At 63.7% G+C, this 57,671-nt stretch carries 48 protein-coding genes and 1 tRNA gene (1 of these 49 running past the window's edge); 38 read left to right on the forward strand and 11 right to left on the reverse strand.

Going from position 1 to position 57,671, the window contains the following annotated elements:
- The first annotated feature begins 480 nt into the window (after nucleotides 1–480).
- Genes BG22_RS11385 through BG22_RS00555 form a run of 4 tightly spaced genes read left to right on the forward strand, consistent with a single transcriptional unit; the run spans nucleotide 481 to nucleotide 4,567 of the window.
- Nucleotides 481–837 carry a hypothetical protein gene (locus BG22_RS11385; RefSeq protein ID WP_140492130.1) on the forward strand — a complete coding sequence of 119 codons (357 nt, stop codon included), beginning with the start codon at nucleotides 481–483 and terminating at the stop codon, nucleotides 835–837.
- Nucleotides 827–1,786 carry an ABC transporter ATP-binding protein gene (locus BG22_RS00545; RefSeq protein ID WP_258186139.1) on the forward strand — a complete coding sequence of 320 codons (960 nt, stop codon included), beginning with the start codon at nucleotides 827–829 and terminating at the stop codon, nucleotides 1,784–1,786. The genes BG22_RS11385 and BG22_RS00545 overlap by 11 nt, the downstream gene beginning before the upstream one ends.
- A 38-nt stretch (nucleotides 1,787–1,824) precedes the next feature.
- Entirely contained in the window at nucleotides 1,825–3,084 is a 1,260-nt protein-coding gene (locus BG22_RS00550) for an ABC transporter permease (protein WP_140492133.1), read from the forward strand.
- The gene (locus BG22_RS00555; protein WP_140492137.1) at nucleotides 3,071–4,567 is read left to right on the forward strand and encodes an ABC transporter permease; all 1,497 of its coding nucleotides are present in this window, start codon (nucleotides 3,071–3,073) and stop codon (nucleotides 4,565–4,567) included. The genes BG22_RS00550 and BG22_RS00555 overlap by 14 nt, the downstream gene beginning before the upstream one ends.
- Nucleotides 4,568–4,596: 29 nt before the next feature.
- Here BG22_RS00555 and BG22_RS00560 read toward each other — a convergent pair whose 3' ends face one another.
- The gene (locus tag BG22_RS00560) at nucleotides 4,597–6,054 is read right to left on the reverse strand and encodes an ATP-binding protein (RefSeq protein ID WP_140492328.1); all 1,458 of its coding nucleotides are present in this window, start codon (nucleotides 6,052–6,054) and stop codon (nucleotides 4,597–4,599) included.
- A gap of 415 nt (nucleotides 6,055–6,469) precedes the next feature.
- Here BG22_RS00560 and BG22_RS00565 point away from each other — a divergent pair, with 415 nt between their 5' ends.
- Nucleotides 6,470–6,781, forward strand: a complete 312-nt coding sequence (locus BG22_RS00565) for a hypothetical protein (protein WP_140492140.1) — start codon at nucleotides 6,470–6,472, stop codon at nucleotides 6,779–6,781.
- 36 nt (nucleotides 6,782–6,817) lie between these two features.
- On the opposite strand, the gene BG22_RS00570 is transcribed toward BG22_RS00565, so the two are convergent.
- The 3 genes from BG22_RS00570 to BG22_RS00580 all read right to left on the reverse strand — a co-directional run bounded on the left by BG22_RS00570 (nucleotide 6,818) and on the right by BG22_RS00580 (nucleotide 10,671).
- Entirely contained in the window at nucleotides 6,818–7,855 is a 1,038-nt protein-coding gene (locus tag BG22_RS00570) for a cobalt transporter (protein WP_140492143.1), read from the reverse strand.
- A 775-nt stretch (nucleotides 7,856–8,630) separates the two neighbouring features.
- Entirely contained in the window at nucleotides 8,631–9,947 is a 1,317-nt protein-coding gene (locus tag BG22_RS00575; RefSeq protein WP_140492330.1) for a nucleobase:cation symporter-2 family protein, read from the reverse strand.
- A gap of 142 nt (nucleotides 9,948–10,089) precedes the next feature.
- On the reverse strand, nucleotides 10,090–10,671 hold the full coding sequence (locus tag BG22_RS00580; protein WP_094668176.1) for a xanthine phosphoribosyltransferase: 582 nt from the start codon (nucleotides 10,669–10,671) through the stop codon (nucleotides 10,090–10,092).
- A 228-nt stretch (nucleotides 10,672–10,899) separates the two neighbouring features.
- Between BG22_RS00580 and BG22_RS00585 the strand changes: the two genes are divergently transcribed.
- The 8 genes from BG22_RS00585 to mltG all read left to right on the forward strand — a co-directional run bounded on the left by BG22_RS00585 (nucleotide 10,900) and on the right by mltG (nucleotide 21,041).
- Nucleotides 10,900–13,638, forward strand: a complete 2,739-nt coding sequence (locus BG22_RS00585) for an ATP-dependent helicase (RefSeq protein ID WP_140492146.1) — start codon at nucleotides 10,900–10,902, stop codon at nucleotides 13,636–13,638.
- Between the two features lie 472 nt (nucleotides 13,639–14,110).
- On the forward strand, nucleotides 14,111–14,737 hold the full coding sequence (rpsD, locus tag BG22_RS00590) for a 30S ribosomal protein S4 (RefSeq protein ID WP_094668178.1): 627 nt from the start codon (nucleotides 14,111–14,113) through the stop codon (nucleotides 14,735–14,737).
- A 129-nt stretch (nucleotides 14,738–14,866) separates the two neighbouring features.
- The gene (locus tag BG22_RS00595; protein ID WP_094668179.1) at nucleotides 14,867–15,541 is read left to right on the forward strand and encodes a histidine phosphatase family protein; all 675 of its coding nucleotides are present in this window, start codon (nucleotides 14,867–14,869) and stop codon (nucleotides 15,539–15,541) included.
- A gap of 264 nt (nucleotides 15,542–15,805) precedes the next feature.
- Complete coding sequence (locus tag BG22_RS00600) at nucleotides 15,806–16,216, forward strand: DUF948 domain-containing protein (protein WP_094668180.1); 411 nt, start codon at nucleotides 15,806–15,808, stop codon at nucleotides 16,214–16,216.
- Nucleotides 16,216–16,452 carry a hypothetical protein gene (locus tag BG22_RS00605; protein ID WP_094668181.1) on the forward strand — a complete coding sequence of 79 codons (237 nt, stop codon included), beginning with the start codon at nucleotides 16,216–16,218 and terminating at the stop codon, nucleotides 16,450–16,452. Before BG22_RS00600 ends, BG22_RS00605 begins: the two co-directional genes overlap by 1 nt.
- Nucleotides 16,453–16,658: 206 nt before the next feature.
- Complete coding sequence (alaS, locus tag BG22_RS00610) at nucleotides 16,659–19,340, forward strand: alanine--tRNA ligase (RefSeq protein WP_094668182.1); 2,682 nt, start codon at nucleotides 16,659–16,661, stop codon at nucleotides 19,338–19,340.
- A 9-nt stretch (nucleotides 19,341–19,349) separates the two neighbouring features.
- The gene (gene ruvX, locus BG22_RS00615; RefSeq protein ID WP_140492149.1) at nucleotides 19,350–19,835 is read left to right on the forward strand and encodes a Holliday junction resolvase RuvX; all 486 of its coding nucleotides are present in this window, start codon (nucleotides 19,350–19,352) and stop codon (nucleotides 19,833–19,835) included.
- Nucleotides 19,836–19,847: 12 nt separating this feature from the next.
- On the forward strand, nucleotides 19,848–21,041 hold the full coding sequence (gene mltG / locus BG22_RS00620) for an endolytic transglycosylase MltG (RefSeq protein ID WP_140492152.1): 1,194 nt from the start codon (nucleotides 19,848–19,850) through the stop codon (nucleotides 21,039–21,041).
- Nucleotides 21,042–21,078: 37 nt separating this feature from the next.
- Here mltG and BG22_RS00625 read toward each other — a convergent pair whose 3' ends face one another.
- The gene (locus tag BG22_RS00625; RefSeq protein ID WP_140492155.1) at nucleotides 21,079–21,558 is read right to left on the reverse strand and encodes a peptidase A24; all 480 of its coding nucleotides are present in this window, start codon (nucleotides 21,556–21,558) and stop codon (nucleotides 21,079–21,081) included.
- A 49-nt stretch (nucleotides 21,559–21,607) separates the two neighbouring features.
- Between BG22_RS00625 and aroC the strand changes: the two genes are divergently transcribed.
- The 3 genes from aroC to aroQ all read left to right on the forward strand — a co-directional run bounded on the left by aroC (nucleotide 21,608) and on the right by aroQ (nucleotide 25,216).
- A complete protein-coding gene (gene aroC / locus BG22_RS00630) occupies nucleotides 21,608–22,795 on the forward strand; it encodes a chorismate synthase (RefSeq protein ID WP_140492158.1) in 1,188 nt (395 codons plus the stop codon).
- The gene (locus BG22_RS00635; protein ID WP_140492161.1) at nucleotides 22,795–24,441 is read left to right on the forward strand and encodes a bifunctional shikimate kinase/3-dehydroquinate synthase; all 1,647 of its coding nucleotides are present in this window, start codon (nucleotides 22,795–22,797) and stop codon (nucleotides 24,439–24,441) included. Before aroC ends, BG22_RS00635 begins: the two co-directional genes overlap by 1 nt.
- 316 nt (nucleotides 24,442–24,757) lie before the next feature.
- Nucleotides 24,758–25,216: a type II 3-dehydroquinate dehydratase gene (gene aroQ, locus BG22_RS00640; protein WP_094668188.1), complete on the forward strand. Its 459-nt coding sequence runs from the start codon at nucleotides 24,758–24,760 to the stop codon at nucleotides 25,214–25,216.
- A 343-nt stretch (nucleotides 25,217–25,559) separates the two neighbouring features.
- Here aroQ and BG22_RS00645 read toward each other — a convergent pair whose 3' ends face one another.
- Nucleotides 25,560–26,516 carry a hypothetical protein gene (locus tag BG22_RS00645; protein ID WP_140492164.1) on the reverse strand — a complete coding sequence of 319 codons (957 nt, stop codon included), beginning with the start codon at nucleotides 26,514–26,516 and terminating at the stop codon, nucleotides 25,560–25,562.
- 257 nt (nucleotides 26,517–26,773) lie between these two features.
- Here BG22_RS00645 and BG22_RS00650 point away from each other — a divergent pair, with 257 nt between their 5' ends.
- From BG22_RS00650 to BG22_RS00690, 9 genes are all read left to right on the forward strand, one after another.
- Nucleotides 26,774–26,971, forward strand: coding sequence for a hypothetical protein (locus BG22_RS00650; protein ID WP_140492167.1), 198 nt, complete (start codon nucleotides 26,774–26,776; stop codon nucleotides 26,969–26,971).
- Between the two features lie 70 nt (nucleotides 26,972–27,041).
- Nucleotides 27,042–28,712 carry a CTP synthase gene (locus BG22_RS00655; RefSeq protein ID WP_140492170.1) on the forward strand — a complete coding sequence of 557 codons (1,671 nt, stop codon included), beginning with the start codon at nucleotides 27,042–27,044 and terminating at the stop codon, nucleotides 28,710–28,712.
- A gap of 539 nt (nucleotides 28,713–29,251) precedes the next feature.
- Nucleotides 29,252–30,853, forward strand: coding sequence for a L,D-transpeptidase family protein (locus BG22_RS00660; RefSeq protein ID WP_140492173.1), 1,602 nt, complete (start codon nucleotides 29,252–29,254; stop codon nucleotides 30,851–30,853).
- 391 nt (nucleotides 30,854–31,244) lie between these two features.
- Entirely contained in the window at nucleotides 31,245–32,744 is a 1,500-nt protein-coding gene (gene sufB, locus BG22_RS00665) for a Fe-S cluster assembly protein SufB (RefSeq protein ID WP_094668457.1), read from the forward strand.
- A 5-nt stretch (nucleotides 32,745–32,749) separates the two neighbouring features.
- Complete coding sequence (sufD, locus tag BG22_RS00670; RefSeq protein ID WP_140492176.1) at nucleotides 32,750–33,997, forward strand: Fe-S cluster assembly protein SufD; 1,248 nt, start codon at nucleotides 32,750–32,752, stop codon at nucleotides 33,995–33,997.
- Nucleotides 33,998–34,065: 68 nt separating this feature from the next.
- The gene (gene sufC / locus BG22_RS00675; protein WP_094668459.1) at nucleotides 34,066–34,845 is read left to right on the forward strand and encodes a Fe-S cluster assembly ATPase SufC; all 780 of its coding nucleotides are present in this window, start codon (nucleotides 34,066–34,068) and stop codon (nucleotides 34,843–34,845) included.
- A gap of 397 nt (nucleotides 34,846–35,242) precedes the next feature.
- On the forward strand, nucleotides 35,243–36,517 hold the full coding sequence (locus tag BG22_RS00680; RefSeq protein ID WP_140492179.1) for a cysteine desulfurase: 1,275 nt from the start codon (nucleotides 35,243–35,245) through the stop codon (nucleotides 36,515–36,517).
- Between the two features lie 14 nt (nucleotides 36,518–36,531).
- The gene (sufU, locus tag BG22_RS00685) at nucleotides 36,532–37,098 is read left to right on the forward strand and encodes a Fe-S cluster assembly sulfur transfer protein SufU (protein WP_140492182.1); all 567 of its coding nucleotides are present in this window, start codon (nucleotides 36,532–36,534) and stop codon (nucleotides 37,096–37,098) included.
- A gap of 10 nt (nucleotides 37,099–37,108) precedes the next feature.
- A complete protein-coding gene (locus BG22_RS00690) occupies nucleotides 37,109–37,717 on the forward strand; it encodes a metal-sulfur cluster assembly factor (protein WP_140492185.1) in 609 nt (202 codons plus the stop codon).
- Nucleotides 37,718–37,853: 136 nt separating this feature from the next.
- Here the strand turns inward: BG22_RS00690 and glgC are convergent, their stop codons facing one another.
- From glgC to BG22_RS00705, 3 genes are all read right to left on the reverse strand, one after another.
- Nucleotides 37,854–39,098 (reverse strand): glucose-1-phosphate adenylyltransferase, encoded by a 1,245-nt coding sequence (gene glgC, locus BG22_RS00695; protein WP_094668463.1) that lies wholly within the window; start codon nucleotides 39,096–39,098, stop codon nucleotides 37,854–37,856.
- A gap of 302 nt (nucleotides 39,099–39,400) precedes the next feature.
- Nucleotides 39,401–40,279 carry an RNA methyltransferase gene (locus tag BG22_RS00700; RefSeq protein WP_140492188.1) on the reverse strand — a complete coding sequence of 293 codons (879 nt, stop codon included), beginning with the start codon at nucleotides 40,277–40,279 and terminating at the stop codon, nucleotides 39,401–39,403.
- A gap of 148 nt (nucleotides 40,280–40,427) precedes the next feature.
- Nucleotides 40,428–40,515: transfer RNA gene (locus BG22_RS00705), tRNA-Leu, on the reverse strand.
- A gap of 105 nt (nucleotides 40,516–40,620) precedes the next feature.
- On the opposite strand from BG22_RS00705, the gene BG22_RS00710 reads away from it, so the two are divergent.
- The 6 genes from BG22_RS00710 to era all read left to right on the forward strand — a co-directional run bounded on the left by BG22_RS00710 (nucleotide 40,621) and on the right by era (nucleotide 46,367).
- The gene (locus BG22_RS00710; RefSeq protein WP_140492191.1) at nucleotides 40,621–41,418 is read left to right on the forward strand and encodes a 16S rRNA (uracil(1498)-N(3))-methyltransferase; all 798 of its coding nucleotides are present in this window, start codon (nucleotides 40,621–40,623) and stop codon (nucleotides 41,416–41,418) included.
- Nucleotides 41,419–41,613: 195 nt separating this feature from the next.
- Nucleotides 41,614–41,952 (forward strand): histidine triad nucleotide-binding protein, encoded by a 339-nt coding sequence (locus BG22_RS00715; RefSeq protein WP_140492332.1) that lies wholly within the window; start codon nucleotides 41,614–41,616, stop codon nucleotides 41,950–41,952.
- A 19-nt stretch (nucleotides 41,953–41,971) separates the two neighbouring features.
- Nucleotides 41,972–43,174: a PhoH family protein gene (locus BG22_RS00720; protein WP_140492194.1), complete on the forward strand. Its 1,203-nt coding sequence runs from the start codon at nucleotides 41,972–41,974 to the stop codon at nucleotides 43,172–43,174.
- Nucleotides 43,164–43,718, forward strand: coding sequence for an rRNA maturation RNase YbeY (gene ybeY, locus BG22_RS00725; protein WP_094668468.1), 555 nt, complete (start codon nucleotides 43,164–43,166; stop codon nucleotides 43,716–43,718). The genes BG22_RS00720 and ybeY overlap by 11 nt, the downstream gene beginning before the upstream one ends.
- Nucleotides 43,719–43,774: 56 nt before the next feature.
- On the forward strand, nucleotides 43,775–45,208 hold the full coding sequence (locus tag BG22_RS00730; RefSeq protein ID WP_140492197.1) for a hemolysin family protein: 1,434 nt from the start codon (nucleotides 43,775–43,777) through the stop codon (nucleotides 45,206–45,208).
- Between the two features lies 1 nt (nucleotide 45,209).
- A complete protein-coding gene (era, locus tag BG22_RS00735) occupies nucleotides 45,210–46,367 on the forward strand; it encodes a GTPase Era (protein ID WP_258186140.1) in 1,158 nt (385 codons plus the stop codon).
- A gap of 186 nt (nucleotides 46,368–46,553) precedes the next feature.
- Here the strand turns inward: era and BG22_RS00740 are convergent, their stop codons facing one another.
- Nucleotides 46,554–48,590: a long-chain fatty acid--CoA ligase gene (locus BG22_RS00740; RefSeq protein ID WP_140492200.1), complete on the reverse strand. Its 2,037-nt coding sequence runs from the start codon at nucleotides 48,588–48,590 to the stop codon at nucleotides 46,554–46,556.
- Nucleotides 48,591–48,915: 325 nt separating this feature from the next.
- On the opposite strand from BG22_RS00740, the gene BG22_RS00745 reads away from it, so the two are divergent.
- The 3 genes from BG22_RS00745 to BG22_RS00755 are packed head-to-tail and all read left to right on the forward strand — an operon-like array spanning nucleotide 48,916 to nucleotide 51,835.
- The gene (locus BG22_RS00745) at nucleotides 48,916–50,091 is read left to right on the forward strand and encodes an NAD(P) transhydrogenase subunit alpha (protein ID WP_140492203.1); all 1,176 of its coding nucleotides are present in this window, start codon (nucleotides 48,916–48,918) and stop codon (nucleotides 50,089–50,091) included.
- Between the two features lie 14 nt (nucleotides 50,092–50,105).
- Nucleotides 50,106–50,411: an NAD(P) transhydrogenase subunit alpha gene (locus BG22_RS00750; protein ID WP_007053366.1), complete on the forward strand. Its 306-nt coding sequence runs from the start codon at nucleotides 50,106–50,108 to the stop codon at nucleotides 50,409–50,411.
- Nucleotides 50,411–51,835, forward strand: coding sequence for an NAD(P)(+) transhydrogenase (Re/Si-specific) subunit beta (locus BG22_RS00755; protein WP_140492206.1), 1,425 nt, complete (start codon nucleotides 50,411–50,413; stop codon nucleotides 51,833–51,835). The genes BG22_RS00750 and BG22_RS00755 overlap by 1 nt, the downstream gene beginning before the upstream one ends.
- A gap of 378 nt (nucleotides 51,836–52,213) precedes the next feature.
- Here BG22_RS00755 and BG22_RS00760 read toward each other — a convergent pair whose 3' ends face one another.
- The gene (locus tag BG22_RS00760) at nucleotides 52,214–53,212 is read right to left on the reverse strand and encodes an alpha/beta hydrolase (protein WP_140492209.1); all 999 of its coding nucleotides are present in this window, start codon (nucleotides 53,210–53,212) and stop codon (nucleotides 52,214–52,216) included.
- Between the two features lie 457 nt (nucleotides 53,213–53,669).
- Here BG22_RS00760 and BG22_RS00765 point away from each other — a divergent pair, with 457 nt between their 5' ends.
- From BG22_RS00765 to BG22_RS00780, 4 genes are all read left to right on the forward strand, one after another.
- A complete protein-coding gene (locus BG22_RS00765) occupies nucleotides 53,670–54,299 on the forward strand; it encodes a 50S ribosomal protein L25/general stress protein Ctc (protein WP_140492212.1) in 630 nt (209 codons plus the stop codon).
- A 329-nt stretch (nucleotides 54,300–54,628) separates the two neighbouring features.
- Entirely contained in the window at nucleotides 54,629–55,756 is a 1,128-nt protein-coding gene (locus BG22_RS00770; RefSeq protein WP_140492215.1) for a branched-chain amino acid aminotransferase, read from the forward strand.
- A gap of 278 nt (nucleotides 55,757–56,034) precedes the next feature.
- Nucleotides 56,035–56,343, forward strand: coding sequence for a type II toxin-antitoxin system RelB/DinJ family antitoxin (locus tag BG22_RS00775; protein ID WP_140492218.1), 309 nt, complete (start codon nucleotides 56,035–56,037; stop codon nucleotides 56,341–56,343).
- Between the two features lie 842 nt (nucleotides 56,344–57,185).
- A protein-coding gene (locus tag BG22_RS00780) for a MazG nucleotide pyrophosphohydrolase domain-containing protein (RefSeq protein ID WP_258186150.1) crosses the window boundary here: on the forward strand, nucleotides 57,186–57,671 show its 5' end (the start). Its footprint extends 498 nt past the window's final position; the window shows 486 of its 984 coding nt (coding positions 1–486); its start codon is at nucleotides 57,186–57,188; its stop codon lies beyond the right edge, outside the window.

A 57,671-nucleotide genomic window follows, 5' to 3' on the forward strand; every position in this document is an offset into this window, starting at 1 on the left:
GGGAATGCATTCCGGCCTGTTTTGCACGTGTGTTCCGCGTCTTATCTCGTGGAATCATTGGAATTTCGCCGCTTCTCCAAAAGTGAGGTGGGTGGTCCTGCGGGACGCAAGTGCAGAATCGGTCATTATTGCATGTGCGTCCCGTATCTGCCTTGTATTCGCCTCGTATCATCACGGGACGGAAACGTGTTTCGGGGAGTTGCGCCACCTGCGCGTCCCCGCGTCCGGTAGTTGTGACGCCGCTAGTGGTCTGCCTCTTAAATAATTGAGGGCTTCGGCTTTTTCTCTCCCTTAGTCAGCTTCGCTGACAGCCCCTCGTCAGGGGAGGACCGATACCACTCAAACAATTGCGAGACAGGCCACTAGCTATGATCCGCCGCGGAAAACCGATGGAGGCAGCTCGACGCATATACCGCGCAGGGCTGCGCATGCGACGTAACCGATGACAAATGTCACTGCGTCAAGGACGGAACGTGACGTTTGTGGCTGGCTGGGCAACCCTGCGCTTGGGATGATGGAGACAACCCGAGAAGGGGACAATCCCAGGAAAGGAGCGGATATGGCGGACGACAGCACGACCCGCGCAACCCTCACGGATGCCTCGGCCTTCGACGGCGAGGAAGACGCGGTCCGAACTGGCCAGGGCGCCCAGACACCCAACGCCGCTCGGGCTGTGACAACACCGGCCGTGACAACACCGGGCGGGACAACACCGGGCGGGACAACACCGGGCGGGACAACGCCGGTTACGACAACACCGGCCGAAAAAACTCAGTCGGATGCGGCGGCGAGGCAGTCGGATACGGCGGTGCCGGATTCGAAGCCCGTGACAGGTGACGCAGACAACGAGACCCCGGCCGTCAGCGTTTCGAAACTCGTCAAGCACTACGGCGACATGGTGGCCCTCGACTACTTCGACCTCGAGGTGCGGCAGGGCGAGATCTTCGGCCTACTTGGCCCCAACGGCTCCGGCAAGACCACGGCGATCAACTGCATCCTTGCCCTGCTCACCTACGATTCGGGCACCATCCGCGTCTTCGGCCAGCCGATGACGCCCACCAGCTACGCGCTCAAACGCCGCATCGGCATCGTGCCGCAGAACGTGGCCGTGTTCAACGAGCTCACCGTCACCGAGAACATCGACTACTTCTGCTCCCTGTACGTGCCGAAGAAGGCCGACCGCGCCCCGCTGGTCGAGGAGGCGATCGAATTCGCCGGGCTGCAGGACTTCCGCAAGTTCCGCCCCGGCAAGCTCTCGGGCGGCCTGCTGCGACGCCTCAACATTGCCTGCGGCGTCGCCCACAAGCCCGACCTCATCTTCTTCGACGAACCGACCGTGGCCGTGGACCCGCAAAGCCGCAACGCCATCCTCGAGGGCATCGAACGACTCAACAAGGCCGGCGCCACCGTGATCTACACCAGCCACTACATGGAGGAGGTCGAGCAGATCTGCGACCGCATCCTCATCATGGACCACGGCCGTCATCTCGCACTCGGCACCGCCGACGAGCTCAAATCCATGATCGACACCGGCGAGCGCATCACCATCGAGACGCTCGATCTGACCGACGAGACGCTTGACGCCGTGTGCGGGCTCGGCTTCGTCATCGAAGCCACGTACGACGGCCGCGAGCTCGACGTGCGCTGCCGTCGCGGCGACCATAATCTGGTGGACCTGATCGGCGTGCTGCGGGCCTCCGGCGCGAACGTAGGCCATCTGACCAGCCGTCCGCCCACCCTGAACGACGTGTTCCTCGAACTCACCGGCAAGGCGCTGCGCGACTAGCCGCGCGACCCGTCGAAACCCGTCGAAAGGAGGCAACCATGTGGTCCACATTCGTCATGACGCTGAAGTCGAACGTACGCAACAAGGCGTCGCTGTTCTGGCTCATCGTGTTCCCGCTCGTGCTCGCCACCCTGCTCACCGGCATGTTCGGCGATCTGGCCGAGGGCTACGAGCTCAAGCCTATTCCGATGGCGGTGGTGGAGGATGCGCGTCTGGACGGCTCGGCCGGCGCGAAGACGTTCGTCGGCGCGCTCTCTGGCGACTCCACGGCGTCCGTCGTCTCGCAGCCGGCTTCGGAGTCGGGTGGTCTTGACGACCTCGGCACGAAGCTTGTGGAGGCCACGCCGGTCGCCTCCACCGATCAGGCACGCAAGGCGCTCGCCGACGGCACCGTGGACGGCTACATCGCCGCCGACGGGAACGGCCGCCTGACGATCATGCTCGCCTCCAAAGTGGCGTCCGGCGCGGCCGGCTCGATGGATTCGGCATCGTCCGAGGCCATCGCCATCGCCGCACTGGACGGCGCGATCGACCTGTACAACCGGACCGACGCCGTCACCCGCGAAACCATCGAACGTAATCCGCAGGCGGCGACCAGTCGCGTGTTCTGGTCGTCGCTCGGCGACGTCACCGGCATGACCCGCGAGATTAGGCTCACGAACTTCAAGCCGGACGTCATGGCACGGTACTTCTACGCGATGCTCGGCATGGCCTGCCTGATGGCCATGGGCTATGCGATCTCCGCGGTCACCACGGCCCAGGCGAACCTGTCCGCGCTGGGTATTCGCCGCACGGTCGCGCCGCTGGGGCGCGGCCGGCAGCTGCTGGCCGGATTCCTCGCCAGCTGGCTGTGCTCCGGCCTGAGCTTGCTGATCGCCCCGGCCTACATCCGGTACGTGTGCGGCATCGCGCTTGGCGGGCGCGAGCCGGCCGCCGTGCTCGCCGTTGCGGTCGCCTCGTTCATGGCCTGCGCGTTCGGCACGATGATCGGCGCGATTCCGAAACTGCCGCACAGCGTCAAGATGGGCCTGACCAGCGCGATCGCATGCACCCTGTCGCTGTTCTCCGGCCTGTACGGCGGGTTCGCGATGGCCCTGAGCGACTGGATCGCCCGCAACGCGCCGGTCCTCGCCCTCATCAACCCCGCCCAGCAGGTGGCCAACCTGTTCTACGACATCCTCTATTTCGACAGCTACCGTCCGTTCCTCGTCACCTGCGCGGTCCTGCTCGCCATGAGCACGCTCTTCCTCGCCGTGGGTGTCGTCATGCTGAAGGAGCAGCGTTATGAACACCTGTAAGGCCACGGTCCGCGTACTCGTCGCGCACCGGTTGTACATCGTCATCTACCTCGTGCTTATTGGCATCATGATGTTCGCCATTAGCGGCGCCCAACTGTTCGGGTCCCGGGACGCCAGCGCCGACACCTACGAACCCGGCCGTGCGACGGTGGCCGTCATCGACCGCGACGGCAACCGGGGGCATATCGCCGAGACGATGCGCGCGTATCTGGCCGACGGCAACGACCTGACCGAGCTTGAGGACCGGAGCGAAACCCTGCAGCAGGCCGTCGCCTCGCACTGGGTGGACCTCATCGTCATCATTCCGGAGGGCTACGCCGACAAGCTGCTCGACTCGGCTGTCTCGGGCGGGTCCGCCCCGGCCGTCGAGACCGTGACCAGCTACGTATCCGGCGCCGGCGCGATGGCGTCGATGAATGTGAGCGGGTTCCTGTCCATGACCCGCACGGCGTTGGTCGGCGGAAACGTGTCGGTGACCGACGAGGACTGGATCGCGAAGTACGGTGAATCAGCCGGCGGCCAGTCGGGTGGCTCACCGGTTGCCGGGAGCGGTGCGCAGGAGTTCGATTGGTCCTCCATCGTCGGCGCGTCGGGTGCGTCCGGCGCGACCGGTGACGCCGGGGCGCATCAGAGCGTCACCCTCGATATGCTGCCGGAAGGGCGGCTGAAGAGCCTCACCTTGGACGATTTGGCCGCTGCCGCCGGCGAAGTCCGGGATGTCGCCGGCGACAGGAAAGCGAACCCCGCAATCGCCGTGGATCACAGCGACGCCCGCGCCGATGCCGTGGACACCACGGATGCGGCCGTGAGCGGCTTCGGCACGACGATGAAGACCGCGCTCTATCCGCTGTTCCTCGCCATGACCGTGTGCACGGCGCTGGTGCTGGGCGTGTTCAACGAGGGCGAGACCAGGCGGCGCCTGTTCGCCTCGCCGCAGCGTTCCTCGGTGATGGGCATGCAGCGCATGGCCGCCCTGTGCGCGTTCGCGCTGATCGTGGTGGTCGCCTATCTGGCGGCCGCAGTGGCGCTGATGCTGGTCGCCGGGCTCGACCTTTCACGGCTGTCTCCGGCCGGCGTGGCGATGACGACGGCCTCGGCCTGCGTCTATGCGCTGATGACTGTGGCCTGCGGGTTCCTGCTCGGCGAATGCGACTTCAGCGAAGTGATGGCCAACGGGTTCGCCAATCTGTTCGGCCTGCTCATCATGTTCACCTCGGGCATCTCCCTCCCGTTGGACATGATGCCTGAGGTGATGCTCGCCATCGGTCGCATGCTGCCGGGCTGGTGGTACTGCGTGGCGGTTGACGATGCCCTCGGCATCGGCACGGCGTCGGCCGGCGGTGTGGATGTGGCCGGCTGGGCCACCTCGACCGGTCTGGTGGCGCTGTTCGGCGTGACGTTCCTCTGCGTGGGGCTGGCCGTCGGACGCCTCCGCCGTTCCCGTCCGGTGTCCGTGGCCCCCGCCACCACCCAGCTCGCCTGACGGAGAACCGAAGTTCAAAGAGCTCCGGCCTAGTTCCCCTTCAACCGGTACCGCTGGGTCGGGTCGTCCTGGAATCGTACCTTGGCGACCCGGCCCTCGCGTATGAGCTCGCGCATGCCGGACGTGGCGGCCAGCGGAGTCAGCTGCAGTTCGCGGATGATCTCCTTGATGCTCATCGCCGAATGCCGCTCCAGCACGGTCATAATGGCCTTGGACACGTCGCTGGGCGAGCTGTTGCGCACCGTGCGGTGGCGGGTCAGCGTCATCGTGAACGTGCTCACGTCGTTGCGCGTGGTCGCCGGCTCGATGCCGGCTTCGCGCAGGGCCGCCGCGATGCGCTGGTAGCCGTCGCCGCCCTCCGGGTTCACGAACCCGCCGCCGGGGTAGGGCGTGGACTCCAGCAGTGTGAACAGGAACTGGTTCCTGGTGGAGACGAACGGCACGCCGGTCACCGGATGCGGATTGGCGAGCACATCGTGCGTCACCGTGCCGTACAGGCCACCGGGGTTGGCGATTTCGATACGGTCGGTGAATACGTTGATGCGCACTTGCGTGCCGCGCGCATCGGGGGAGTAGTCGCGGTGGGTGAGCGCGTTCACGATCGCCTCGCGCAACGCCACCGGCGGATAGTCGGGCTTCTTCGCGCCGATCCACCGCATCAGCGACTCCACCGCATCCTCGACCATCACCGGAATCGACCCGACGATCGAGCGTGATGCCACCAGACGCTCGTCGCCGCGGAACACATCGTCGCGGCTGATGCCGGGGAAGACGGCGATGGCAATGCCAAGTCTTGGATAGTATTTCTGCGGATACCGGCCCAACGCCATCAATCCCGCCAACGTGGGGCGCAGCACCCCGCCGACGTGCGCCTCGTCCGAATCGTCGTGCCTGAGCACTTGCAGGTCCAGCAGCGTGTCCGCGTCGCTGCGCCCGGCGAATACATGCGGATGCTGTTCGCGCACGCGGGCGAGCAGGCCGGCCACCAGCGCGGGGTCGAGATCGTCGATGGTGGCGCCCGGCACGATGTCGAGATCGTAGGTGGGCTGCAGATGCTCCTCGATGAGACGGTCCACCTCGTAGGCAGTCATGCGCCGGTCGCCGTCGCCGGTGCGGATGAACGAACCGCCGTGGGGACCGAGTGCGGTGGTGAAGCAGGGCTTGTCGCGCGGCAGCATCTCGTCGATGCGGGCGAACACCAGATTCGCGCCTTCGAACGGGCAGGTGACGATTACCGGACGCACCACAGGCGTCATCTTCTCGCAGGCCTGGCTCAGCGCCTCCTGCATGGCACGCGCGTCGAAATGGTCGACCGGTGTGAATCCGGCCTGCTCCGAAAGTCCGAGGATGATCCAGCCGCCCGACCCGTTGGAGAATGCGGACAGCGTGTCCGTGATGGTCGAGGAGATGCGGCGCTTGCATTCCTTGACCTCGCACTGCTGCGTGTCGTTGCCGATCATACGCATCAGGCCGATGAGCTCGGTCATCTTCGCGGTGTAGTCGTCGATGGAATGGCGCTCGGTGCCGGCGTCGTCGCCGGATGCGGCGAGGGGCGAGGCGATTGGAAGAACGACCGACGGGCTGGCCGCGTCAGTGGTCTGTGCGTGGGCGATCGGGCCGTTCGGCGCGCCCGCCGGATGATCGGTCGGCTCTTCGGCCGCGGCGGGCCCGTCAATGCGATGCATGTCGTCGGTCATGGCGCGCCTCCTTGGGACAGAAGAACCCGTGTTGGCACCATTGTGCCGCAGCTGGCGAGGTGGATGCGAGCGGAGTCTTCCCAAGCGCCTTGCAATTCATCGAGAATTCATGCGGGATGTACCGCATGGCGTGTCGATATAATGGAGGATACGGCGGCGCGGTGGCCGTCCGGAACAGTCAAATGCCATTGATAGGGGAGTAATCATGAGCGACACCAACGAAACCGATACGTTCACGTTCAATGAGGACGGGGTCAACGACGTCACGGCGGAAGATCAGCCTAGCGCGACGGAGGAGGTCTGCGCCAAGGCGGCCCATTGCCCGCTCAAGCACCACCCCGGCCTGTGTGGCAAGGGCGGCAAGTGCCCGGTCAAGAACCTTTCCAAGGCGGACGTCATCGCCGGGGCCGTGACCCTGGCAACTATGGTGGCCCTGACCGTGGCGACCTACTATCTCCAATTCGCAATTACCAAGGCCGCCGTCAAGTCGGCCCTCAAGGAGACCCGTCTGCGCTAAACGCCTGCGATAAAGCCGGCCTCCTGCTATCCGGCCCTATCCGGCCAGAGTGATGGTGATGCTCTGATTGGCGGTTTCGTTGCCGACCCACGCGCCGTCGGTGCGATTCCAGCTCATGCCATTGGCGGTGATCGCGTCGATGCCGTATTCGCGCGCATGGGTGACCAGCCAGCCCGCCGCCTGCCAGCAGGCGCGCGACTGTCTGGCCTCGTCAAGGCCGGAAGGCAACGTCACAGTTAATGTCGTGCGGGCGGTGGTCTTGTCATCGCTGCCATGCCGTCCGAACTGGCCGAACCAACCGAACAGGCCGCTCGTCCCGGAGCCGGCGGATGAGGATGACCCGGCGGAATCCGTTGTGGCTGTTGCATTATCGGACTTGCCGGAGCCCGACGGATTCTCGGCGATGACGACATTCGGCAACGCGGCCTGCACCGCCGTTTTCAGCTCATCCGCGTCCGAAGACGATGCTGGTTCCAACGCGCATGAGATGCCGGCCGCGTGCTCGCCGGTGAGCCCTGCCGCCCATGCGCGCGCCATGGCGTCCCAGTTGGCATATAAATCGGGGTAGCCCGAGCGTTGCACCTTCTGTGCCGCATCCTCCACAGGAATCGTCTGCCAATCGGGAACCTTGAGCAGATGGTCATAGAAGATGTTCGTCGCATACGTCATATCGGTCACCTGCTCCGCCGTGCCCCATCCTTGGCTGGGACGCTGCTGGAACATGCCTAGGGAATCCAGATCGCCGTAGTCCAGGTTCGTCAGCCGAGACTCCTGCATGGCGGTCGCGATGGCCACCGTGGCCGCATGGTCCGGCAGACCCCTGTTGACGGCGATATTCGCGATGAGCGCGGTGTTGCTTGCCTGTTCCGGGGTCAGTGTGTGCCGCACCCCGTCGGCGGTCGTGGCGGCGCAGTACGCGTCGGCGGCGGAACGCACGTATTCGCGCGGCCCGAACAGCTTCGGCAGCAATAGCATTCCGGCTACGATCAACAGCGCGGCGCCTGCGGCCACCGCCACCAGAATCGGACCGTCATTCGGGCGGCGTCGGGCCCCATACCGCGTGCGTCGTGCCATGGCGTCTCCATTCCGTGCTCATGCATCTTTGACTGTTCCGTGACTGTTCATGCCGGTCGTCGGCGTTCATCCCCGATACGTTGCAGTACGCCGCCTGCATCCATCAGATCAGCATGTCGCGCTACATCTGAAACGAATTTCGACCGTCATCCTCTCACGATTCTTCACGACGCCCATCATGCCTGCAATACTTCTCTGGAATGATTGGGGTGCACCCATCGCAGAGGCGACGTTTCCATGCTCTCCATTCGGTTTTCGGCACAACGCGTTCGTATCTCGTTTGCGAGGGGTACATTCGCGGTGCTGCGGAGAGCTATCTGCGTTGCAAGGGGTACCTCACCTACGATAACGCGGGTACGCACGTTGAAATTCCAATGCAGATACCCGGGCTATTCTGATTGAGGTACCCCTTGCAACGCAGATAGCTCTCCGCAAGGTCGTAGATGTACCCCTTGCAAAGCAGAATACCCTCGTTGGATTCCCCTATACCTTTCCGGATCAAGTTGGCGGCGTCCTGCGTGGGTTCATCGTCGCAATGCCATCCGCAATCTCTTGATATGAGAAACCGCACCTGACGAGCATCGAATCTGAAGTATTTCAGTTCGACTTTCACCAGATGCGGTCCATACGGGGCGGAATTTATATTTCCTTGTTTCGGGCAAGGAACCTGCGTTTATCGTTCCTTGTTGCGAGCGGCAAGCTGGTGCTTGCTGCTCCTTGCTGCGAACAGCGAGGCAGTGCTTATTGTTCCTCGCTTCGGGCAGCGAGCCAGTGTCTATTGTTCCTCACTGCGAGCAGCGAGGAAGTGCTCCTCACTGGGCAGGACGGCGTTGAGGATCACGGCGACGACGAAGGCCACGGCGATGCAGTTCGAGGCGAAGATCTGCTGGAACAGGGCCGGGAAGTGCGCGAAGATGTCGCTCACCTGCGTGAAGCCGATGCCGATGGTCAGCGAAAGCGCCGCGATGGTGATGTTGCGCTGCGTGAAGCCCGCCTCGGCGATCATCTGGAAGCCGGAGAGGATGATGTTGCCGAACATCATGATCGTGCAACCGCCGAGCACCGCCTGCGGCAGCGAGTTGAACACCTCCGCGATGGCCGGTACGAAGCTCGCCAGAATCAGGATCAGGCCACCGGAGAGGATCACCTTGCGGTTGACCACCTTGGTCATGGCCACCAGGCCGATGTTCTGCGCGAACGAGGTGAGCGGCAGGCATCCGAACAGGCCGGAGACCGAGGAGATGAGACCGTCGCCGGCGATGGCGCCCGCGGTCTCCTTCTCGGTGGGCAGACGGTTGAGGCCCACCTTGGTCAGGGCGGCGGTGTCGCCGAGCACCTCGACCGAGGAGACGACATAGAGCAGCGCGAGCGAGATGATCGCGCCCGGATCGAACACCGGCTTGAACGGCATGAACTGCGGCACGGAGACGATGGCGAGGCCCTGGAAGCCGGAGAAATCGACCTTGCCCATGCAGACGGCCACCACGTAGCCCACCACGAGGCCGAACAGCACGGACAGCTGCTTCAGCGTGCCCTTCATGAGCAGCTGGAACGCCAGGCACGCCACCAGCGAGACCAGGCCGAGCGTGAGGTTCTCCCACGAACCGAAGTCCTTCGCGCCGGAGCCGCCGCCGAAGCTGGTGGCGCCCACGTTCAGCAGGGAGAAGCCGATGGACGTGACCACGATCGCCGAGACGATCGGCGGCACGAAACGACGCCAGTACTGTGCGGTCAGGCCCAGCACCAGCTCAAGCAGACCGCCGACCAGCACCGCGCCGACGACCGCGCCATAACCCTTGTCGGCGCAAATGGCCACCGCGGCCGCCACATAGGTGAAGGAGATGCCGGTGACCATCGGCAGGCGGGAGCCGATGCGCCACGCGCCGTACAGCTGCAGGCAGGTGCCGAGACCCGCCACCAGCAGGCCGGCCTGGATCACGGTGGCCGACTGCGCCGGGGTCATCTTCGCGGCGGAGGCCACGATGAAAATCGGGGCCAGATTCGCCACGAACATGGCCATGACGTGCTGCAGGCCGAACGGGATGCCCTTCCAGAACGAGACCGGCGCATCCAGCGAGGTCAGCGCCTCCATCGAAATGCCCGCCGACTTGGCGTGGTCCTGCTTCTTCTCTTGCTCTGTGCTCAAAACTCTTCTCTTTCCTTCTCTTTTCCTGATGTCATATCGGCGCAAACCGTGCGACTCACGCCCCACCCGGGCATGCCGGGGCACCGGCTCAGTGACGGAATACGATGGTGCCGGTCTCCGGGTCCATGGACTCCACGATGGCCAGCGAATCCACGTCGTAGCCGTCGGCGCGCAGCTGGTCGCCGCCGCCCTGGAAGCCCTTCTCCACCGCGATGCCGATGCCCTCCACAATCGCGCCGGCCTCCCCGCATAGCTCGATCAGACCACGCAGAGCCTTGCCGTTGGCCAGGAAGTCGTCGATGAGGAGCACATGGTCGCCCGGATTCAGGTACTTTTTGGAGACGATCACCGGGAACTCCTTCTGCTTGGTGAAGGAGTAGACGGTGGTGGTGTACTGGTCGCCATCGAGATTGATGGACTGCGCCTTCTTGGCGAACACCACCGGCACGTCGCCGAAGTGGCGGGCCGCGCAGCAGGCGATGCCGATGCCCGAGGCTTCGATGGTGAGGATCTTGGTGATGGTCTTGCCCGCGAAGTGCTCGGCCCAGGCCGCGCCCATGTGGTCGAACAGGCGCACGTCGCACTGGTGGTTCAGGAATGCGTCCACCTTGAGCACGTTGCCCGGTTTGACGGTGCCTTCGGCCTGGATTCGCTCCTCAAGTTCCCGCAATGGATTACCTCCTTGAATGTGCATGTGGGATATGGCAAACCAGCTTACGCTGACCGGCGCATATGGTAGATATGAATGTCGCACTGGAGACGGTCGGCGGCAAGTCGGCGGCAGGTTTCGGCGGTCGGCGGCACATGCCGCAATCGTCGGCGGGGCTGCCGCAGGTGACCGCAATCAGGATTATCGGCAGGATATTCAGGATATTCGAGGGACATCAGGGAGGAAGCAGTGGTCGAGGAGCCGGAAGTCATAGCGCGCAGCGCCCAGGAACTGGTGGACGACCTCAATCCGCAACAGTCCGAAGCCGTGCAGTACCGCGGCCAGGCGCTGCTCATCGGCGCGGGCGCGGGCTCCGGCAAGACCCGTGTGCTCACCCGCCGCATCGCGTGGATTCTGAGCCAGTTCGGTGCGTGGCCCAGCCAGGTTCTGGCCATCACGTTCACCAACAAGGCCGCCGCCGAGATGCGCGAGCGCCTCGCCTCGCTCATCGGGCCCGTGGCCCAACGCATGTGGGTCTCCACCTTCCATTCCGCCTGTGTGAGAATCCTCCGGCGCGACGGCAAGTCCATCGGCCTGAAGTCCGGGTTCTCCATCTACGATTCCGCCGATTCCGAGCGATTGGTCAAAATCATCGCCACGGAGTTCAACCTCGACGTCAAGCGCTACACGCCGCGCTCGATCCTGGGCCACATCTCCGACCTCAAGAACAATCTGACCGGCTGGAAGGAATACCTCGCCCTGCACGCGCCGGACTTCACCCCCGGCCAGCGTGGCTACCAGTTCGGCACCGTGGGTGATCTCGAAGCCATCTACGCGGTGATCTACGCCGAGTACGAGCATCGACTGGCCCTGGCCAACGCCGTGGATTTCGATGACCTCATCGGCCGGACCGTCGAACTGCTGCGGTCCGATCCGGCCGTCGCCGACTACTATCATCACCGGTTCCGCTACATCCTCGTGGACGAGTATCAGGACACCAACCACGCCCAGTACGTGCTCGTGCGCGAGCTCGCCGGCGTGGATTCGGGGGAGCGACCGGTGCCGGGGGCGCCGAACGCCGGCAAGTCCGGCCCGGCCTGGATTACCGTGGTGGGTGACTCCGACCAGTCTATCTACGCCTTCCGTGGAGCCGACATTCGCAACATCCAGGATTTCGAGCAGGATTTCCCGTCGGCCAAGACCATCATGCTCGAACAGAATTACCGCTCCACGCAGACCATTCTGGATGCGGCGAACGCCGTGATCAGTAACAACGAGGGCCGCAAGCCCAAGAAACTGTGGACCGCACTCGGCAAGGGCGAGCCGATTGTGGGTTATGCGGCCGACAACGCGCAGCAGGAGGCCCAGTGGGTGGCCGGCGAGATTGCCCGCCTGCACGCCGAGGAATCCATTGCCTATTCGGATATGGCGATCATGTACCGCGCCAACGCGCAGTCGCGCTCGCTGGAGGAGGCGCTCATCAACGCCGGGCTGCCGTACCAACTGGTCGGCGGCACCAAGTTCTACGAGCGGCGTGAGATCAAGGACGCGCTGGCCTATCTGCAGGCGCTCGTCAACCCGGATGACGACGTGAACCTGCGCCGCATCCTCAACGTGCCCAAGCGGGGACTGGGCGATCGCGCCGAGGGCATCCTGCTCGCCTTCGCCCGTGAACGCGGCGCCAGCTTCTTCTACGCGCTCATGCATCTGGACGAGATCGAGAACGTGCCCACCCGCACCGCCAACCAGCTCAAGGCGTTCCGCGACCTGATGGGCGCGCTCTCGCAGTTCACCCGCGCCCACGACTCCAAACCCAGCGAAATCGTGGCCGAAGTGCTCGAGAAGTCGGGACTCCGGGCCGAGCTCGAGAAGTCCGTGGACCCGCAGGACGCCTCCCGTCTCGAAAACCTCTCGCAGCTGCAGTCCACGGCCGCCGAATTCGAGCAGAACACCCCGGACGCCACGCTCTCCGCCTTCCTCGAGACCACGGCGCTCGTGGCCGACTCCGACCAGCTGCCCGGCGAGCAGGAGGATTCCGGCAAGGTGACCCTCATGACACTGCACACCGCCAAGGGCCTCGAATACCCGGTGGTGTTCCTCACCGGTATGGAACAGGGCACGTTCCCGCATTCGCGCTCCATGGAGGACACCACGGAGCTGCAGGAGGAACGCCGTCTGGCGTATGTGGGCATCACGCGCGCCAAGCGTCGGCTGTACGTCACGCGGGCCGCCGTGCGTTCGCAATGGGGGCAGGCCGCCGATATGATGCCCAGCCAGTTCCTCGATGAGATTCCCGAGAACCTCATCGACTGGAAGCGCCGCGAGGCCGGTGTGGAGCGCATGCGCGGCGAATGGAACGACGGGTTCGCCGACGACCTCGGCGGCTGGGATGACGACGACTTCGGCGGAACGTCGTTCGGCGGGTCCTCGACGTTTGGCGGGCGCGGTTCCGGCTCGTCCTATGGCGGTTCGTACGGTGGGTCCTATGGAGGTTCCTATGGGGGCTCCGGGACGAAATCCCGGTATGGCTCGTCCTACGGTTCCGGCTCATATGGCTCATCCGAATTCGGCTCGCACGCCTCGTTCGGTTCCGGTTCCTCCTATGGATCGCGTTCGGGCTCCTCATCGGGTTCGCGTTCCGGCTCGCGGTCGCGCTCATACGGTTCCGGCTCGTCCTCCTACGGGTACCGGTCCGGTTCGTCCGATTCCTACGGACACACCCGAGGCGGCAAGGTGACGACCCGCCGCACCACGCCGAAATCCGCCGGCGCGTCCGGCAAGGCCGTGCCCAGTTCGGCACTGACCAAGGACAACGGGCTCAATATCGCCGACTTCCATGTGGGCGACATGATCAGCCATGACCAGTACGGCTTGGGCAAGGTGACCGACGCGCAGGACAAGGGCCGCAACTCCGTGATCACCGTGGACTTCGGCTCGGCTGGTGTCAAGCGCTTGATGCTTAGGGTTGCTCCCATTGAGAAGCTCTAACGAGCTCCTCAATGGGAGCCTTCGCGGCGGTGCCGCTCACCTCGCCTACGGTCAGTCCGCTGGGCTGTCCGTGTGACGGCTCGGCTATTGAGAAGCTCTAACGAGCTCCTCAATGGGAGCCTTCGCGGCGGTGCCGCTCACCTCGCCTACGGTCAGTCCGCTGGGCTGTCCGTTTGACGGCTCGGCTATCGAGAAGCTCTAGCGAGCGTTTCGATAGGCGCCTTCGCGGCGGGGCACGGCGCGGGTGGGACCTGCTGTCCATGGTCTGGGTGTAAACTCATGTACTTGGTGTCTGCCGCAAGGTGGATGCCGTCTGGAGCCATAGCCCATCAACGGGTCGGCGGCGGGCGATCACAGCATCGCCGGTCGTTCGTGAGTGATCACGAGGAAGCGTTGGAGAGGCCCGGCTCAGCGTCCGAATCCTTACGGATATCGGTCGTTCCGTTCAGATAACGACAGAAGGAATAATCCAATGACGAACGTTCAGCGTTCTCGCCGTCAGGTGCGTCTTTCCCGCGCCCTCGGCATCGCACTGACCCCCAAGGCTCAGCGCATCTTCGAAAAGCGTCCGTACGCTCCTGGCGAGCACGGCCGCACCCGTCGTCGCACCGAGTCCGATTACGCGGTGCGTCTGCGCGAGAAGCAGCGTCTGCGCGCCCAGTACGGCGTGTCCGAGAAGCAGCTTCGCAGCGCTTACGAAAAGGGCACCCGCGTCGCCGGCCAGACCGGTAACGCCATGCTGATCGACCTCGAGACCCGTCTCGACAACCTGGTCCTGCGTTCCGGCTTCGCCCGTACCACCGCCCAGGCCCGTCAGTTCGTGGTGCACCGTCACATCCTCGTCGATGGCAACATCGTGGACCGCCCGTCCTACCGCGTCAAGCCCGGCCAGACCATTCAGGTGAAGCCGAAGAGCCAGACGATGGTTCCGTTCCAGATCGCCGCCGAGGGCGTGCACCGTGACGTGCTGCCCGCGGTCCCCGGCTACCTCGACGTGAACCTGCCGTCCCTGAAGGCCACCCTGACCCGCAAGCCGGAGGTCGAGCAGATCCCGGTGCAGGTCAACATCCAGTACGTGGTCGAATTCTACGCCCGCTGATCCGGGCCCCTCTGGTCAATAACAATTCCAGGACATACCGCTCGAACCCCGCGCCCCAAAGCGCGGGGTTCCTGCGTTTCGGGCGTCTCGATGCCTCGGATTCGCCATATCGGCGGGTAGCATGGAGACATGATTCTGCACTTGCATCTGGTCCGCCACGGGCAGACCTACTTCAACCGGTACAACCGCCTGCAGGGGTGGTCCAACTCGCCGCTGACCGAATCCGGCCTTGCCGATGCCGCCAAAGCCGGCGACAGGCTCAAGGGACTGACCTTCGCGGCCGCCTACTGCTCCGACACCACGCGCGCCCAGCAGACCGCCGAAACGATTCTCGACATCAACGAGCAGGCCGGCAACGCCCGTCCGACGCTCGTCAGCGACATGCATTTCCGCGAGCAGTTCTACGGATACTTCGAGGGCCTCGACATGGCCATGGCCTGGTACGCCGCCGGTGCGCCCCACGGCGTCAAGTCCTACAACCAGATCGTCGAGCGGTACGGCCTCGCCGCGTCGCGTGACTTCCTCAAGGAAGCCGACCCATTCCACGATGCGGAATCGGATGAGGAATATTGGACTCGCGTGGAGGGGGCCTTCCGGCTCATCGCCTCCAATCCGGCCCTCAACGACGGTGACGACGTGCTGCAGATCTCACATGGCAACACGCTGCTCAGCCTCGCCCACCGCTTCGGCGGCCCTGATCTGGACCTGAGCGAGCGCCCCGCCAACGGCTCGGTCACCGTGCTCGATTTCGACACCGACAAGCCGTTCGACCAGGCGGTCACCATCGTCTCGTACGGCCGCTGAACCGGCTTCGGCCCGGCTGCTGGAACCGGCGTCTGGAATGGCGGCTGGAGCGGCGCCGATGGGACGGCCTTTGAACCGGTCGCCGGCGCGCCTTGCCGGCACGACCTCGACCAACGCCGGCAGCGGCGGTCGGCCCGACGGTCGGAAATGGTCTGCAGACATCTTCACGGCACAGGTTTTCGGGCCGTGCGGATGGACCGACATGAGGAAATAGGGCAGGAGTGCTACCCTTATCCGAGTAAATGTGACCTCAAGGAGGTAAGAATGGGAGTCGGGGAGATCGCTGGCCTGATTGCGGCCATCGCGTTCGCGGTGTTGGCCGGTTTCATGATCTATCCGCTGATCAGGCTGGGCAAGATGTTCGACCAGATCTCGCAGACCGTCAAGGACTCGGGCGAGCATGCCATCCCGGCGCTCGATGAGGGCGTGACCACCGTCAAGCAGGTCAACAAGTCGCTTGAGGACGTCAACCGCATCTCCGCGGCGGCCTCGACCACGGCCAACAACGTGGGCGCGCTCACCGACCTGTACGGCTCCTTCCTGGGCAAGCCCGTCATCAAGGTGGCATCCGCCGTCTACGCGCTCAAGTCCACGGCCCAGTCCTTCGTCGCCGGCCGCGCGAACGGTGCCGCCGAGACGGCATCCGAAGCCGCCGGCACGAAGAAGGAGGCGTGATGTTCAAACGCATCTTCTGGATCGGCGTGGGCGTGGCCATCGGCGTTGTCGCGGTCACCAAGGCGCAGGCCTACGTCAGGGCCAATACGCCCGACAAGGCGCGTCAGTTCCTGCTCGGCCCCGATCAGGACAACGTGCCGTTGAGGACGCTCGCCGGGCTGGTCGACGAGTTCAACGCCACCCGCCGGGCGCGTGAGGCCGAGCTCAACCGCCAGTACATCGAGCGCGCCGACTGACGTCCTTCGACGCCGTTCGATGATTGTCCGATTCCGGCCGGCGCGCGCGTGAGACTCACGCAAACTTCATCGTGAACCTCACATCCCGCGCCCGCCCATGAAAGTGGACGAGCGTCGAACAGCAGGCCCTTTCGGCCACAACCGACTTTTCCCATCAGACAGGGGCGTCTACGCGCCCACAACACCAACAAGGAGTTCATCCGCCCATGCGCACTGCGGACATCGCCAAGCGATATCTCGACTATTTCGCCAAGCATGACCATCTGGTCGTACCCTCGGCATCACTGATTTCCCCGAACCCCACCACGCTGTTCACCATCGCCGGCATGGTGCCGTTCATCCCGTACCTCATGGGCGAGCAGACCCCGCCGAAGCATCGCATGGCATCCAACCAGAAGTGCGTGCGCACGCTGGACATCGACGAGGTGGGCAAGACCACCCGTCACGGCACCTTCTTCCAGATGCTCGGCAACTTCTCCTTTGGCGACTACTTCAAGGAGGAGGCCATCCACTACGCCTGGGAGCTGCTGACCACCCCGCAGAGCGAGGGCGGCTACGGCTTCGACCCGGAAAAGCTGTGGATGACCACCTTCACCGACGACGACGAGGCCCGCTCCCTGTGGGTGAACGAGGGCGTCGACCCCGAGCACATCCAGAAGATGGGCATGGAGGACAACTTCTGGACCACCGGCGGCCCCGGCCCCGGCGGCCCCTGCTCCGAGATCTACGTGGACCGCGGCCCCGAGTTCGGCAAGGAGGGCGGCCCGATCGCCGACGAGAACCGCTACATCGAGATCTGGGACCTCGTGTTCGAGAACTACGAGGTGGACAACGTCAAGTCCAAGACCGACCTGCACATCGTCGGCGAGCTCGAGAACAAGAACATCGATACCGGCGCCGGCCTGGAGCGTCTCGCCTACCTGATGCAGGGCAAGAACAACATCTACGAGACCGACGAGGTCTTCCCGGTCATTGAGGCCGCCGAGCAGCTCTCCGGCCTCAAGTACGGTGAGGATGCGGAGGCCGACGTGCGCTTCCGCGTCGTGGCCGACCATGTGCGCTCCGCCCTGATGATCATGTCCGACGGCGTGCGCCCCTCCAACGTGGGCCGCGGCTACGTGCTGCGCCGCCTGCTGCGCCGCACCGTGCGCTCGATGCGCATGCTCGGCGTGACCGATCCGGTGCTGCCCACCCTCTTCCCGACCTCCAAGGCCGCCATGGAGCCCAGCTACCCTGAGCTCAACGACACCTTCCACGAGGTGAGCGAGTCCGCGTACGGCGAGGAGGACGCCTTCCGCCGCACCCTCGAGACCGGCACCACGATTCTCGACGTGGCCGTCAACAAGGCCAAGGAGGATTCCTCCGAGCCGACCGTGACCGGTGAGGACGCCTTCAAGCTGCACGACACCTACGGCTTCCCGATCGAGCTGACCCTCGAGATGGCCGCCGAGCAGGGCGTCAAGGTGGATGAGGCCAAGTTCCGCGAGCTCATGGCCGAGCAGAAGTCCCGCGCCCGCGCCGACGCCCTGAAGAAGCGTCACAACGTGGACCTGTCCGTCTACGACGACTTCAAGAAGACCCTCGTCAAGCCCATCGACTTCCTCGGCTACACCGACATGTCGGCCCGCGCCAAGGTGATCGGCATCATGCAGGAGGGCAAGGGCTCCGTGCCGGCCGTCACCGGACCGGCCAACATCGAGGTCATCCTCGACCGCACCCCGTTCTACGCGGAGGCCGGCGGCCAGCTCGCCGATCAGGGCGAGATCCTGTCCGACGACGGCGCCGTGCTCGAGGTGGACGACGTGCAGAAGCCGATCAAGGACCTCATCGTGCACCAGTGCCGTCTGACCGAGGGTACGCTGGTCGTGGGCGCCGAGGTCAACGCCAACATCGACCTGGCCCGCCGTGGCGCCATCGCCCGCTCCCACACCGCCACGCACATGGTGCACAAGGCGCTGCGCGAGGAACTCGGCCCGCAGGCCACCCAGCGTGGTTCCGAGGACGCCCCGAACCGTCTGCGCTTCGACTTCCAGTGGTCCAAGGCCCCGGCGAAGTCCGTGATCAGCGCCGTCGAGGAGCGCGTCAACGACAAGCTGCGTGACAACCTCGCCGTCACCACCAAGGAGATGAAGTTCGACGACGCCATCGCCTTGGGCGCCATGCACCTGTTCGGCGAGAAGTACGGCGACATCGTGCGCGTGGTCTCCATCGGCGAGGACGGCTGGAGCCGCGAGCTGTGCGGCGGCACCCACGTGGACCACGTCGGCAAGATCGGCATGGTCAACATCCTCTCCGAGGCTTCCATCGGTCAGGGCGTGCGTCGTGTGGACGCCGTCGTCGGCCAGGGCGCCTACGACTTCAACGCCCGTGAGCATGCGCTGGTCTCCCAGCTGTCCGACAAGCTCAACGCCCGTCCGGACGAGCTGGCCGAGCGCGTCAACACGCTGCTCGCCAAGCTCAAGGAATCCGATCGCCGTCTCGCCGCCATGTACGAGGCCCAGCTGGCCGCCGCCATGCCGGCCCTCGTGGCCGACGCCAAGGCTTCCGACGCCCCGGTCAAGGCCGCCGTCAAGAACGTGGGCCACTTCGGTTCCTTCGACGCCCTGCGCAAGACCGTGCTCGACGTGCGTGGCCAGCTCGGTGAGGACGCCCCCGTCGTGGTGGCCCTCGCCGGCGTGTCCGAAGACGACAAGCCGATGGTCGCCGTGGCCACCAACGAGGCCGCCCGCAAGGCCGGCATCAAGGCCGGCGACCTCGTGCGCGGCGCGTCCAAGATCCTCGGCGGCGGTGGCGGCGGCAAGCCGGACTTCGCCCAGGGTGGCGGCGCCGACGCGACCAAGATCGACGAGGCGCTCGAGGCTCTGAAGCACGAGGCGCTGAAGGCCTGAGAGTCGCCCGTGGTCTGGTTAGGCGTCGATTTGGGTAATGCTCGGGTCGGACTGGCTCTGTCCGACCCGGAGCTTACCTTCGCACACCCCGCCGGGAACATTCACGTTGCCGGCGACTATTTCTTCGCCATCGACGAGGTGCTGAACATCATCGAGGATGAGCAGGTGACCCACGTCGTCGTTGGCCTGCCGCTGAATATGGACGGCACCGAAGGCAAAAGCGCCAAAAAGGCGCGCCGATGGGCGGCCAACCTTGAAAAGCGGTTGATCGCTGAGTTCGGACCGGAGGCGGGGGAGTGGGATTCATCCGAGCCCTCCGAGGGCGCGCTTGCGATTCCGCGGGTATCATTGATAGACGAAAGACTGACAACAGTCAGCGCACATCGTCAGTTGTTCGAGGCGCAGCGCTCCTCGAACAGGCACAGGCCGGTAGTTGACCAGCAGTCGGCAGTGGTGATTTTGCAGACGGCGCTCGACCGTGCAAGGGAACAGTGAGGTACCGGTTTTATGTCCGACGATTTCCACGATTTCTTCGATGAGAACACGCATTGGGTGGAACATGGAACCGCCGCTCCAGCCGGTAATGCCTCCGAACCTCCCCGTCCGCCGAAATCCCGCAAGGAGATGCGCCAGCGTCGTGCCCAACGGCAACGTAAGCGCTTCAGCGGCATCATCATCGCCATCGTCGTCGTCGCGCTGATTGCGGGCGGCGGATACTTCGGCTTCACCAAGCTCATGGCCTGGCGGGACAGCCGCAGCCAATCCACGACGGCCAACGTCGCCGATTATCCCGGCCCCGGTTATGGCGAAGTCGAGTTCACCGTGGACGACGGGCAAAGCGCCGCGGAAGTCGCGCAGAACCTGGTCGAGGCTGACGTCATCAAGTCGGCCGCGGCGTTCACCTCCGTGGTCGGTGCGAACGACATCACCCTGTACCCCGGCACCTTCACCCTGAAGAAGCACATGGCAGCCACAGATGTGGCCGATGTGCTGTCCGATTCCAAGCAGGCGTCGGGCTTCCTCGAGGTCCGTCCCGGTGAGCGGGCCAACGACGTGATCGAGGCGGCGGCCAAGCTCTCGGGCATCGACAAGTCCGAGTTCGACAAGCTGGTGGACGACAAGGGCAAGGGCATCCTGCCCACCGAGGCCGGCGGCAGCTTCGAGGGATGGTTCGAGCCGGGCACCTATAACGTCAAGAGCATGACGAGCGCCAAGGACGTGCTCAAGGCCATGGTCGATAAGCGCATCGCCAAACTCGATGATCTGGGCGTGCCCAGCGGCACGGAGCGCGAGCGTGTCATGATCATCGCCTCCATCGCCGAGGCGGAGGTCAACAAGGCCGATTACTACGCGAAGGTGACCCGCGTGATCGAGAACCGGCTGGAGCAGGGCATGACGCTTGGCATGGACTCCACTGTGGCGTACGGCAACAACGTGAAGCCGGCCCAGGTGACCACGGCCATGACGCAGGACGACTCCAACCCGTACAACACCTACAAGATCTCCGGGTTGCCGCCCACCCCGATCAGCAATCCGGGCGATTCGGCCATCAAGGCCGCTATGGAGCCCGAGGAGGGCGATTGGCTGTACTTCTGCACCGTGAACCTCGACACCGGCGAGACCAAGTTCGCCACCACCGCCGAGGAGCACGACAAGAACGTCGCCGAACTGCGCCAGTGGCAGGCCGACCACCAGGACTGACGCGCCGGCGGACTTCCAAGTCAGCGGCTGCGTCAAGTCACATCAGTGCGGACACGGCAGTTATGACGACCGTCACAATCGCGCCCGTCAGGATCGCCGGGACATACGGCACCTTGCCGGCATAGGCCGTGTCGCGTTGCGGATCGAACCGCGTCCATGCGGCGATCCAGACAATGCCGGCGACGCCCATCGCCACCCACCAGACCACCACGGACCACAGTCCGAGAAGCCCCACGGCCAGTCCCATCGGAATCAGAGCCGTCACATCGCCGAATCCCAACGACTTCGGCACGATGAGCGCCAACGCGAACTGGATGAGGCAGCACAGCACGGTGAACAGCAGCGCCTGCAACAGGGCGAACAGATCATTGGCCATCACCCCATAGCCGAAATCGGTGGCGATCTGGACGAGCGCGCCCACCGCGACCCAGGCCAGCGGCACGCGTCGGTGCCTGACGTCTTCGATGGACAGCGCGAGCCCACATAGCAGACCGGGCAGCGTGAACAGGTATGGCATGGCTTAACATTAACCCCTAGTATTCAACCGATGAAACAAGGGGAAACATATGTTGCGCTGGCAGACGGCAGGGGAGTCGCACGGAGAGGCCTTGGTGGCCATGATCGAGGGGCTCCCGGCCGGGGTCCGCATCAGCACGGATGACATCGTCTCGGCTCTGGCCCGTCGCCGTCTCGGATACGGGCGCGGGGCGCGCATGAAGTTCGAGCAGGACAAGGTGCGCCTGCTCACCGGCGTGCGTCACGGGTACACGCTCGGTTCCCCGGTGGCCATCGAGATCGCGAACACCGAATGGCCCAAGTGGACCGAGGTGATGAGCGCTGACGCACTCGACCATGAACTGCCCGCCGAGGGACGCAACGCGCCGCTGAGCCGTCCGCGTCCGGGCCACGCCGATTTGACCGGTATGCGCAAGTACGGCTTCGATGACGCACGCCCGGTGCTGGAACGTTCCAGCGCGCGCGAAACCGCATCCCGCGTGGCGTTGGGCGCGGTGGCCGCCCAGTTCCTCGAGCAGACGTTCGGCATCCGAACCGTGTCCCATGTGGTGGCGCTGGGCGGTGTGGAGACGAACCCCGACCTGCCGCTGCCCACCCCGGATGACGTCGAGGCGCTGGATGCCTCGCCTGTGCGCACGCTGGATAAGGAAGGCGAGCAGCGCATCATCGAACGCATCGACGAGGCCAAGCGCGCGGCCGACACGCTCGGCGGCGTCGTGGAGGTGCTGGCATACGGCGTGCCCGCCGGCATCGGCACCTACGTGGAGTCCGACCGTCGTCTGGACGCGGCGCTGGCTGGCGCCATCATGGGCATTCAGGCGTTCAAGGGCGTGGAGATTGGCGACGGCTTCCGCGAGGCCGCACGCCCTGGCTCCCAGGCGCACGATGAGATCGTGGTCAACGCCGACGGCCGCATCGACCGTCTGTCCAACCGTGCTGGCGGCATCGAAGGAGGCATGTCCAACGGCGAGGTGATTCGCGTGCGCGGCGCCATGAAGCCGATTCCCTCCATCCCCAAGGCCCTGCGCACCGTGGATGTGCTCACCGGCGAGGCGGCCAAGGCCATCAACCAGCGTTCCGATTCGACCGCCGTGCCGGCCGCCGCTGTAGTGGCGGAGGCCATGGTACGTCTGACGCTCGCCCAGGTTGCGCTCGACAAGTTCGGCGGCGACAGCGTGGCGGAGACGCACCGCAATCTCGAGTCCTACCTCGCCTCCTGGCCGGAGCACATGCGCTGATGAACGCATACAACTCCCGCCGCGCCCGCCGTCCGCATGCCGTCATCATCGGCATGATGGGCGCAGGCAAGACCCGTGTGGGCAAGGAAGTGGCCCACATGATCCATGTGCCGTTCGCCGACGCCGATCTGGAGATCGAGCGCGAGGTCGGCATGAAGATCCCACAGTACTTCGAACGCTACGGCGAGCCGGCGTTCCGCCGTGTCGAAGCCGACCTCATCGCCGACTTCCTCGAGGATTTCGAGGGCGTCTTCTCCCTTGGCGGAGGCGCGCCGATGACCCCCTCGACGCAGGACGCCTTGGCGGATTACATCGCCCGCGGCGGGCGCGTGGTCTACCTTGACGCCGATCCGGCCGAGGCCATGGAACGCGCCAATCGGGGCGGTGGCCGGCCCATGCTCAACGGGGACGCCAACGCGCGTTGGAAGAAGCTGTTCAAAGAGCGCGATCCGGTATTCCGCCGGGTCGCCAACGTCCATGTGCATACCCGCGGGCTCACCCCGCAGGGTGCCGCCAAGAAGGTGATTGATATGGTCGCACAGCGAACGGTGCATGTCACGGGGGCCACCATCGAGCCATATGACGTGGCCATCGGTGAAGGCACGATGGGCCATCTGGTCGAAGTGCTGGGGCCCAAACCGCACAAGATCGCGCTCATCCACACCCAGCCGGTGCAGCGCCATTCGGATCGCGCCCGTGCCCTGCTGCGGCAAGGCGGGTACGAGGTCTCCGAGATCCTCATTCCGGACGCCGAGCCGGGCAAGACCATCAACGTGGCCAACGGCATCTGGGAGCGTCTTGGTGAGGAAGGCTTCACCCGCTCCGACGCCGTGGTGGGCGTGGGCGGCGGCGCTGCCACCGATCTGGCCGGTTTCGTGGCCGCCACTTGGATGCGTGGCGTGCGATACGTGAACTGCCCGACCTCGCTGCTGGCCATGGTGGATGCCTCCACCGGCGGCAAGACCGGCATCAACACGCCGCAAGGCAAGAACCTTGTGGGCTCGTTCTACACGCCGGCCGGCGTACTGGCGGACATGCGCGCATTGGTCACGCTGCCCAACGACATCTTCATCGAGGGCTTGGGTGAAGTGGCCAAGTCCGGCTTCATCCGCGACCCCGAAATCCTCTCGATTCTCGAGTCCCACGCGGATGAGTTGCGTGGCTTCGATGGCTCCTCGTTCCTCGGCACGCCGCTGGAGGACGTGGTGGCCGAGCTCATTGAGCGCACGGTCACCGTCAAGGCGTACCACGTCTCCTCCGACCTCAAGGAGAAGGGGCTGCGCGAGTTCCTCAACTACGGTCACACGCTGGGCCACGCCATCGAGAAGCTTGAGCATTTCCGCTGGCGTCATGGCAATGCGGTAGCTGTGGGCATGGTGTATGCGGCCGAACTCGCCCATATTCTGGGCTACATCGATCAGGATTTGGTCGATTACCACCGTTCCCTGCTGGGTTCGCTTGGATTGCCGACCTCGTGGAACGGCGGCTCGTTCGACGAGGTGCTCGCTCTGATGCACCGCGACAAGAAGGCACGCGGCAACATGCTGCGTTTCGTGGTACTCGACGGTGGCCCGGGCCATATGGTCCATCTGGACAACCCGCAGGCCGATGCCGTCGAGGAGGCGTTCCGCCGCATCCAGCAGTGAGGGAGGCGGCGCTGATGCGGCGATGTCATGGCCGCATCGCGCTTCGCCCTTATCGTTCCGCATCATTCGTTCCGTTTCATCGTTTCATGTCGCTGATTGATGGCATCGGCGTCATTGGGATGCCATCGGGATATGAACGATCATCACGGAACATCAAGCAATTCGTTTCGTTCGTCTCGCCGCGAGAAGGACGATTTTTGGTCTGCTGCCGGCTATGGTCTTGGCCATGGCTGTCAGCAGACCACCACCAGTCGTAATCAGTACTGTCTCCCTCTGCCGAGGGAGATGCCCCGAAAGGGCGGAGGGAGAGAACATCATGTCCACCGAATCCACCAAGGTCATCGTCGTCAACGGCCCGAATCTCGGACGTCTTGGCGTGCGTCAGCCCGATGTCTACGGCCGTCAGGATCTCGAGGAACTGCGTCGCCTGTGCGCGCAGTGGGGCGCTGAACTGGGCCTCGACGTCGAGGTGCGTCAGACCGACGACGAGGCCGAGATGGTGCATTGGATGCATCAGGCCGCCGACGAGAAGACGCCGGTGGTGATGAACCCTGCGGCCTTCACCCACTATTCGTATGCGCTGTCCGATGCGGCCCACATGGTCGGCGACGCGGGCCTGCCGCTGATGGAGGTCCACATCTCCAATCCCTCGGCCCGCGACGAGTTCCGCAAGCGCTCCGTGATCTCCCCGGTCGCCACCGGCACCATCACGGGTCTCGGCTTCTACGGCTACAAACTGGCGCTCGAGGCCATCGCCCACCTTATCAACAACTGATTCGGCATCTCCCGTTGCTGATCGGGTCGTTTCGCGTCGTTGCGGTTATCCATCGGTGAGTTGCGCGTGGCTGCGTGATGTGCAACTGTGTGATGTGCAACTGTGTGATGTGCAACTGTGTGACGTGCGACTGCACGTGTACGCCCCCTCTCATGCGAGGTACTTTTCCCCAAATCCGTCCAATACCTTGGAGAAAAGTACCGCTGAGATTGATTATCCGGTACTTTTCCCCAGAATTGCGATCAATTTTGGGGGAAAGTGCCACTGAGCATCGGTCAATGGTACTTTTCCCCAAAGTAATGCCTTGTTTTGGGGGAAAGTGCCGTTTCACTGGAGACGCCGTTCATCGGAGTCTTGGAACTCCAGCACCAAGAAGTTTGCCGATTAAGCGATTGACATCTATCAAATCTTCGTAGAACACATGAACGATGGTGGTCACGCCGCTTGATTTGAGGTGCGCTTCGCGTTTTCGTTCATATTCCAGCTTGGCTGAGACGCTGGCCCGGTTTGCATTACTTGCATCGGCGTATTTTGCCATACCGTCATATTCGGCCACGATGATGCATCCGTTGGCCAATTTCCAGCAGAAATCAACGCGGTAAGGGTATTGAGCGTTGCCGGGATTTTCGAATTCCACCTGAAGCAGTGGGACAGCGAAATGGTGCTGTTTGATTAGTCCGCGCATCAGTGATTCACCGCCGTTCTCGCTTAATGGATCAGCACATTCAAGAAGCGGCTTGACACGGGACGTGTCTGGTGAGACTTGGATGAGAAGCGACCATATTCGATCGATTGTGGTGTAATTCCGCCGTAGCGCAGAATCGAAGAAAGCCAAGGCGTAAGGAAACTCGAACCGTTCTGCGCAATCGATAAGCGTGCGTTCGGGGGAGGTCACGCGAATGCCGTAGGCGCTCCACGGGCGAATATCGTTCATATAGATTCGTCGAAGTTTCGAGCAGTCGGAGTCTCGACTGGTCAATGTGCTCGCTATGGATACCGTGCCGTCATGAAGCGAATAGGCATGATCCAACCGGTAGGCGCAAGCGGCACTGAGCCCAGCGAAAACCCAAGAGGGATGCTTCTGTGCAAGAGTACGCATAACGTGCATTTCCTGTTCTGAGGGGTTGAGCGTTTTCCAGTATTGAGGGGTGGCATACATCGCCGGATAGGGCGCGATGAGTTCGCGCGCTGTTTCCCGCCTTTTCAATGCGCGACGTTGTGAGCTGGTGCTGCCAAAGGCGCATCGCTGTTCGGATTCGGCTTGCCGCAGCAGTGCGGTCACTTCCTTGTGCTCTTTCATGATGCCGACGCTAAACCGTCGATTATGCAAAGCGCAAGCGGAACGGACAATGTGGATACAGCTTCCCATTTTCGGCGGGTTGTGGATAACTGAACGATGACGATGGTCAATGTGCGGCATCAAAGCCGCGTGGGATTATGACGGCAGCGCATTGGATATCGTGTTGGAAAGAAAATAGGCAAAGCGTCTGGAATGCGGTATCCGCATCGATCTATGACGAATTACCATGAAGCTGCCTTCTGGAATACTTGGAATACATGGAATACAGAGCAGGGGATTCCGATGAAGCAGCACAAGGCAGTGGTGCTGAATTACGCATCAAGGCCGCAAGCATGGCCGAGCGACTGGAGAAGACTGCCAATGAGATGGCGCAGCGGGGCTATGAGTCGGTGATCTTCTCCGTCACCAACTCGGCCAAGGCGATCGCTGTGTTCAGTATCGGCAAGACCGACTGACGCATGCGAGGCGAAGAGTCGACTATCCACGAACACGCCGAGTCACGCGAGGATGATAGAGTGAAATTCCATGGTTAGAAGAACACATGGCAATTCACAAGAGCACGTCACCAAGCATATTTTCGTCACCGGTGGCGTTGTCTCCTCACTTGGCAAGGGCCTGACCGCTTCCTCCCTCGGTCGTTTGCTGCGCAGCCGTGGCATCCGGGTTCTCCAGCAGAAGCTTGATCCGTACATCAATGTGGACCCGGGCACGATGAACCCGTTCCAGCATGGCGAGGTCTACGTGACCGAGGACGGTGCCGAGACCGATCTGGACATCGGCCACTACGAGCGCTTCCTTGATGTGTTCCTGAGCCAGAAGGCCAACGTCACCACCGGCCAGATCTATCAGGAGGTGCTGCGCAAGGAGCGCGCCGGCGAATACCTCGGCCAGTGCGTGCAGGTGATTCCGCACATCACCAACGAGATCAAGTCCCGCATGCGCGCCCAGGCCTCCGACGACGTGGACGTGATCATCACCGAGATCGGCGGCACCGTGGGCGACATCGAGTCCCAGCCGTTCCTCGAGGCGGCCCGCGAGGTGCGTCGTGACCTCGGCTCCGAGAACTGCATGTTCGTGCACGTCTCGCTGGTGCCGTACATCTCCGCCGCGCACGAGCTGAAGACCAAGCCCACCCAGCACTCCGTGATGATGCTGCGCCAGCTGGGCATCTCCCCGGACGCGCTGGTGCTGCGCTCCGACCGTCCGCTCAACCAGGGCATCAAGGACAAGATCAGCCTCATGTGCGATGTGGACGCCGAGGGTGTGGTCAACTGCGTGGACGCCAACAGCATCTACGACGTGCCGAAGATCCTGTTCGACGAGGGCCTCGACGCCTATGTGGTGCGCGAGCTCGGCCTGCCGTTCCACGACGTGGACTGGGACGAGTGGGAGGACCTGCTCGAGCGCGTCCACCACCCGAAGCACGAGGTGAACATCGCCATCGTCGGCAAGTACATCGACCTGCCGGATGCCTACCTGTCCGTGACCGAGGCCATCAAGGCCGGCGGTTTCGCCAACTGGGCCAAGGTCAACGTCAAGTGGGTGGCCGCCGATCGCTGTGAGACGACCGAAGGCGCCGCCGCCGCGCTCGACAACATCGACGGTATCGTGATCCCCGGCGGCTTCGGCATCCGCGGCATCGAAGGCAAGATCGGCGCGCTGAAGTTCGCCCGCGAGAACAAGCTGCCCGCCCTCGGCCTGTGCCTGGGCCTGCAGTCCATGGTCATCGAATACTCGCGCCATGTGCTGGGCATCGAGGACGCCAACTCCTCCGAGTTCGAGCCGGATTGCGCCAACCCGGTCATCGCCACGATGGAGGAGCAGAAGGACATCGTCGCCGGTCACGGCGACATGGGCCACACCATGCGTCTGGGCTCCTACCCGGCCGAGCTCGAGGAGGGCTCGCTGGTGGCCGAACTGTACGGCACCACGCATGTGACCGAGCGTCACCGCCACCGTTATGAGGTCAACGTGGCCTACAAGGACCGTCTGCGTGAGGGCGGTCTGCGCATCTCCGGCCAGAGCCCGGATGGCGAGCTCACCGAGTTCGTCGAACTGCCGCAGGACGTGCATCCGTTCTACGTGGGCACTCAGGCCCACCCGGAGTTCAAGTCGCGCCCGACCAAGCCGCATCCGCTGTTCGCGGGACTTGTCAAGGCCGCGCTCGATCACGAGACCGAACGTCTGGGCAAGTGACGCGCCGGTGCTCGCCGGTTCTCCTGCCTGGTTCTTTGGCGTCGTGATTCCGTCGGCCGGATACGGTTACGCTGACTGACGAATCACTGTGCCATGGCACTGATACGGTAAAGGGGCGGTGTGGTCTCCCGATGGGGAGGCTGCGCCGCCCCTTTGCCGTCATTCGTGGTCCGTGGCATGCCGAATATGGCTTGGTTCCGTGTGCGACGGTAAAAAATTACCGGCCTCCGTCTCTGTTTGATACGATGCGATTAGGACGCATGCTACGGCGGAAAGTAGAGCAATGAGCGAGCGCGATACGACATCACTCAGGCGATGGGCCCGACGAAGGGAACATCGTGGATTGCCGATGCCGGTATGGTCCGGGAAGAGGGCATGCTGGTTGACGCGGCCGAAACCATCCCCTGTGAGCCAGCTCACATTCATCGGGTACTCCTGTGTAACCTGTCATGACAAGCATTCCGCCTACAATGGCGGTGTTTGGACAAAGCCATGTGCCATATATGCGGCTGATGCCGGAGTGGAGAGCGAACACGATCATGACCGATAACAACAACGTCGGGGGTGCGAACACGGCGGGGAGGTCTCCCGCTGACCCTGTGACCAATGAGGCCACGCAAGTTCTGGGGTCTCTTGATGCGGTGGCCGATCCCGCTGCCGAGAACGTGCGCAAGGGCCATGTGTGGCCGTGGGTTGTGTTGGCCGCGTTTGTCGCCATGATCGGCGCTGTGGCGGCCGGCGGATGGTGGTATTTCGAATCCCACGCCCTGCCGGGCACCACCTTGTGGGGCAATTCGATCGCCGGCCAGACCAAGGACCAGATCGCCCGGACAGTGGAGGACAACGTCAGGAACGCGACGGTCCAAGTCACGTACAATGGCAAGTCCGGCGATTTCCGTCTTAGCGACCTTGGACTGGACGCGGACGTTGACAATATCGCCCAGGAGGCGTTCGACGCCAAGCGTGACGACGCATGGTGGCAGCGTTACGCGTTCTGGACCAAGAAGGACGTGACCCCTGAATTGGTCAACGCGGCCGCCGCCACGAGCACCGTCATCGACGAGCAGCTGGGTTGCAATGGCAAGCAGCCGGTGGATGCGCAGATCAAGCTCAATGGCGATGGCAGCGGTTTCGATGTGGTGCCCGGCCAGCAGGGTCAGGGCGCCGATCCCGAGCCGATCGCCACCGCTCTGGCAGATACGGTCAAGGGCTTCGGAGCCACCGAGGCGAAGGCCCAGACCGTGGAGCTCAAGGACATCAACCCCGTCGTCACCGACGAGATCGCCACCAAGGCCAAGGCCACGCTGGACAAGTACGTGGCCAAGCCGGTGACCATCAAGGTCTCCGACCATGACGTCGCCTCCATCGACGCCAAGGCTCTGGCCGCCGCGATGACCATCGACGCGAACGACAACTCCAAGCTCAAGGACAATCAGTGGCGTGACGGATACGTCGTCTTCGACGCCGCCAAGCTGCAGAAGTACTACGACGAGTCCATCAAGTCGAACCTCAAGACGGGCCGTGAGGACCGGGAGACCGTGGTCAACAACAACGGCACGGTGCTGCAGACGATTTCGCAGGGGCATGACGGCGTCACCATCGCCGACGGCGCGGACACCAACATCGGCGCCAGCGTGATTCAGGCCATGGAGAAGGGCCAGAGCTCGGTCACGGTCGAAGGCAAGGTCGACCCGATGAAGGACAAGACCGTCAAGCGCCATGTGGTCGTGGACCTTTCGGACGGCAAGGTGTACGCCTATGAGGACGACCAGCTGGTCAAGGCGATGAACATGTCCGCTGGCGAAGGCACCGTGCGCGGAGTCGGCACCTGCATGGGCGATCTGTGCACGCCGACCGGCGACTTCACTATCTGGCTCAAGTACCCGTCGCAGGATATGAGCGGCAATCTGACGCTTTCGGACGGCTCCCAGTCCCAGTGGGACGTCAAGGACGTCGGCTTCGTGAACTACTTCTCGCGTTCCGGATGCGCCATCCACCGCATCGTCTCGCCGATGACCGACGCGCAGATCGGTGCGATGAACGCCAACACCTCCCACGGCTGCGTGGGCATCGGCTGGGACGTGGCCGAATGGTTCTACAACTGGTGCCTCGACGGCACCAGCGTGCACGTCCAGGCCTGACGACGTCTGGGATGGGTGAGGGTGAGACGCGTAATGCGTGGCCGCATGTGGTGTTGTGCTGTCGATGCTGCGTCTGACTCGGCCGACTAGTCCGATTACTGTGGGACCTGCTGCAAGGTGGGTCCCACTTTTTTGTTCTTTGCTGTTCGGGACGCTCGCTAGGCGACCCTTTGCGGCGCGGTGCCATATGCCGTTCGGCGATGTGGCGCGGCGGTGATTCGGAGTCGCTGCGAATAGCGAAGCGGTTCCGAATCAGCCCTTGCATCCGAACCGTCGGCGGCGTATGCCTGTAATGAAACACACAGCCATTATTCGTTGCGGTTGGTAGTGTTTCCCCATGGGTTCTGTTAGGTTTACCTAGGACTATGAGCGATACAAGATGGAAGGCAGGATGGTGACCGAAAACACAGCGCCAAACGCCGCCGCTGACGTGGAGATGAGCCAGTACGTGGCCGATCGTTCCCGCGTCAACGAGGAGAAGATCAGGCAGGACGACGAGATCATCAGCCAGTTCGGCGACTACAGCTATGGCTGGCATGACTCCGACGCGGCCGGCGAGGCGGCCAAGCGAGGCATCGACGAGAACGTCGTGCGCGCCATCAGCGCGGACAAGGGCGAACCGCAGTGGATGCTCGACATGCGTCTGCGCGGCTTCAAGGCATTCCTCGACAAGCCGATGCCGAACTGGGGCGTCGACCTCTCGGGCTTCAACGCGGAGAACTTCAAGTACTACGTCAAGCCGATCGAGAAGCAGGCCAAGAGCTGGGACGAACTGCCCGACGACATCCGCTCCACCTATGACCGTCTGGGCATCCCGGAGGCCGAGAAGAAGCGTCTGGTCTCCGGCGTGGCCGCCCAGTACGAGTCCGAGGTGATCTACAACTCCATCCGCGAGGACCTGAAGAAGCAGGGCGTGATCTTCGTGGACACGGACACCGCCGTGCGTGAGTACCCCGATCTGGTGAGGAAGTACTTCGGCACCGTGGTGCCGCCCGAGGACAACAAGTTCGGTGCCCTGAACACCGCCGCATGGTCCGGAGGCTCGTTCGTGTACGTGCCTAAGGGCGTGCATGTGGACATCCCGCTGCAGGCCTACTTCCGCATCAACACGCCGGCCATGGGCCAGTTCGAGCGCACCCTGATCATCGCCGACGAAGGCTCCTACGTGCACTACGTCGAAGGCTGCACCGCCCCGATCTGGTCCGAGGACTCGCTGCATGCCGCCATCGTCGAGATCATCGTTGAGAAGCATGCCCGCGTGCGCTACACCACCGTGCAGAACTGGTCGAACAACGTCTACAACCTCGTCACCCAGCGAGCCTATGTGCGCGAAGGCGGCACGATGGAATGGGTGGACGGCAACATCGGCTCCAAGGCCACGATGAAGTACCCGGCCTGCATCCTCGCCGAGCCGTACGCCAAGGCGTCCACCATGTCCCTTGGCTTCGCCGGCAAGGGCCAGTACCAGGACACCGGCGCCAAGATGATTCATCTGGCCCCGCACACCAGCTCCACCATCGTGGCGAAGTCCATCTCGCGTGGCGGCGGCCGTTCCGCCTACCGCGGACTGGTCAAGATCGTCAAGGGCGCCGAGGGCTCGTCCAACTCCACCGTGTGCGACGCATTGCTGGTGGACGACTTCTCCCGCTCCGACACGTACCCGCATGTGGACGTGCGTGAGGATGACGTCTCGATGGCCCACGAGGCCACCGTCTCCAAGGTCTCCGAGGACCAGCTCTTCTACCTGATGAGCCGTGGCCTCAAGGAGGAGGAGGCCATGGGCATGATCGTGCGCGGCTTCGTCGAGCCGATCAGCCGCGAGCTGCCGATGGAATACGCGCTCGAACTCAACAGACTTGTGGAACTGCAGATGGAAGGATCGGTGGGCTGATTCCGATGACTCAGGAACAACAGCAGAACGTCCAGAACGTCAAGGAAATCGCTATCCCGGTCGCGGACCCGAACGATCCGTACGCCATTCCGGCGACCATGCCCTCCTCGGTGGACCACGCCGCCCGCTCGTTCGACGTGGCGGACTTCCCGGCGCCCGACCGCAAGCAGGACGAATGGCGATACACGCCGATCGAGCGCATCAGCGAGTTCTTCGAGGTGTTCAAGCCGTCCGGCGAGACCAAAATCGAAGTGTCGATGATCGGCGGCGGCCCGCTCGTCGAAGGCGTCAAGCTCTACCAGACCGAGCTGGGCGAGGCCCCCTCCGGCACCGTCTCCAAGCCGAACGACCGCGTTTCGGCGGTCGAATGGAACTCCGGCACCACCGCCACCGTCATCGAGCTGAGCGGCGAGATCGCCCAGCCGGTGCTGGTCAAGGTGCACGGCGAAGGCCCGGACCTCGACGCCTTCCATCTGGTGATCGCCGCGGCCGACAAGTGCCATGCGGACGTCGTGGTCGAGCACGAAGGCGACGCCCGTCTGGCCGAAGGCGTGGAGATCACCACCGGCAAGGACTCGCACGTCTCCGCCACGTTCATCCAGGAGTGGGCGAAGACCGCCAAGCATGTGGCCAACCATCGCATCCATGTGGGCGAAGGCGCATCCCTGCGTCACTCCGTGGTGACCCTGAGCGGCGACATCGTACGCATCCGCATGGATCAGGACTTCGGCGGCGAACAGGGCGACCTCAACATGCTCGGCATCTACTTCGTGGACCCCGGCGAGCACATCGAACACCGCACGATGGTGGTGCACAACCACCCCGACTGCAAGTCCCGCGTGGTCTACAAGGGCGCGCTCGACGGCAAGGGAGCGCACTCCACCTGGGTGGGCAACGCACTCATCCAGCCCACCGCCCCCGGCACCGACTCCTATGAGCTCAACCGCAACCTGGTGCTCACGCCGGGTGCCATCGCCGATTCCGAGCCGAATCTGGAGATCGAGAACGGCAACATCATCGGAGCCGGCCACGCCTCCTCGGTGGGCCGTTTCGACGATGAGGAGCTGTTCTACCTCGAATCCCGCGGCATCCCCGAAACCGACGCCCGCAAGCTCGTGGTGCGCGGCTTCTTCGGCGAACTCGTCGAGGAGATCGGCATCCCCGCCATCTCGCAGCACCTCATGGACGTGATCGACCGTCGTCTGGCCCGTGGCGAAAGCGCCGCCATGACGCAGGTCCTCGAAGACAAGTAAGCCGACGGTCAGGCATAACAGGCCAAGGCCAGCGGCAGCCAAGCACAAGACATTTTAGGAGCACACACATGTCAACACTCGAAATCAAGGATCTCCACGTCCACGTCGAGACCAAGGAAGGCATCAAGCAGATCCTCAAGGGCGCGAGCCTGACCGTCCACTCCGGTGAGACCCACGCCATCATGGGCCCCAACGGCTCCGGCAAGTCCACGCTCGCCTACACGCTCGCCGGCCACCCCAAGTACGTGGTCGACTCCGGCGAGGCCCTGCTCGACGGTCAGGACATCCTCAAGATGACCCCGGACGAGCGCGCCAAGGCCGGCCTGTTCCTGGCCATGCAGTACCCGGTCGAGGTGCCGGGCGTGTCCATGACCAACTTCCTGCGCACCGCCAAGACCGAGATCGACGGCGAGGCGCCGGGCGTGCGCCAGTGGACCAAGGAGCTGTCCGAGGCGATGAAGCGCCTTAAGATGGACCCGAAGTTCGCCACCCGTTCCGTGAACGAGGGCTTCTCCGGCGGTGAGAAGAAGCGCGCCGAGGTGCTGCAGCTCGAACTGCTGAAGCCGAAGTTCGCCATCCTCGACGAGACCGATTCCGGCCTTGACGTGGACGCCCTGCGCATCGTCTCCGAGGGCGTGAACCGCGCCAAGGAGGCCAACCAGTTCGGCATCCTCATGGTCACGCATTACACGCGCATCCTCAAGTACATCAAGCCGGACATCGTGCATGTGTTCGCGGACGGCCACTTCGTCAAGACCGGCGGCCCGGAGCTCGCCGATGAACTCGAGGAGAACGGCTACGACGCCTACCTGCCCGAAGGCGCCGACTCCGAATCCGCGCTGGCCTGAGCCTGTCCGCATCTTCCGTGCCGGTGGAGTGTGGAACGCTTTGGTTCCAGCGTCGGCGCGTGGGTTGGGATATGCCGTTCACGACACGCTCAAGGCCGCTCGGCCAAGCCTACGGTCGTGAACGGCATATCCCAACCCACGCTTCACTTCCGGTAGCATCGTTACGTTGGTCAGAGCCGGCGCGTGGAAAAGGGGATTGGTGTGGTGCATGTTGGCCGACCGTAAGCAGCGCAGGCGTGTGCTAAGCTCCGCGAGCACACGCCGGAGCGGGGCCGAACGGCCTTGAGTGTGTCGGACAACACGCACCACACCAATCCACCGTCACATACAGGGAACGGTTCAGCACAGATCATCGGAAGCGTGGATAACCTATAACCACAGCAAATGAAGGGGAAACATGGTTGATTTTGCAGCGATTCGGGCGCAATTCCCGATTTTGGATCAGGAGATTCACGGTCATCCGCTGGTGTACCTCGATTCCGCGGCCACCTCGCAGAAGCCGAATGCGGTGATCGACGCCGAAGCCGACTTCTACCGTACGATTAACGCCGGCGTGCATCGCGGCGCCCATGAGCTGGCGGCCCGTTCCACGGTGGCCTTCGAGGAGGCGCGCGCCAAGGTGGCCAAGCTGGTCGGTGCCAACGCCGAGGAAGGGAACGAGGAGATCGTCGTCACCGGTGGCGCCACGGCGGGCCTGAACCTGCTGGCCACCGCGTTCGGCAACGCGAGCCTCGGCCGTGGGGGAGAGGCCGCCAAGCGCTTCGCCCTGAAGCCCGGCGACGAGATCGTCGTCTCGCGCGCCGAGCACCATTCCGTACTGTTGCCGTTCCAGGAGCTGGCCTACCGCACCGGCGCCACGTTCAAGTGGATCGACCTGACCGAGGACGGCCGTGTGCGCACGGACAACCTTGACGAGGTCATCACCGAACGCACCAAGGTCGTGGCCGTGACCCATGTGGGCAACACCACGGGCGCCATCACGGACATCGCCCCGATCATCAGGCGCGCGCATGCGGTCGGCGCCGTGTTCATCCTGGATGCCTGCCAGTCCGTGCCTCACCTCAAGGTCGATTTCCATGCGCTGGACGTGGACTTCGCCGCATGGAGCGCCCACAAGATGTACGGTCCGACCGGCGTGGGCTTCCTCTACGGCAAGCGCGAGCTGCTCGAGGCGTTGCCGCCGGCCAACTTCGGCGGATCGATGGTGGAGCTGGCCTATATGGACCATGAGGCGCAGTACATGGAACCGCCGGCCCGTTTCGAGGCCGGCACCCAGCCGGTGGCGCAGGTGGTGGCCGCTGGGGTCGCCGCAGAATGGATGATGAACATCGGACTCGAGAACATCGAGGCCCACGAGCGGACCATCGCCGCCGAACTGCTCAAGCTCGGCGACATCGACGGCATCCGCATTCTGGGACCGCGTGAGAACGTGGACCGCATCGGCACCGTGGCCTTCGACGTCAAGGGCGTGCACCCGCACGATGTCGGCCAGTTCATCGACGCGCAGGGCATCGCCATCCGCGTCGGCCACCATTGCGCGCAGCCGGTGCATCGCCACTTCGGCCTGTACGCGTCCAACCGCGCCTCCTCCGGCGTATACAATTCGGTGGAGGACGCACAGGCGTTGGTGGAGGCCGCCAAGGGCATCCGCAAGTTCTTTGGAGTGGAATAAGGAACAATAGAGGTATGAGTGATTTCGGCATGAGCGGCGACGAACTGGAGCAGATGTACCAGGAGGTGATCCTCGAGGCCGCCAAGCATCCGCACGGCAGGGAGTCCTTCGCTCCCGATGCCGCCGTGGAGCAATCCGCGGGAGCGCCCGGTCCGGACGCCGCCGACACCACCGTGCGTGCCAGCCACGAGTACTGCACGCCGGGGGAGTCGCACCAGTTCAACCCCACCTGCGGTGACGAGGCCACCATCCATGTGGAGGTGTCCGACGACGAGCCGCACACCATCAAGCGTCTGGTCTGGGACGGCCACGGCTGCTCCATCTCGCAGGCCAGCCTGTCCGTGATGGTCGATCTGGTGGACGGCAAGACCGTGGACGAGGCCATGCATCTGGAGGAGGCGTTCCACCGGCTCATGGAGTCGCGCGGCGCCGGCCTGAACGACGAGGCGCTGGAGGACGAGCTCGGCGACGCCGTCGTGTTCCAAGGCGTGTCGAAATACCCGATGCGCATCAAGTGCGCCCTGCTAGGCTGGGAAGGGCTCAAGGATTCCATCGCCAAGGCGTTGGCCGCAAAGAACTGAGGTAAACACAATGACCGACAACAATCTGGTTCCAGAACCCAAGTCGTCCATCTTCGACGCCGTCAACGACGTGCTGCAGGACGAAGAGGCCGCCCGCCGTGTGATGATGAATCCGGCATTGGCCAAGGGCTTCCCGAACGGGCATCCGGTGGAGCCGTCCGGCGACGCTGCGCAGGACGCGCACGGTGGCGATGCGTGCGGATGCGGCAACCATCAGGGCGCCTGCGGATGCCATGACGATTCCGGCACCGGCGACGATCAGATTCCGCTCAAGGCCGTGGACGACATCGGCCGCGCCACCGCCGAGGACGTGCGCGAGGCACTGCATCAGGTCATCGACCCGGAGCTGGGCATCGACGTGATCGATTTGGGTCTGGTCTATGGCATTGAAATCGACGAACTCGGCCGCGCCATCATCACGATGACGCTGACCACGCCGGCCTGCCCGCTCACCGACCTCATCGAGGACGAATGCGCCTCCACGCTGGCCGGGCTGGTGGAGGAGTTCCGCATCGACTGGACGTGGAACTCGCGCTGGACGATGGACCGCATCACGCCCGAAGGCCGTGACCAGCTCGCCGCCTTGGGCTTCAATTTCGACAACTTCCCGACGTACTGACGACGGTGGGCGAGACGGGCGGATAGGCTCGTCGAAGCGCCGTCGTTCCGCCGCCCCAAATACACGGCAAACGCACATGCCCCGCGAATCAATCGCGGGGCATGTGCGTTTTACCTAATCGCCGTGTTCAGTCGTATCAGTCGTCGACGATGGTGTTCTTCGGCACCACGGTGATGCCGTCCGGCGTGACGGTGAAGCCGCGGGCCAAATCGTGTTCGGTGTCGATGCCGACCGTGGAGTTCTCGGTGAGCACCACGTTCTTATCGAGAATCGCCTTGTACACGCGGGCACGACGGTTGATGACCACGCCGTCGAACAGCACGGAATCGACGATCTGCGCCCAGGAGTGGATGCGCACGTTCGGGGAGAGCACGGAGTGGTGCACCTCGCCGCCCGAGACGATCACGCCGGGGGAGACGATGGAGTCCGTGGCGTGGCCCAGACGGTCACGTCCGGCGTGCACGAACTTGGCCGGCGGCAGGTTGCCGGACATCGTGTAGATCGGCCAGTCCTGGTTGTACAGGTTGAACTCCGGCACGTAGGCGATGAGGTCCATGTGCGCATCGTAGAACTGCTTGATGGTACCCACATCGCGCCAGTAGGCGTGATCGGTGGCCGTGGAGCCCGGAATCTCGTTGGAGTTGAAGTCGTAGACGCCGGCCTCGTTGCGGGAGGCGAAGTAGGGGGCGATGTCGCCGCCCATGTCGTGCTTGGTGTCCGCGGCCTTCTCGTCGAGGGCCAGCGCCTCGAACAGGGCCTTGGTGTTGGCCACGTAGTTGCCCATGGAGGCCAGGATCTGGTTCGGATTGTCCGGCAGTCCGGTGGTGGTGGCGGGCTTCTCCTGGAAGTTCTTGATCATGTTCGGGTGCTCCGGATCGACCTGGATCACGCCGAACTGCTTGGACTGCTCGATGGGCTGGCGGATGCCGGCCACCGTGAATTCGGCGCCGGACTCGATGTGCTGCTGGACCATCTGTTCGAAGTCCATGCGGTAGACGTGGTCTGCGCCCACGATCACCACGATGTCGGGCTGCACGTCCTCGATGATGTTGATGGTCTGGTAGATGGCGTCAGCGGAACCGAGGTACCAGTGCTTGCCGAGTCGCTGCTGCGCCGGCACAGGGGAGACGTACGAGCCCAGCAACGGCGAGAAACGCCACACCTGGGAGATGTGACGGTCAAGCGAGTGAGACTTGTACTGGGTGAGCACCACGACCTGACGGTACCCGGAGTTGACCAGGTTGCTCAACGGGAAATCGATGAGTCGATACACGCCACCGAAGGGGACGGCGGGTTTCGCGCGATCGCGGGTTAAAGGCATCAGGCGCGTCCCCTCGCCGCCTGCAAGCACAATTGACAGAATCTTGGGATTCTTGGCCATCGTAACTGTCCTCTCTTGTTACTGAGCGTCTTTCGACACCGCACTGCTGGGCCAAACGCTTCCTTGCATTTGGTTGACATAGTTAATAATTGCAGAAAAAAACGAACATGCAAGGCTTTCGCCCCCGCGTGGCGTGAACTCGCAATGAATAATGTGGCGGCACGCCGTCGCCGCTCGGCGCGTCGCGTCGTTTGCCGGCGCGTCGAGCGACGTTCGGCGGCGAACGCACGCGGTGTCAGTGTGGGTCAGTGAGGTATCAGTGAGGTATCAGCGCAACGTCGGTGTGCAACATACGCACAAGATCAGCGTGTGGCGTAGAAGGCGACGGCGCTGGACGCGGCGACGTTGAGCGAGTCGACGCCATGACTCATCGGAATCTTGACCGTCAGATCGGCGCGGGCGATGGTGTGCCGTGACAGGCCGTCGCCTTCGGTGCCGAAGATCAGCGCCAGCTTGCCGATGTGCTCGGCGTCGTCGGAAGGCAGGTGCAAGCGGCGCGTCAGCTCGTCCAGCGAGATCGAATCGTCCTCAAGCGCCATGGCCACCGTGGTGAAGCCCAGTGATTTGAGCTCGTCGATGCCTTTGAAGGGCCAGTAGTGACGGTCCTCGGTGCCGTCCTCGTTGAGTCCGGTGATGCGGGTCCACGGCACTTGGAACACCGTGCCCATCGACACGCGGGCGGCGCGTCGATACAGCGGGTCGCCGCAGGAGGGTGTGACCAGCACGGCGTCCACATCGAGGGCCGCGGCCGAACGCATGAGCGCGCCCACGTTGGTGTGGTCCACGATGTTCTCCATCACCGCCACGCGGCGGGCGTCGCGGCACACCTCGGCCACGGACGGCAATTGCCAACGTCGCATCGCGCACAGGGCGCCCCGGTGCAGGCGATAGCCGGTCAGCCGCTTGAGCTGCTCGGGGGAGGCCACATACACCGGCACGTCCGGCCCCCAGTGCGCGTCGATGAAGGCGAAGGTATCGGCCATGCCGTCCAGCCACGGTTCCTCGACCAACAGCGACAGCGGCTCCCGCCCGGCCGTCAGCGCCCGGTCGATTACCTTGGGCGATTCGGCGATGAACATGCCCTTGGCCGGCTCCAGACGGTTGCGCAACTGCATTTCCGTGAGATTCACGTATGCCTCTACACGCGGGTCGTCAACGGAGTCAAGCGTGATGCGCTGCATGGTGGCCTTTCGCGGGGGGTATGGGGGATATGAACTTGGTGGCTGATGGTCGGCGGCGCGTGATGCGCTGCATGCCGCACCACCGACCGCCGTACCGTACTCGATCGTGATATGCAAAAACCCCTTGCAATGCAAGGGGTTTTGTCTGTGCCCGAGACGGGACTTGAACCCGTACGCCTGTATAAAATAGGCACTAGCACCTCAAGCTAGCGCGTCTACCATTCCGCCACCCGGGCAGGTGTCGTGTGGACAACGAGTTGATACTTTAGCAGTGATTCACGGAAGCGCAAATCGAGGGGTCGCGTACGGCGTGTCGCGTTTATCCGTGTAGATTTGTGAGCATGACTGATGCCCTTTTCCTCTTCGACCCGCAGGTCGACGACGTGCCGGTGAACAGCGACGAACTCCACACCGGATGGAAGCTCACCCTGCCCGCCCATATCAAGCGTCATGCCGTGCAGGCCATGCGTCTCAAGGCCGGGGACAGCCTCCAGTTGTCCGACGGCCGCGGCCTGCGTATTCGCGCGGTCATGGCCGATCCCGAGGCCGGTCTGGCCGAGGTGATCGAAGTGGGCCGCGAGCCCGCGCCGCAGACCCGTCTCGCCCTGATCCAGGCATTGGCCAAGACCGGCCACGACGAGCAGGCCATCGATATGGCCACGCAGATCGGCGTGGACGAGGTGGTCCCCTGGCAGGCGGACCGGTCCATCGCCAAATGGAAGGCCGGCCGCACCGACAAGAAGTGGGGTGCCGTGCTGGACGCCGCCACCGAGCAGTCCCGCCGTGCGTTCCGTCCGGAACTGGGGGAGTGCGTCTCCAGCAAGCAGATCGTGGCCATATGCCGCAGGGCCTGTGTGCATGGTGATCTGGTGGTGGTGCTCCATCAGGACGCCACCGACACATGGGCCGGCGTGGAGGAGAAGGTGGGCCGTCTCGTCGACCGCACGCTCGAGGACGGCCGCCCGCGCACGGTCAGCGTGGTCGTCGGCCCCGAGGGCGGCATCAGCGAGCAGGAGGTGGCGGACTTCACCGCCGCGGGAGCCGTCAGCTGCGTGCTCGGCCGCAACATCCTGCGCGCTGCGACCGCCGGTCCGGTGGCGCTCTCGCTGCTGTCCCGCACGCTGGGCCGCTACGAGTAGCGGGTCCCCGGCCGCCGTCCGTCCTGCGGATGGCGGTGCCGAAGGGTGCCGATGATGTTCGCGCAGGTCGTGGGCGAACGATGTGTGCGAACGTCGTGTGCGGATGATCACGAATCGATGTGAGTGGCGCGGGCGCTGAGTAACGCCCCCGCGCTAAGCTGTTCCATAGTCCGATATCAAGAACCAAGGAGCATGATGAGCGCATCCGACGATTGCCTGTTCTGCAAGATCATCGCAGGGCAGATCCCCAGCAGCAAGGTCTATGAGGACGACACCACGTATGCCTTCAAGGACATCAATCCCAAGGCCAAGGTCCACGTCCTGGTGGTGCCCAAGGAGCACTACGCCAACGCGGCGGAGCTCGCCGCCAAGGACCCCGCCGAGCTGGCCCACATCGTCTCCGTCGCCCAGCACATCGCCGATGACTCCTTCCACGGCGCGTACCGTCTGGTGTTCAACACCGGTCTCGACGCTGGACAGACCGTGTTCCATGTGCACGCCCATGTGCTGACCGGCGAGAAGCTGGACGAGTAGCGAGGAGCGGGACGCTTTCGTGGCAACGACTACACGTACCATCACCATCCCGCCGCAACTCGATCCCGTGGCCGTGCTCGGCCCGGTGGACGAGGTCATCCGTGAGGTGGAACGCGCCTTCCCGGAACTCACCATCATCGTGCGCGGCAATCGGGTGGCGATCGTTTCCCGATCCAAGCAGACCGAAGCGCAGGCCGCGCAGGCCGAAGACCTGATCGATACGATCATCCAGGCCGCGTACACCGCCCCGATGGACGCCGACACCGTGCGTCGCATGCTCGACCAGAACGTGCTGAGGAACAGCGTGCGGCAGGAGCATCCGGGCCACGGTCCGGCGCATGACCGCTTCGTCCAGTCCGCTTCGGTCGCCCTCGAACCGCATGCCAGGTCCCGTGCCGTCCGTACGCAGTCGGCCCATGACGTGACCTATCGCAAGCCGTCGGTTCCCGGCGTCATCACGTTCGCCGCCGGCGTACCTGTGCGCGCGAAGACGGCCGGGCAGGTCGCCTACGTCAACGCCATCGAATCCCACACCATCACCTTCGGCATCGGCCCGGCCGGCACCGGCAAGACCTATCTCGCCGTGGCCAAGGCCGTGCGCGCCTTCCAGGACAAGCAGATCCGGCGCATCATCCTGACCCGCCCGGCCGTGGAGGCCGGCGAGAACCTGGGCTTCCTGCCCGGCACGCTGACCGACAAGGTGGACCCGTACCTGCGCCCGCTGTACGACGCGCTGGGCGACATGCTCGGCACCGACCAGCTCAGGCGGCTCATGGACGACAACACCATCGAGGTGGCGCCGCTCGCCTACATGCGCGGACGTACGCTCAACGACGCCTTCGTGATCCTCGATGAGGCGCAGAACACCACCGAGCAGCAGATGAAGATGTTCCTCACCCGTCTCGGATTCAACACCAAAATGGTGATCACCGGCGATATCTCGCAGGTCGATCTGGCCGTGCCCCGTTCGGGTCTGGCCACCATCGAACAGATCCTTGGCGAGATCGAGGGCATCTCCTTCATCCACCTCAACACCGAGGACGTGGTCCGTCACCAGCTGGTGGGCAAGATCGTGGCCGCCTACGACCGGCACGCCGCCATCGCCGGTGACCATCGCGACATCGGCCGCAGGGGCCACCGTCGCCGGGCGCCCGAAACCGAACCCGAGCACAACACCGAACCGACCCCGATCACACGAAACGAGGCAACCGATGAGCGTTGACGTGACCAATGAGACCCAGTGGGTCATCGACCCGAAGGTCTTCTCCGATTTGGGCGTCTGGGTGATGGACCAGATGCGTGTGAGCACCCAGTCCGACCTGACCATCATGTTCGTGGATCCCGATCCCATCGCCGAACTGCACATGCGTTGGATGAACCTCGAAGGCCCCACCGACGTGATGAGCTTCCCGATGGACGAGCTGAGGCCGGGCGACGGCAAAACCGTCATGGAAGGCGTGCTGGGCGACATCGTGATCTGCCCGTGGGTCGCCGCCCAGCAGGCCGCGGCCGCCGGACACAGCGCTATGCAGGAGATGCTGCTGCTGACCATCCACGGCATCCTCCATCTGCTCGGCTACGACCATGTGACGCCCGAGCAGGAACGTCAGATGTTCGGACTGCAACGCCAGCTGCTGCTCACCTTCTTCGCACTGCGCCACGACGCCGGAGTCCAGGCCACGCTGCCCGCCGGCACGCCCGACGCGCTGGCCCTCTACGACGCCGCGCACGGCACGGGACGCGACCTCAACGCCAAGCAGGCCTAAGGCCCAGCCCGACCGCCACCGAATCACCAATACCACCCGCAAGGACATCGAACCATATGGAGTATTCCAGTACCACCCTCATCGCCATCACCGTGCTGCTCGTGCTTGTGGCGGCCCTGTTCGTCTGGTTCTCGCTGACCATGGCCGCCTCGGAGGGCGCCGTGGCCCGCGTGACGCGCGCGAGCCTCAACAACCTCATCCTCGAGGTGCAGACCGACAGCGAGGCCAGCCAATTCCTCAAGATGAAGAAGATCGACAGGATCCACCGCGTGCAGCGGTTGATCTCCGATCGGTACGCCACGGCAGGCAGCTGTGCGTTCTTCCGCATCGCCTGCAACGTGCTTGACGGCGTCCTGGTGGCATCCATCGCGGCGTTGTGGGGTGCCGAGCTCTGGGTGCAGCTGCTGGCGGGATTCGTGTTCGCGATCATCGTGGCAGTGGTGTCCGTGTTGGTCCGGCCTCGCACCGCCGGCATGGCCAAGCCGGTGGACATCATGCTCGCCCATTCGCGCGTGGTCTCCATCGCCGTGAAGATCACGCCGTTCACCCGCATCGGCTCCGACAAGACCGGTGGTAAGGCGTCGGGCAAGCGCGGCAAGAACACCGACCTGTCCGACGACGAGGAGCTGGACAAGATTCAGCTCGAACAGGGCAAGGCCGCCATCGACCGTCTGGTGGAATCCAACGACTTCGATCCCGAGGTCTCCGAGATGCTGCGCAACGTGCTCACGCTGTCCGACACGTTGACCCGCGAGATTATGGTGCCGCGCACCGACATGATCTGCATGGAGCGCGACACGAAACTCGCCTCGGCGCTGAAGCTGTTCTCCCGCTCCGGCTTCTCGCGCGTCCCGGTCATCGGCGAGGACGTGGACGACCTCATCGGCGTGGCCTACCTCAAGGACGCCGTGCGCGCCACCGCCTTTAACCCGGCCGCGCTGGACCGTTCGGTCGATTCCATCGTGCGCCAGCCGTTGCTGGTGCCCGAATCCAAGCCGGTGGACGACCTGTTCCACGAAATGCAGCGGTCCCGCCAGCATGTGGCCGTGGTGGTCGACGAATACGGCGGCATCGCCGGCATGGTGACCATCGAGGACACCATTGAGCAGATTGTCGGCGAGCTGGAGGATGAGCACGACCGCACCCAGCGCACCGAACCCGAGAAGATCGGCGAGAACAAGTGGCGGATGCCGGCCCGTACGCCGATCGCCGATCTGGAGGAGATCTTCGAGATTGACATCGACGAGGACGATGTGGACACGGTGTACGGCCTGCTGACCAAGGTGCTCGGGCGCGTGCCGATCGTGGGCGCGTCGGCCGTGACGCGCGGACTGAGGCTCACCGCCGTCGATTCGGCCGGACGCCGCAAGAAGGTGTCCACCATCGTGGTCGAGCCGGCCCACGTCGAGGGCGGCGAGGAAGATGGCAAGACCTATGAGCATGCCGGCGAACAGGTAGCCGATGACGAACGCAACGCCGATAAGGAGTGAGATGAGCGATCAGCAGGATCATCAGGAAGAAGAGCGCGCCGAAACTGAGGTCACGGTGGACGCGGTTGATTTGACGGTGGAAGCCGCGGGGGAGCCGGACGAGACGGAGATCGAGGTCGGCGCTTCTGAGGGAGCGACGGAATCCCATGTCGCCGACGAGGCTGCCGATGACGACGATTCTGACGATTCGGCCCTGACCGAACCTGCGAAGGACGATGTGCCCTACCGTTCGGGCTTCGTGGCCGTGGTGGGGCGCCCGAACGTGGGCAAGTCCACCTTGATCAACGCGCTGATCGGCAAGCAGATCGCCATCGCCTCCTCCCGCCCGGAGACCACCCGTAAGGCCATCCGCGGCATTCTGACCACCGAGCACGCGCAGCTGGTACTCGTGGACACGCCCGGTATCCACCGTCCGCGCACCCTGCTCGGCCAGCGGCTCAACGATGTGGTGGAGGAGTCCCTGTCCGATGTGGACGTCGTGGCCTTCCTCCTGCCGGCCGATCAGGAGATCGGCCCCGGCGACAAGCGCATCCTGTCCCGTCTGCGTGCCGACTTCGCCACCAAGCGCGAGGATGGCACGTTCGTGTGGAAGATTCCGCTGATCGCCATCGTGACCAAGATCGACGAGCTCGGTCGCCAGCAGCTCATCAACAAGCTCATCGAGATCAACGACTTCGCCAACTTCTCCGACATCGTGCCGGTGAGCGCCCTGGAGCATGACAATCTGGACGAGGTCAGGAAGGTGCTCATCGAGAACACGCCCGAAGGCCCGCAGATGTATCCGGACGACCAGATCAGCGAGGAGCGTCCAGAGGACACCATCGCCGAGCTCATCCGCGGTGCGTTCCTGGAGACGTTGGACGACGAGCTGCCGCACTCCCTCGCGGTGGTCGTGGATTCCATCGACTACCCGGAGGACAACGAGACCGGCGCCGCCTACGACGGCAAGGCACAGGTCAACGTGTCGATCTATGTGGAGCGCGACTCGCAGAAACCTATCATCATCGGCAAGGGCGCCTCGAACCTCACTTACGTCAAGAAGAAGCTGCGCACTCCGGTCAACCGCATCGTCGGCCAGAAGGCCCGCCTCGATCTCCACGTCAAGGTCGCCAAAGGCTGGCAGTCCGACCCCAAGAAACTAGACCGCCTAGGATTCTAACCGTATAAAGGCTCCCCTCGGAAAGGGGAGCCTTTATACGATGGGAGGCTATGCTGGCCCTGTTAGGTTCACTCTCGCAGTCTGCTTTTCAGTTGATCCCCTCGAGGAGGGGAACCAATATGGACTGATTTTGTTTGGTTGCTCCCCTCGGAGAGGGGAGCCGAGTGGACGGAGAGAGGGGGCAGTTTACTTCTTGCGGGCGGTGTACATCTGGGTGTTGAGGAGGGTGGTGTAACGCTTGATCACCTTCGGGCGAATCACCTTCATGGAGGCGGTCATGAGGCCGTTCTCCTGCGTGAAATCCTCGGGCAGGATGATGAACTTGCGCACCGACTCGGCGCGGGAGACGCCCTCGTTGGCCTGATCGACCCACTTCTGCACCTCGGCGCGGACGGCCGCGTTCTGGGCGGCGTCCTCCATCGGCATGTTCTCGTCCAGACCCTTCGCGGCCAGCCACGGGCGCAGCGACTCCTCGTCCAGCGTGATGAGTGCGGAGATGAACGGGCGCTTGTCGCCGAGCACCAGCGCCTGCGAGACGATCTCGCAACGCTGGATGACCTCCTCGATCGGGCCGGGGGAGACGTTCTTGCCGCCGGCGGTAATGATGAGGTCCTTCTTGCGACCGGTGATGTACAGGAAGCCGTCGTTGTCGATGCGTCCCAGATCGCCGGTGGCGTACCAGCCGTCCTCGGTGAAGGAGACCTCGGTGGCCTCGTCGTTCTTGTGATAGCGCGGGAAGACGGCGCGGCCCTTGACCTGGATCTCGCCGTCCTCGGCGATGCGCAGCGAGAAACCGGGGAAGGCGATGCCCACGGAACCGGCGTGGAACGGCGTGGTGGGCGGGTTGAACGCGCACGGGGCGGTGGTCTCGGTCAGGCCGTAGCCCTCGTAGACCGGTACGCCGGCGCCGCGGAAGAAAGCCAGCAGATCCGGGTCCAGCGGTGCGCCACCGGTGACGAACCACTTGGCGCGGCCACCCAGCACATCGCGCAACGAGGAGTAGACGATCGGGTCGAACGCCGCGCGCTTGGTGCTCGTCAGCACACCGGCCTTGCCATTGGCGGAGATCTCCTTCATGTAGTTCTGCGCGGTCACCACGGCGGAGGCGAACACCACGCCCCTGGGGCCATGTCCGGCCTTCTGCGAGGCTGCGTTGTACACCTTCTCCAGCACGCGCGGCACCACGATCATGATGGACGGCTTGGCCACCTGAAGGTCGCCGATCAGCGTCTTGATGCCGGTGGCGATGTAGATGTGGATATCCGAGGCCACCACGATGTAGTTGATGGCACGGGCGAAGGAGTGGGCCTGCGGCAGGAACAGGAGGATGGTGTTCCTTTTGTCGTGAAGCAGGTCAGGCATGTAATCCGGCAGGTTCAGCGCGGTCTGGCAGTAGTGCTCGTGGGTCATCTCCACGCCCTTCGGCGCGGCGGTGGAGCCGGAGGTGTACACGATGGAGCACAGGTCGGTCTTCTTGACCGAATCGATGCGCTCGTCCAGCTCCTCGTCCGACACGCTGGTGCCGTATGCCTTGATCTCGTCGAGGCCGCCGGTCTCGATGCACACGATGTTCTCGAGCGAGGGGCATTCCTCGACCGCGCCGTCCGCCTTGTCGCGCATGGCGGTGTCCTGCACGATGAGCAGGCGGGCGTCGGAGTTGTTGACGATGTTGCGGATCTGCTCGGCCGAATCGGTGTCGTAGATCGTGGCCAGCACGCCGCCGCATGCCATGACGGCCGCGTCGGTGAGATCCCATTCGTAGGACGTGCGGCACATGAACGCCACGCCGTCGCCCTTCTTGAGGCCATAGTGCAGCAGGCCCTTGGCCACCGCGCGCACGTCGGCCAGGAACTCGTTGGCGGTCACGGTGACCCAGTCGTTGCCGGACTTGTAGGTGTACAGCGGCTCGTCGCCCATGCGGCGCGCGCGGTCGGCGTACAGGTCGTAGATGGAGGTGCCCTCGTCCAGAGGCGGATTGCCTTCGGTGGAGGTGGTGAGCAGGCCGGTGGCCGGGTCGATGTCGGTGACGGTCAGGTGACCGTCGTCCCAATCGTCGCTGTGGGGGAGTGCGATGTCGGACTCGGTCGGCACATCGGCGTTGGACAGGTAATCGGGCTCGTCCGGCGTGTCGTCGTGCACCGGGTGGACGAAGTCGGACCCCAGCCTCAGCGCCTTTCGGGTGAGGTTGATGGTGTGTTGCGTGAAGGAATTGATAACCGACAACTTTGCTCCTGTAGAACCTTGCGACGTCGCCCCGCCGCGGCATGGGACGAACACTTCTCAAAGGGTCAAGTGTAATCGCCGATGACGAACTCGTCACCTTACGCAACCGTAGGAAACCCTACGTGGATATGGGTTTTCGGCATTTGCGGCAGGACTGTCGAATAGCTTTAGCCGATGCTGCGTCCGTGCGGTCCGGTCTTTCGCCGGCGTCCATATTCTGCGGGGCGTTCGCGGCGTTTCTTCACCTTTTGGCTACACTTGACTGTGGATAGTTATGTCCAACCGGATAACCATGTCCATTGAAAATACTGAAGAAAGGGCTCTCATGGCGAATAACCAAGAAGCCACCGTGGTGTTCGGCGTCCTCAACGAGACGTCGGAGACGGAATCCCGCGTCGCGCTGACGCCGGATATCGTCACACGGCTGAAGAGGAGCGGAGTCTCCTGCCTGATGGAATCGGGTGCCGGCATGGCCGCCGAGTACACCGATGAGGATTACGAGAAGGCCGGTGCGAAGGTGACCGGCCGCGACGAGGTGCTTGCCGGCGCCGATGCGCTCGGCTTCGTGGACCGTCCGTCCGCCACCACCGTGGCCGCGCTCAGGCCCGGCCAGTGGGTGATTGGTATGCTCGGCTCCTTCACCGACGCCGATTATGTCGCCGCGCTCGAGAAGGCCGGTCTGGTGGGTGTGGGCATCGAGAAGCTGCCCCGCAAGCTCTCCAGCGCCCAGTCCATGGACGAGATGACCTCCCAGAATTCGGTGATGGGATACAAGGCCGCCATCGCCGCGGCCGACGCGTACGGATCGTTCCTGCCGATGATGACCACGGCCGCGGGCACCATCCGCCCGGCCAAGGCGCTGGTGCTCGGCGCCGGCATCGCGGGTCTGCAGGCCATCGGCACGCTGCGTCGTCTCGGCGCGGTCGTCACCGCCTATGATGTGCGCCCCGCCTCCAAGGGCGAGGTGGAGTCCCTCGGCGCCAAGTTCCTCGATCTGGGACTCGACTTCTCCGCCGGCCAGGGCGAGGGCGGTTATGCCCGTGCGCTTTCGGCCGAGGAGCAGGCCGCCCAGCAGGCCGCGGTGGACGAGAAGGCCGCCGGATTCGACATCATCATCACGACCGCCAAGGTGCCCGGCCGCAAGCCGCCGGTGCTGCTTACTGCGGCCGGCGTCAAGGGCCTCAAGCGCGGTGCGGTGATCGTGGACTGCGCCGCCTCCGAGCTTGGCGGCAACGTCGAGGGCTCCGTGATCGGCGAACAGGTCACCGACGGCGGCGTCAAGATCATCGGCGCCCCGTATCTCGCGTCCGGCGTGGCCACCACCGCATCCAACCTGCTCGCCCGCAACGTGGCGGACATCCTCGTGCACTTCATCCGCGACGGCAAACTCAGCCAGGACCTGACCGAAGAGCTGGACGACGCGCTGGTGGTCGCCGGCCGTGCCGCCGCGCAGCCCGCGTCGGACGAATCGGCAGCGCCGGCCGCACCGGCCGGAAAGTAGGGAAAGGAATCATCATGCCTACTCTCGTCGTTTCCATCACCCTCTTCGTCCTCGCGCTGCTCATCGGCATCGAGGTCATCGGCAAGGTGCCCGCCACCCTGCACACGCCGCTCATGTCCGGCGCCAACTCCATCCACGGCATTGTCATCGTCGGCGTGGTCATCGTGGCCGCCGAGGCCAACAGCCCGCTCGCCTATGTGTTCATCTTCCTGGCCGCAGTGCTCGGCACGATGAACGTGGTCGGCGGCTACGTGGTGACCGACCGCATGCTGGAGATGTTCAAGTCCAGCAAGAACGAGAAGAAGGGGGAGTCGAAGTAATGAGCTCCGCAACCGTGGGAACCATCGACATCGTCGCGTGGTTCGTCTATCTGTTCTCGGCCGTCCTGTTCGTGGTCGGCCTGCACTTCATGAACTCCCCGAAGACCGCACGCAAGGGCAACCAGATTTCCGCGTTCGGCATGGTCGTGGCCGTGCTCATGGCCTTCATCGTGCTGTTCGCCAAGGGATTCATCAACATCGTGGCCGTGGTGGTGCTGGTCTTCGGCATCCTGATCGGCGCAGTGGCCGGCGTGGTCTCCGCCAAGAAGGTCAAGATGACCGACATGCCGCAGCTCGTCTCCGTGTTCAACACGGTGGGTGGCGGCGCGGCCGCGCTTGTGGCTTTGAACGACATCCTCACCAAGGAGGGCACCCCGGACATCGTGGTGCTCATCACTGCTGGCCTCGGCATCCTCATCGGCTCCGTGACGTTCACCGGTTCGCTTATCGCGGCCGGTAAGCTGCAGGGCATCAAGTGGGTCAAGAAGCTCGCCCTGCCCGGCAAGGGCGTGTGGAACGTGCTGTTCGCCGTGCTGTCCATCGCCGCGTTGGTCATGCTGTGCGTCCAGCCCGAGCAGCGACTCCTGTGGTCGATTCTGACCACCGTGTTCGCCCTCGCCTACGGTCTGGTCTTCGTCATCCCGATCGGCGGCGCCGACATGCCCGTCGTCATCTCCGTGCTCAACGCCTGCACCGGTACGGCCGTGGCCATGTCCGGTCTCGCCATCGACAACGTGGCCCTGATCGTGGCCGGCGCGCTCGTCGGCTCGGCCGGCGTGACGCTGTCCATCCTCATGGCCCAGGCCATGAACCGTCCGCTGCTGTCCGTCCTCGCCGGCGGCTTCGGCGGTGGTTCGGGTGCCGCGGCGGCCGGCGACGGCCCGGAGGGCACGATGAAGGAGACCACGCCCGACGATCTGGCCGTCCAGCTCGTCTACGCGCAGAAGGTCATCTTCGTGCCGGGCTTCGGTCTGGCACAGGCGCAGGCCCAGCGCGAGCTCGCCGATCTGGGCGAGCTGCTCAAGGCCCACGGCGTCGAGGTCTCCTACGCCATCCACCCGGTGGCCGGCCGTATGCCGGGCCACATGAACGTGCTGCTCGCCGAGGCCAACGTGCCCTACGAGGAGCTGGTGGACCTCGAGGAGATCAACCCGCAGTTCCCGCAGGCCAACGTGGTCCTGGTCGTCGGCGCGAACGACGTGACCAACCCGGCCGCACGCCGCCCCGGCACCCCGGTCTCCGGCATGCCGATTCTCGATGTGGACAAGGCGCAGAACGTGGTTGTCATGAAGCGCGGCCGCGGCATGGGCTACGCCGGCATCCAGAACGAGCTCTACTTCGAGGACAACACGCAGATGCTGTTCGGCGACGCGAAGAAGAGCCTGCAGGCCGTCATCGCCGCCGTCAAGGAACTGCTGGCCTGATTGCCGCAATCCATAATCCATAGAATAGGGGCTCCCCAAAGCACACATGCAGTGCGATGGGGAGCCCCTTTCGTTTTTGCCAATCGTGGCGATCCTGTCGGCGGCTCCTATAGGCGAGGCGCCATGCCGGGTTCAAGGTTGGCGTTACGACGCCATCCTGGTTGTTCAGACCCGCGACTGGAACGGCGCGGCCGGCAGGCCATCCCCGTTGAACAACGGTGCCGGGCCCCAGCTGTACCAGCCGTAACGCGCCGACACGGGTTCGGTGACTGAGTCTCTGTTACGGTCCCTTTCGCACCTGTGCTCCTCATACCCGCGCATTCGATATATTCTATATACCTGCTGTTCGTGCATGTTCCGAAAACGGCCTTGCAGCCCTTACAACCCGAACACGCGCGTGACGAAGCCGGTGACCCGCTTCCAGTAGCGCACCGGATCGGTGCTGGCGCTCAGGGCGTGGCTGGCTCCCGGTACGAGCAGACGCTCGCGGTCGATGCTAGCGCAAGCCGCGATGTTACGGTCCAGAAACGCCGGGTCCACGAAGGTATCGGCGCCGCCGTGGATGAACAACACCGGTATCGTGGTGCGACGCAGCGAGGCCACGCTGGATGCCTCGCGGAAACCGTAGCCGGCCACATGCTTGCAGATGGCGCTCATGCACGCCACCACCGGCAATGCGAGCCAGCGGCGGGGCAGATGATACATGCCCTTCGCGTTGAACAGGAACTGATCCCATACGGACGAATAGCCGCAATCCTCGATGGCGGCCGTCACATTGCGCGGCAGATCGGGCTCGCCGAGCGTCATCATGACGGTTGCGGCACCCATCGATATGCCGTCGAGCAGAATACGGGCCTCGGGGTCGGCGTCCGTCACCAACCGGACCCAGCACATCAGATCGCGCCGTTCCAGCCATCCCATGCCCACGTAACGTCCCTCGCTCAGCTCATGGGCGCGCTGGGCCGGGACCAGCACGGTGAATCCGAGCCGCGCGAACCGATGCGCGTATTTCGCCATTTCCGATGGCTGACCGGTGTATCCGTGCATGCAGATCGCGTACAGGTGCGGCGTGGGGGAGGCATTGTCCGCATCGAAGAGCCAGCCGTGCAGCTTCAGCCCGTCCTCGCTGGTCACGGTCACCGGCTGTTTGGCCTCCTCGAACCACCGCGATGCCTCGGCCTCCTCCTTGGCGTCGCGGTGCGGGGTTTCGAGGTACCGCGCGGTCTCGCCGCCGGACATCAACCGCTCCATGAGGTGTGAGTAGCGCGTATCCAGCGACAAATGGAACATGAAATCCGCCATGGCGAAGGTCCCGGCGGCGAGTGCGGCCGCGCCTGCTCCCATTCCGATGAGGATGTTTCTGGTGATGCGCTGCATTGCGGCCTCGATTCCCTCTCGCGGGACGCCACGCGCGATCCCGCATCCCCATCCATTGTAGTCGTCGATGTCTGCGGCCCGTGTATACTTGATTGCTGTTGCTTTGGCAAGGCCGAGCCGTTAAACGAGCAATTCGGTGGATTGCCTGTAGGCGAGGGGAGTGCGGTTTACCGCGCGACCTGGTACCGAGCCAAAGCGTGTTGCTTTGGTAAGGCCGAGCCGTTAAACGGGCAATCCGGTGGATTGCCTGTAGGCGAGGGGAGCATGGTTGACCATGCGACCTTGGTACCGAGCCAAAGCGTGTTGCTTTGGCGAGGGAAGATACAGTCCCGCAAGGGTCCGCGTCTTCCGTTATCGACTCGGCGTGTGATTCACCTCCTTGGGTGCGTTCTGCGGCGCGTCGTGGCGTCAAACAGACAGAACGACAAGTAACACCTACTAAACAAGGAGTGCCAACATGGCAAACACTGTCAAGCTTGAAGGCGAAGCCCGTACTGAGTTCGGCAAGGGCGTGGCCCGCCGTCTGCGCGTGGCCAACAAGATTCCGGCCACCATCTACGCCGGTGGCGAGCAGCCGGCCTTCGTGACCCTGCCGATGCGCGAGACCACCCTGGCCCTGCGTCACACCAACGCCCTGTTCACCATCGCCTACGGCGACGAGTCCAAGATGGCCGTCGTCAAGGACGTGCAGCGTAACCCGGTCAAGCGCATCATCGAGCACATCGACTTCCTCGAGGTGAAGGCCGGCGAGAAGATCGACGTCGAGGTGCCGGTGTTCGTCGAGGGTACCCCGAAGGGCGCCGCCGTGGCGTTCGTCGACATCCAGGAGCTCAAGGTGCGCGCCGACGTCACCAACCTGCCCGAGAAGATCGTCGTGAACGTGGACGGCCTGACCGACGGCACCAAGGTCTTCGCCAAGGATGTCGTCCTGCCCGAGGGCGTCGAGCTCGACATCGAGGATCCGGAGGAGTCCGTCGTCTCCGTCGAGGTGCCTGAGGACGCCACCGAGACCACCGCCGAGACCACCGCTCCGGCTGCCGACGCCGCTGCCCCGGCCGCTGCCGCTCCGGCTGCCGACGCCAAGTGATCGGCCGCTCGGCCTGATCGCCGAGCCGCGTAGCATCGGCAGGGCGCTGAATCGGCCGTAACCTGCGCATTGCAATTCGAAAGCCCGCGAACCGTGCGAACGGCGCGGGCTTTCGCATTCGCGTCCTGGCTTTGCGGCTTCTGGTGTCCCGGTTCATGGTTCTGAGTTCCCGGCTTCTGATTCCACTTCGCCTTTCACCATGTGAACGCTCCCTACCGCAGGGTCTGCGGGTGTGACACAGTAGACACCAGAGCTTGCGCCACAAGCGCGAAGCACCATTCCCCAATCGCGGCGGCCCGCCGTCGCATGCAAGAAGAAGTAGTTAAGCAATGACTGAAAACACGCACCACGATCCGGCTGCGCTCGACAAGCTCACCGAACCGTTCACCGTACTGCCGAACGACAACCCCGCGTCCGATGAGAAGCGTCAGTCCCTCATCGACAAGCCGGCCTTCGGTCAGGTGTTCTCCGACAACATGACCCACATGACCTGGACCAAGGGCGAGGGCTGGTCCGACCGTCGCGTCGAGCCGTACGCGCCGCTCAAGATGGACCCGGGCGCCTCCGTGCTGCACTACGCCCAGGAGTGCTTCGAGGGTCTGAAGGCCTACCGTCACGCCGATGGCTCCACCTGGCTGTTCCGCCCGGACGCGAACGCCGAGCGTTTCCAGAACTCCGCCAAGCGTCTGTACCTGCCGGAGCTGCCGATTGACGACTTCCTCGGTTCCGTGGCCGCGCTGGTCAAGCGCGACGCCAACTGGGTACCGTCCCGTCGTGAGTACACGCTGTACATGCGTCCGTTCATGTTCGCTTCCGAACCGTTCCTCGGCGTGCGCGCCCCGCAGGAGGTCGACTATTGCGTGATCGCGTCCCCGTCCGGCCCGTACTTCCCGGGCGGCGTCAAGCCGGTGAGCATCTGGGTTGAGGACAAGTGGTTCCGCACCGGTCCTGGCGGCACTGGTTTCGCCAAGTGCGGCGGCAACTACGCCGCCTCCCTGCTCGGCGAGTACAAGGGCATCGAGAACGGCTGCCAGCAGGTCTGCTTCGTGGACGCCGCCACCAAGACCTACCTTGAGGAGCTTGGCGGCATGAACATGATGGCCGTGCACAAGGATGGCCATGTGGAGACCCCGTCCCTGACCGGCAACATTCTGCCGGGCGTCACCCGTCGCTCCCTGATTCAGCTGCTGCAGGACAAGGGCCACGACGTGGTCGAGACCATGATCGCCATCGATCAGCTGCTCGACGACATCAAGTCCGGCGAGGTCACCGAGGTGTTCGCCTGCGGTACCGCAGCCATCATCACCCCGATTGGTCGTTTCAAGTCCGAGAAGTTCGATGTGACCGTCGCCGACGGCGGTTCCGGCGAGCTCACCTGCGCCCTGCGTGATGAGCTGCTCGGTATCCAGCTCGGCGAAATCGAGGACCCGCACAACTGGATGTGGAAGGTGTGCTGATAAGCGCCTTCTGATTGCGGTATTGAGACCCCTTGGAATCATTCGGATTCCAAGGGGTCTCGCATATTTCAGCAAAGTGTATGAAACCTGTTTCAGCGAAGTGTGAAGAGCCGGATTATGCCTGCGGTTATCGGACGCAGCTGCATAATCAGGTTCGTGACAGGGAGATGCTTGCAGATGAAACGCTGGACTGGAATATGAGGGTGTTGGAATAGTATCATTAGGTGCCATTTTGGTGTATATTTGGTACCTTTTAGTGTACTAACTGGAGGTGGGTTATGGGCAAGCTGGTCGCCAGTGTTGATGATGATGTGAAGGCGCGTGCCGCCGCGCTCTACGAATCCATGGGAGTGAGCCTGAGTACTGCGGTGAATATGTTCCTGCGACAGTCATTGGTGGACAACGGGTTCCCGTTCCGGCCTCGCCGGTACGAGGGTGTGAGACTGTTGCCTACTGAGGAGACGAGCAGTGTGATGGTGGAGGCAGAGGCCAAGGAACTCGGATTGATTCCGGACGATGCTGTGGAATGCCGGACGGAAGACGAGATATGTGGGCATTTGCGCGGGCTTAGAGAGCGTGCGCGGTGAGCCATGTCATCAAGTTCGATTTCGCGTTTCGACACCGATTATGCATGGTCAGGCCGGTACGTATTCCGAATTATGCGATGATCTGGATGGCGCCCTCTTCGTGTTGCATGAGAATGATGAGCTTCCCGAGGCATACAGGCCGCATGTGCTAGACAATCCGGGAGGCAATTACACGGGCATTGGGAGTTTCACCTGGCGACTGACATCAGCCGCAAGTTCGATGACGATGAGACGTGATGGAGTATTTCGACATGTCGAAAGCCGTCATGGAGGAGCCTTCCCGTCGATGGCATCAGGAGCTCCCGCCTCTGATTGATTGAATTAAGGCCAGTTAACGGGCGAGGCGGGCATATGTCATTACATGAGCCCTGAAACTGTGCCCCCGCACCGCGTATTGCACTGTTTTTGGGTTTGCGTGGCACGGAATTATGCCCCCGCAGGTGATTCTTGCCATGATTTTGCTTGCGGGGGCACGGCCTGTGCCCCCGCAGCTGTCATATAGGTGTTTTTCGGCTACGGGGGCACACAGCTCAGGATTGAAAACCGCATGATTCCGCCATTGTCGTCGAATAGTGCAATTCCGGCCAGAATGGGGGTGTGCCCCCGCAGGCCGTTTTCGTGTGATTTTGGGCTGCGGGGGCACGCTAATCACACTAGGAGCACTATTACACGAATACCTCTCGCCCCTCACGGATGAAATCACCTGATTGAAGCTACCGGCCGCCTCCCGTCAAAGCACAAGGCACAAAGCTATTTCCCCGGGCTCGGACATCAGACCCACCTGATTACGCTATAGATGGTAAGGAGAGAACAATCTTCGCTGAATGAGATGAGGTCTGATGATGAACGATTCCGGCGTTGACGCAATGCAGGCAAACCGCGATCCGCGATGCCGTACACAATACCGTTTGCCGGACGGGTTCGAGCATTGCTCGAAATTGAAGCCGGTGATGGAGGCGGCAACCGCGCTGGACCGGGTCAAAGCCGTGGTGGATGTGCTGTATTCGCCGGGCGGTTGCCCGTGGGACGGCAAGCAGACGAACGAGTCGCTGCTCAAGAATCTGCTTGAGGAGACGTATGAGTATGTCGATGCGGTTGAGACTCATGACCGTGCCAATATGCGCGAAGAGCTGGGCGACGTGTTGCTGCAGTCCGTGTTCCAAGCACGGGTCTGCGAGTCGGATGCTGAGGATCCCTTTGATATCGACGAGGTCGCCGACCGTCTGGTGAACAAACTCATCACCCGTCATCCGCATGTCTTCGCGGCCGATACCGGTATCGACCTCGATTCAGCACCTGATACCACCGATACTGACAATACTCCCGAT

This window comes from Bifidobacterium sp. UTBIF-78, assembly GCF_006408945.1.
Classification (GTDB): domain Bacteria; phylum Actinomycetota; class Actinomycetes; order Actinomycetales; family Bifidobacteriaceae; genus Bifidobacterium; species Bifidobacterium myosotis.

What these genes read in the sequence shown, in the direction of transcription:
- BG22_RS00550 (WP_140492133.1), top strand. Translation starts at nt 1,825, where the DNA reads ATGTGGTCCACATTCGTCATGACGCTGAAGTCGAACGTACGCAACAAG.
- BG22_RS00555 (WP_140492137.1), top strand. Translation starts at nt 3,071, where the DNA reads ATGAACACCTGTAAGGCCACGGTCCGCGTACTCGTCGCGCACCGGTTG.
- BG22_RS00560 (WP_140492328.1), bottom strand. Translation starts at nt 6,054, where the DNA reads ATGACCGAGCTCATCGGCCTGATGCGTATGATCGGCAACGACACGCAG.
- BG22_RS00565 (WP_140492140.1), top strand. Translation starts at nt 6,470, where the DNA reads ATGAGCGACACCAACGAAACCGATACGTTCACGTTCAATGAGGACGGG.
- BG22_RS00570 (WP_140492143.1), bottom strand. Translation starts at nt 7,855, where the DNA reads ATGGCACGACGCACGCGGTATGGGGCCCGACGCCGCCCGAATGACGGT.
- BG22_RS00575 (WP_140492330.1), bottom strand. Translation starts at nt 9,947, where the DNA reads ATGGAGGCGCTGACCTCGCTGGATGCGCCGGTCTCGTTCTGGAAGGGC.
- rpsD (WP_094668178.1), top strand. Translation starts at nt 14,111, where the DNA reads ATGACGAACGTTCAGCGTTCTCGCCGTCAGGTGCGTCTTTCCCGCGCC.
- BG22_RS00595 (WP_094668179.1), top strand. Translation starts at nt 14,867, where the DNA reads ATGATTCTGCACTTGCATCTGGTCCGCCACGGGCAGACCTACTTCAAC.
- BG22_RS00600 (WP_094668180.1), top strand. Translation starts at nt 15,806, where the DNA reads ATGGGAGTCGGGGAGATCGCTGGCCTGATTGCGGCCATCGCGTTCGCG.
- BG22_RS00605 (WP_094668181.1), top strand. Translation starts at nt 16,216, where the DNA reads ATGTTCAAACGCATCTTCTGGATCGGCGTGGGCGTGGCCATCGGCGTT.
- alaS (WP_094668182.1), top strand. Translation starts at nt 16,659, where the DNA reads ATGCGCACTGCGGACATCGCCAAGCGATATCTCGACTATTTCGCCAAG.
- mltG (WP_140492152.1), top strand. Translation starts at nt 19,848, where the DNA reads ATGTCCGACGATTTCCACGATTTCTTCGATGAGAACACGCATTGGGTG.
- BG22_RS00625 (WP_140492155.1), bottom strand. Translation starts at nt 21,558, where the DNA reads ATGCCATACCTGTTCACGCTGCCCGGTCTGCTATGTGGGCTCGCGCTG.
- aroC (WP_140492158.1), top strand. Translation starts at nt 21,608, where the DNA reads ATGTTGCGCTGGCAGACGGCAGGGGAGTCGCACGGAGAGGCCTTGGTG.
- BG22_RS00635 (WP_140492161.1), top strand. Translation starts at nt 22,795, where the DNA reads ATGAACGCATACAACTCCCGCCGCGCCCGCCGTCCGCATGCCGTCATC.
- aroQ (WP_094668188.1), top strand. Translation starts at nt 24,758, where the DNA reads ATGTCCACCGAATCCACCAAGGTCATCGTCGTCAACGGCCCGAATCTC.
- BG22_RS00645 (WP_140492164.1), bottom strand. Translation starts at nt 26,516, where the DNA reads ATGAAAGAGCACAAGGAAGTGACCGCACTGCTGCGGCAAGCCGAATCC.
- BG22_RS00650 (WP_140492167.1), top strand. Translation starts at nt 26,774, where the DNA reads ATGGAATACAGAGCAGGGGATTCCGATGAAGCAGCACAAGGCAGTGGT.
- BG22_RS00655 (WP_140492170.1), top strand. Translation starts at nt 27,042, where the DNA reads ATGGTTAGAAGAACACATGGCAATTCACAAGAGCACGTCACCAAGCAT.
- BG22_RS00660 (WP_140492173.1), top strand. Translation starts at nt 29,252, where the DNA reads ATGACCGATAACAACAACGTCGGGGGTGCGAACACGGCGGGGAGGTCT.
- sufB (WP_094668457.1), top strand. Translation starts at nt 31,245, where the DNA reads ATGGTGACCGAAAACACAGCGCCAAACGCCGCCGCTGACGTGGAGATG.
- sufD (WP_140492176.1), top strand. Translation starts at nt 32,750, where the DNA reads ATGACTCAGGAACAACAGCAGAACGTCCAGAACGTCAAGGAAATCGCT.
- sufC (WP_094668459.1), top strand. Translation starts at nt 34,066, where the DNA reads ATGTCAACACTCGAAATCAAGGATCTCCACGTCCACGTCGAGACCAAG.
- BG22_RS00680 (WP_140492179.1), top strand. Translation starts at nt 35,243, where the DNA reads ATGGTTGATTTTGCAGCGATTCGGGCGCAATTCCCGATTTTGGATCAG.
- sufU (WP_140492182.1), top strand. Translation starts at nt 36,532, where the DNA reads ATGAGTGATTTCGGCATGAGCGGCGACGAACTGGAGCAGATGTACCAG.
- BG22_RS00690 (WP_140492185.1), top strand. Translation starts at nt 37,109, where the DNA reads ATGACCGACAACAATCTGGTTCCAGAACCCAAGTCGTCCATCTTCGAC.
- glgC (WP_094668463.1), bottom strand. Translation starts at nt 39,098, where the DNA reads ATGGCCAAGAATCCCAAGATTCTGTCAATTGTGCTTGCAGGCGGCGAG.
- BG22_RS00700 (WP_140492188.1), bottom strand. Translation starts at nt 40,279, where the DNA reads ATGCAGCGCATCACGCTTGACTCCGTTGACGACCCGCGTGTAGAGGCA.
- BG22_RS00710 (WP_140492191.1), top strand. Translation starts at nt 40,621, where the DNA reads ATGACTGATGCCCTTTTCCTCTTCGACCCGCAGGTCGACGACGTGCCG.
- BG22_RS00715 (WP_140492332.1), top strand. Translation starts at nt 41,614, where the DNA reads ATGAGCGCATCCGACGATTGCCTGTTCTGCAAGATCATCGCAGGGCAG.
- ybeY (WP_094668468.1), top strand. Translation starts at nt 43,164, where the DNA reads ATGAGCGTTGACGTGACCAATGAGACCCAGTGGGTCATCGACCCGAAG.
- BG22_RS00730 (WP_140492197.1), top strand. Translation starts at nt 43,775, where the DNA reads ATGGAGTATTCCAGTACCACCCTCATCGCCATCACCGTGCTGCTCGTG.
- era (WP_258186140.1), top strand. Translation starts at nt 45,210, where the DNA reads ATGAGCGATCAGCAGGATCATCAGGAAGAAGAGCGCGCCGAAACTGAG.
- BG22_RS00745 (WP_140492203.1), top strand. Translation starts at nt 48,916, where the DNA reads ATGGCGAATAACCAAGAAGCCACCGTGGTGTTCGGCGTCCTCAACGAG.
- BG22_RS00750 (WP_007053366.1), top strand. Translation starts at nt 50,106, where the DNA reads ATGCCTACTCTCGTCGTTTCCATCACCCTCTTCGTCCTCGCGCTGCTC.
- BG22_RS00755 (WP_140492206.1), top strand. Translation starts at nt 50,411, where the DNA reads ATGAGCTCCGCAACCGTGGGAACCATCGACATCGTCGCGTGGTTCGTC.
- BG22_RS00760 (WP_140492209.1), bottom strand. Translation starts at nt 53,212, where the DNA reads ATGCAGCGCATCACCAGAAACATCCTCATCGGAATGGGAGCAGGCGCG.
- BG22_RS00765 (WP_140492212.1), top strand. Translation starts at nt 53,670, where the DNA reads ATGGCAAACACTGTCAAGCTTGAAGGCGAAGCCCGTACTGAGTTCGGC.
- BG22_RS00770 (WP_140492215.1), top strand. Translation starts at nt 54,629, where the DNA reads ATGACTGAAAACACGCACCACGATCCGGCTGCGCTCGACAAGCTCACC.
- BG22_RS00775 (WP_140492218.1), top strand. Translation starts at nt 56,035, where the DNA reads ATGGGCAAGCTGGTCGCCAGTGTTGATGATGATGTGAAGGCGCGTGCC.